Raw genomic sequence first — 55,595 nt, forward strand, 5'->3', positions numbered from 1 at the left:
GATTCGTTCATCGCCGTCTTCTCCTGTTATCGGCACCCCGAAGCGAGCCCGCCGAGAAAGCTGATCTTTGAATCGAAGGGCGCCAGTGACGAGAAGGTCGAGATCCCGCTCACCCACAACAGTGTCGCCATATTCTCCGTCGACTCGAATCGGCGGCTCAGGCACAAGATCGTACTGGACAAACCCGTCCCGGCGGCGGACAACCAATGGCTGGGGGTGACATTTCGAACGTCAAAGACCTTCGTGCGGTTCCACGACGGACACCCATTCCTCGCGCAGGGTACGCGGCTCGTGCCGGCCGACGATGAGCAAGAACGCGAATTCTTCCAACTGCGACGGCGTGAGAACCACGAAACGGATTTCACCTACCCCGTACTGAGGTACACCATCAGCGAGAGCGATCTGATGCCGCCCGTCCGGCCCTGAGGGCCTTCACCCGGCGGGCGGAGAGCGCGCGGAGCCAGGTCTCCAGCCGTGCGTGGTCCGTGCACATCCCGGCCCCTGGCACCCGTGCCGATGAGTGCGCGGCCGGCCGTACCCGTCGCTTCCGGACGTGTTCCTGACGCTTCATCGGACGTCGACCACGTCCGGCCGGTACCGGTGGTCCGCGTACCAGGACAGCGTGTTGCGCAGCCCGAACGCGCGCAGCCGCCGCACCGAACCGTGGACCGTCATCCCCGGGACCTGCCCGTAGGCCCCGGTGAGCTTGCGCACCCGGTTCACCAGAGCGCGGTCCTCGTGCGTCTCCTCGATCGCGGTGCGCGGGAAGCCACCGCAGCGCTGATAGAGGTCGGCGGTGATGGCCAGGTTGCAGCCGGGGCACATCAAGTACCGGCCGAGGTACTGCGGGTCCTGGTTGCCGGGCCGGAACCTGCCGAACCACGCCGCTACCGCGACCACCGCCGGCAGCAGCCGCCGCTCCCACAGTTTGAGCCGGAACTCGTCGGTGCGCGGCCTCAGTTGGCCGGTGACCAGTTCCAGCCCACCGGCCAGTCCGCGGCGCACGGCCGCCGTCCAGCCGGGTACCGGGAGGCAGTCGGCGTCGGTGCGGGCCAGGTACCGGGCACCGGCCTCGATCGCGAACCGCATCCCGGTGTCCGCCGCCGCGCCGGTGCCTTTGCGCGCCTCGGTGATCAGGTGCAGCGGGAAGCCGGCGGTGACGGCGAACTCCCGGACCACCTCGGCGGTCCGGTCGGTCGAGGTGTTGTCCACGACCACGCACTCGAAGTCCGCGTCGCTCTGCTCCGCCAGCGCGCGCAAAGTGGCAGGCAGCGAGGCCTCCTCGTTGTAGGCCGGCACGACCACCCACAGGTCGGTCACTGATGCTCCCTCTCGACCACGTTCACCACTGCGCGAGGAGGACGCCGAACGAGACTCGGCCGGCCGGTCCGATCGGCGCCACCGGTCGCCTCTGCGGCCATCACCGCCCGTGTCCCGCCGTCTTGCCCGACCAGCTGCCAGTTCCCTCGACACCGCACCCTTGACTCCCCCAAGTCGCTTGAATCATAGGGGATTTCAGGGACCGGCCACGGTACGGTTCCTCGAACGGACAACGGGGGCGGCAGCGGGGGCGGCGATGCGCGCGACAACGGCGGCACAGCACGAGAGCAGACTGCTGCGGGCCAGTCGGCCCGCCCTGTGGGCACTGACCAGGATCGCCATGGCACCGCCCTTCGGAGCGATCCGACGGGTGCCCCGACTCGGCTGGGTGGCGAGCGAACCCACCCTGATCCGGGCCGTCCTCAACGACCACGAACACTTCACCCTGCTCGGCGAGGGCGGCGTGGGCCACCTGTGGGAACAGATCCTCGGGCCGTACGTCACCCGGCTCTTCGACGGCCCCGGGCACGCGGACCTGCGCAGACGCGCCCGGGACCTGTTCACCGAAAAGAACTCCGCCGCCCTGGTCGAGCGGGCCGCCGGACCGGTCTACACCGATGTCACGGCGCGCCTTGCCGCCGGGGGGCAGGTCGACGTGGCCAAGGCGGCCCGGCTCGTCGTCGGCCGCCTGATGACCGACCTGCTGGGCCTTCAACTCCCTTCGGACAGCCCGGACTCCGCCTACCTCGAGACCTTCGCCGCCGGCGAGCGGCTGGCGGCGCTCGCGCTCGACACGGCCGCCTCGACCGAACTGCCGTCCGAGCGGATCGAAGCGGCCAGGGAAATCGTCAAGTCGCTGACCAGCGGCGTCCCGGCGGCCTATGCCCGTGCCGAACCCGACACCCTGCTCGGCCGCTGCCGCGAAGCCGGGATCACGCTGGAGGAGGCCGGCGGCCTCGCCTCGCTGCTGCTCGTCGCGGGCACCGAGACCGCCGCGAGCGCAATGGCCCGCACGGTCGCACTGATCCACGACACCGAGCAGCAGGAACCGCTCCTGACCGACCCCGGGCTGATCCCCGACGCGGTCCGCGAGGGACTGCGGGTGACCACACCCGCGCCGGTGATCGGACGGCACGTCAGCGCGGACGTCACCATCGCCGGCCGCCGACTGCGCAGGGACGCGCGGATACTCCTCGTCACCTACGCAGCCGACAACCTGGCCGGCGGTTTCGACCTGACCCGCCCGTACGACCCGCGCTCGCGCCAGCTCTGGTTCGGCGCCGGCCGACACCTGTGCCTGGGCGCACCCGTCGCGCGGGCCGAGATCGCCCGGATGGTCGAGGCGGTCTGCACGGCGGGGCGCCCGTACCGGATCGTTTCGCGCAGCTACGCCCGGAAGGTGATGATCCCGTCCTACGCCTCACTTGTCGTCGAGCTCGAATGACAGGACGTCATCCGACCCGCCACCGCCCCGACTGACCGACTGACCGGCTACCGGGAATTCGCACCTCGGTGATGAGCGATCAGGTCCCGGTACCACCCGTACGACGCCTTCGGCGTGCGCTTCTGGGTCGCGAAGTCGACGTGGACCAGCCCGAAGCGCTGGCTGTAGCCCTCCGCCCATTCGAAGTTGTCGAGCAGGGACCAGGTGCAGTAGCCGCGGACGTCGATGCCGTCGGCGGCGGCGCGGGCCAGGGCGTCGAGGTGGCCGGCGAGGTAGTCGATGCGGAAGGTGTCGTCGAGGGTGTCGTCGGTGGAGCAGCCGCTCTCGGTGATGGTGATCGGGGGCAGCGCGGCGCCGTAGCGGTCCCGGAGGAGCAGCAGGAGTTCGCGCAGGCCGTCCGGGACCACGGGCCAGCCGAAGTGGGTGCGGGGGACGCCCTCGATGGGGGCCTCGGCGAACGGGAGCCCCGGGTCGGTGGGGGCGGCGATGCGGGTGGGGTTGTAGTAGTTGACGCCCAGTCCGTCGAGACCGGGGCCGGCGATCAGCGCGAGATCGCCGTCGCGGACGCTGCCGTGCAGATCCTCCCCCACGCCGTACGCGGACAGGTCGGGGTATCGGCCGAGCAGCAGCGGGTCCGTGAACAGCCGGTTGTGCAGCGCGTCGTACGCGTCGGCGGCGGCCAGGTCGGCAGGGTCGGAGCTCGCGGCCCGGACGGGCGTCAGATTGTTGGCGATCAGGACGTCGAGGCCGCGGGAGCGCAGCTCGGCGGCGGCCAGGCCGTGGGCGAGCAGCTGGTGGTGGGCGGCCGGGAGGGCGTCGAGCATCATGCTGTGGCCGGGCGCGTGGATGCCCAGGGCGTAGCCGTAGACCATGTGCACGAAGGGCTCGTTGAGGGTGATCCAGGCGGGGACGCGGTCGCCGAGCCGGTCGGCGACCACGGACGCGTACTCGGCGAAACGGAAAGCGGTTTCCCGTTGCATCCAGCCGCCCTCGTCCTCCAGCGCCTGCGGCAGGTCCCAGTGGAACAGGGTGGGCAGCGGGGTGATGCCGGCCGCGAGGAGCCCGTCGACCAGGCGGTCGTAGAAGTCGAGCCCGGCGGCGTTGACGGGGCCCCGGCCGGTGGGCTGGACGCGAGACCAGGCGAGCGAGAACCGGTAGGTGTCGAGCCCGAGTTCACGCATCAGCGCGATGTCTTCGGGCCAGCGGTGGTAGTGGTCGCAGGCCGTCCGGCCGCTGTCGCCGTTCTTCACCGCGCCGGGGCGGTCGCAGAAGGTGTCCCAGACCGACGGGCCCCGGCCGTCCTCGTCGACCGCCCCCTCGATCTGGTAGGCGGCGGTGGAGGCGCCCCAGCGGAAGCCGGCGGGGAGGTCGTAACGGTCCGTCATGAGGGTCCTTCCACACAACACGAGTCACAAAATGCGAGCAGTGCTCATGTTAGGAAGGCGGAGAGTGCAGGTCCAGAGGCGAGGACACCCGATCCACCAACGCGCCACCGACACCACCAACACCCCGCAAGGACCGATCCGCGCCGACGGTCATGGGCTCCGACCGAAGAACCCGACCACAGGCCCCCCAGTGCTTCGATCGCAAGCATGGTTCGCCCCCCCACGCACGCCGCCGGCACCTCGGCCCCCGCTCGACCCCGGTGCCGCAGGTCGGTTCGCTCCTTTCAGGTCGGCGACTCGGCCGCGCGGCGGTTACGGGGTGCGCGCGTCAGTCCTCGGGGTGGCGGACAACGACGACCGGGCAGGGCGCGTGGTGGACGCAGTGCTGACCGACCGAGCCGAGCAGGGCGGCGGTGAAACCGCCGTGGCCCCGGCTGCCGACGACCAGGAGTTCGGCGCCGCGGGCCGCGTCCAGCAGGCGCTCGGCGGCGCCACCCTCCTGCACCCGGGTCCTGATCTCGACCGGGGCGTCGGAACCGGTCGCCTCGCTGACGCTGTCGTCGAGGGTCTTCCGTGCGATGCCCGGGAGGTCCTCGTAGGCCTCGATCGGCACCGTCCACCCGGTGGCCACCGGATGCTGCCACGCGATCAGGGCCTCCACCACGGCGCCCCGCATGCGGGCCTGGCCGACGGCCCACCGGAGCGCGTCGACCGATGCCGGCGATCCGTCGACACCGACCACGATCCGCTGCTCCGGTCCGGTCTGCTCGCTCACGTGTCTTCTCCTTCGAATTCTCGTTCGGTCTCAACCATCGGCATTGCAGCGACTGTTGCGAAGGACCGGACGGGTCCCGGAGGCCGGGACCTTCAGCCCGGCCCTTACCCGGCACAGGGCCGTGAGTTCCTTGCCGAAGGGAATGCCGTGCGGTGCGGTCTCGGGGCCGCCGGTCCCACCCGGACCGCGTGAGCGGCCGAGGCCGGAATCCGCGCCATGCCCCTCAGTGCCCCTTGCGCGGGGGGACGACGATCAGTGGACACTCCGCGCACTCGACCGGAGCGTGGCTCACCGACCCGAGGAGCAGCCCCCGGAAGCCGGCGAGGCCCCGCGAGCCGACGGCGAGCCACCGGGCCCGAGCGGCCTCGCCCAGCAGTGCTCCCACGGCCGGGGAGCCCGGCGATCCGTCCACTCCGACCACGACCAGCGGCCTGGGGGCATTCGCGGCGGCGTCCGCCGTCTCGCGGACGACCGCCACCTGGCAGGGGGCGTAGGAGCTGAGCGGGACGCCGATCGGCGGGAGCGAGAGCGCCTGCTCGACAACCGGCCTGCGCTTGGCTCCGACGGCCAGGAGCGAGGCGTCCGCGGCCTGCTCCAGCAGCCCGCGCGCCCGCGGCCCGTCGACCGCGCGGGTCTCGGTCTCCAGGCCGGGGTGCCGCTGCTCGACGAGCTTGCGTGCCTGTGCCAGGACGATGTCGCCCCCGACCCCGAGGTGATCGTCCAGCGGTCGCGGGGTGTCCTCATCCACGTTGCCGTGCGGCAGGACCCGAAGGTCCCGGTCCGCCGGTCCCGCGAATCCGGGACGCCATCGGGACCGTCGTTCCACCACCGGCGCCCAACGGCCCAACGACCCGTCGGCCGGCCCGGGAGCAAGCTGTCGTCAGCACCCCCGATCGATGGACTCGATCGCCCGGCACCAACCGCCGGGGTCGCCACTCATCCAGCTGATGGCGGTTCAGTGCACGACAGTTGAGGAGACATCCGATGCCCAAGGCCCATCTGGTCGGAGGCGGCATCGCCGCCCTGTCCGCAGCAGCCTTCCTCATCCGGGACGCGGGTTTCGCCGGCGGCGACATCCACGTCTACGAGGCGCAGGAAGAAGTCGGCGGCAGCCTGGACGCGGGCGGTACGCCGGAGGCGGGGTACACGATGCGCGGCGGCCGGATGTTCGAGGCGCAGTTCCGCTGCACGTTCGACCTGTTGTCCGGCATTCCGTCGCTGGACGACCCGTCGAAGTCGGCCACCCAGGACATCTTCGACTCGCACGACGAATCCCCTTGGGACGACACCGCCCGCCTGGTGCGCGCAGGTGGCGAGATCTGCGACGGACACGCCATGGGATTCTCCGAACACCACCGGCTCGAACTGGTCAAGTGCCTGGCCACGCCCGAGCGGCTGCTGGACGGCAAGCGCATCACCGACTGCTTCGACGAGGGCTTCTTCACCACCGACTTCTGGTACATGTGGTGCACCACCTTCGCGTTCGAGCCGTGGCACAGCGCCATCGAGTTCCGGCGCTACCTCAAGCGCTTCGTCCACCTCTTCCCGGAGTTCGAGACGATGTCCGGGATCTACCGGACCCGCTACAACCAGTACGACTCGATCGTCCGACCGCTCACGGCCTGGCTCCTGGAGCAGGGGGTCCACATCCACATCGGCCGCCGGGTCGCGGACCTGGCCTTCCGGAGCGGGCCGGGCACGAGCGTCGAGCGCATCCACTTCGCAGGCGCGCACGCCGACCTCCCCGTAGCCGAGGACGACCTCGTGTTCGTCACCAACGGCTCGATGACCGCCGACTCCGTCCTCGGCTCCCACACCGCCCCGCCGCCCGGCCCGGACACCTCCCGCAGCCCCGACTCCTTCCTGCTGTGGCACCGGATCGCCCACGGGCGCGAGGACTTCGGCAACCCCGAGGTGTTCGACCGCAGCCCCAAGGACTCCACCTGGGAGTCCTTCACCGTCACTGCCAAGGACCCCGCCTTCCTCGACTGGATGGAGGCGTTCACCGGCCGCCCGACCGGCCGCGGCGGCCTGCTCACCCTCACCGACTCCCCGTGGCTGCTCACCGTCGTCGTCAACCGCCAGCCGGTCTACCAGCAGCAGCCCGAGGACGTGTCCGTGTGGTGGGGCTACGGCCTCTTCCCCGACAAGCCCGGCACCTTCGTCCAGAAGCCGATGCGGGAGTGCAGCGGCGCGGAGATCCTCCAGGAGGTCCTCCAGCACCTGGCCGTCGATCCCGACACCGCCGAGAAGATCGCGGGAACCTCGACCGTCGTCCCCTGCCTGATGCCGTACATCACCAGCCAGTTCCTGGCACGGAGCCACGGCGACCGGCCCCAGGTGGTCCCGAAGGGCTCCACCAACCTCGCCTTCATCGGCCAGTACGCCGAGGTACCCGACGACGTCGTCTTCACCGTCGAGTACTCCGTACGCACCGCCTGGACCGCCGTCGCACAGCTCCTCGACCTCGACCGGCAGCCCCCGGCCGTCCACAAGGGCCACCACGACCCGCACGTCCTTGGCCAGGCCCTGCACACCATGCACCGCAAGTAGCCCCGGCCGGCTCACACCGGGGAGGCGGGCACCGACTGCCTCCCCGCTCCACCCGCACGACCTGGCCCCGGCACCTCGGGGCCCGGCCGACGGTCCTGTCCCAGCACCACAAAACGACCGATCCACCGTGAAATCGACAAGGAGAGCTCGCCATGGCCGCCCACCACCCGCACCTCCCCCGATTCACCCACCGTCTCACCACGGGCCGGCGCCCGGTCGCGACCCGGCGCGCCGGGGAGGCATCAGGCACCGTCGCCCTGACCACCGGGGCAGGGCTCGCGGTCGCGGGCGCCAGGATCACCGTCGGCTCGGTCTTCCTCTGGGCTTTCCTCGACAAGACGTTCGGCCTCGGCTACGCCACCGGAGAGGCCGGCTCCTGGCTCAACGGCGGCTCCCCGACGAATGGCTTCCTCAGCCACGTCTCGGCCGGTCCGCTCCAGTCCACCTTCCACGCCTGGGCCGGGCAGGCCTGGGCCGACTGGCTGTTCATGCTCGGCTTGCTCGGCATCGGCCTCGCCTTCGTCGGCGGCGTCGGGATGCGCGTCGCCGCCGGTGGCGGCACCCTGCTGCTGGCCATGATGTGGGCCGCCGAGTGGCCGCCCGCCCGCCACCTCGCCAACGGCGCCGCCAGCGGCTCCAGCAACCCCGTCGTCGACTACCACGTCGTCTACGCTCTGCTGCTCCTCGCGCTGGCCGCCCTCGGCGCCGGCGACACCTGGGGGCTGGGGCGCCGCTGGGCCGCCCTCCCGGTCGTCCGCGAGCACGCCTGGCTCCGCTGAGCCCCCACCGCCGTCCCCGGAAGCACCGCACGCCGAGGCCCCGCTGCCGCAGCCGGCGGCACCGCCCCCGCCACGGGGAAGGTGTCGTCGGCTGCGTGCGACCCAGGGTGTCCGGAACGGACTCGCGGTCGCCCCGGGGCGGTCACCGAGGCCGAGCAGCCCTCCGGTACCGCACGAAGGTCCCGCTCACGCGTCCGGGACGACGGCGACCGGGCAGAGCGTGTGGTGCAGGACGGCGTGGCCGACCGGGCCGAGCGCGCCGACCAGGAGCACGGGCCGCCTGCCCAGCACCAGCAGTCGGGCCTTGGCGGACGCCTCCACCAGTGCCGGGCCCGCTCCCGCGCCTGTGCTCTCCGGGACGGCCTCGACCTCGGGGTGGGCGGCCTGCCACGGTGCGAGGACGCGGGCGAGGAGTTCGGCCTCGTCGTCCGGCAGGCCGGTGGCCGAGGCGTGCACGACCCGCAGCGGCAGTCCGTGGCGGTGCGCGGCGGCGAAGGCGAACTCCAGGGCCGCCTCGGCGGGTCGGCGGGCGTCCAGCCCGAGCACGATCTGCTCGCGCGGATCCGGACCCGGCGGGTCCACCGGCAGCACCACGGTCGGGCAGCCGGCCCGGGCGGCCAGGTGCAGGGCGGTGGACCCGACCCGCAGATCCGGGAAGCCGCCGGTACCGCGGGCGGCGACGACGAGCAGTTCGGCGTCCTCCCCCGCGGCCAGCAGCGCCGCGGGGGCGAGGTCGTGGACCTCGTCGGAGCGGATCTCCAACCGGGGGTACCGCACCGCCAGAACATGGCAGACCTCGTGCAACAGGGCATCAGGGTCCGGCCGGCGCCCGGCGGGCCGGCCGGGGAGCGGCTGGGGCGTCAGGGGCAGGGCGTGCAGGACGCGCAGCGCGCGGCCGAGCAGCAGTGCCTCGCGGGCGGCCCAGTCGGCGGCGGCCAGGCTGGGGTCGGAGCCGTCCACTCCGACGGCGACGGGTAGGTCCACGGTGCTGGTCTCCTGACGGTCGGCCCCCCTGGTTGGACGTCAGCTCTACCAGGTCCAGTCGGTGATCTCGGGCAGGTCGGTGCCGTGCTCCCGAATCCAGTCGTGGTGGCGGGTGCGCCGGTCGGCCATCTCCTGGCGCAGGGCGGCGGCCCGGGCGGCGAGGCCGGGCACCCGGTCGATGACGTCCATGACGAGCCGGTAGCGGTCGAGGTCGTTGCGGACCACCATGTCGAAGGGCGTCGTGGTGGTGCCCGACTCCTTGTACCCGCGCACGTGCAGGTGGGGGTGGACGGCGCGGCGGTAGGCGAGGCGGTGGATCAGCCACGGGTAGCCGTGGTACGCGAAGATCACCGGTCGGTCGCGGCCGAACAGGGCGTCGAACTCCGCGTCGGGCATGCCGTGCGGGTGCTCCTCGGCGGGCATCAGCCGGGCCAGGTCGACCACGTTGACCACCCGGACGGCCAGGTCGGGCAGATGGGTACGGAGCAGCTGGGCGGCCGCGAGGACCTCCTGGGTGGGAACGTCCCCGGCGCAGGCGAGCACGACGTCGGGTTCGCGGGTGCCGTCCTCGGTACCGGCCCACTCCCAGATCCCGGCGCCCCGGGCGCAGTGGACGCGGGCCTGGTCGAGGGTGAGCCAGTCGAAGCAGGGCTGCTTGCCGGCGACCACGACGTTGACGTAGTCGCGGCTGCGCAGGACGTGGTCGGCGGTGGCGAGCAGGGTGTTGGCGTCCGGCGGGAAGTAGACCCGGACGGCTTCGGGGCTCTTGTTGAGGACGTGGTCGACGAAGCCGGGGTCCTGGTGCGAGAAGCCGTTGTGGTCCTGGCGCCAGACGTGCGAGGTGAGCAGGTAGTTGAGCGAGGCGATGGGGGCGCGCCAGGGCAGGGCACGGGTGGTGCGCAGCCACTTGATGTGCTGGTTGACCATGGAGTCGACGATGTGGACGAAGGCCTCGTAGCAGGAGAACAGGCCGTGGCGGCCGGTGAGGAGGTAGCCCTCCAGCCAGCCCTGGCAGGTGTGTTCGGAGAGGATCTCCATCACCCGGCCGTCGGGGGCGAGGTGTTCGTCGACGGGCAGGGTCTGCGCCTGCCAGGCCTTGCCGGTGGCCGCGTAGACGGCCTGGAGCCGGTTGGAGGCGGTCTCGTCCGGGCCGACCAGGCGGAAGTCGCGGCGCTCGGCGGTGTCCGCCATCACCTGGGCCAGCAGGTCGCCCAGGACCCGGGTCGGCTCGTGCAGGGTGGCGCCGGGCTTGTCCACGGGTACGGCGTAGCGCTCCAGCGGCGGCATCGGCAGGTCGCGCAGCAGCAGGCCGCCGTTGGCGTGCGGGTTGGCGCCGAGGCGACGTTGGCCTTCGGGGACGCAGTCGAGGACCGGCGCCGCCGGGTGGCCGTTCTCGTCGAAGAGCTCCTCCGGCCGGTAGGAGCGCAGCCACTCCTCCAGCTGCCGCAGGTGCGCGGGGTTGTCGCGGACCTGGTCGAGCGGGACCTGGTGAGCGCGCCAGGTGCCCTCGACCGGCAGTCCGTCCACCACGGCCGGGCCGGTCCAGCCCTTGGGGGTGCGCAGCACGATGAGGGGCCAGTGCGGTCGGCTGGTGCTGCCCTCGGCGCGGGCCTCGTGCTGGAGGGCGGCGATCCGCTCCAGTGCGGTGTCCATGGCCTCGGCCATGGCCCGGTGGACGGTGCGCGGGTCCTCGCCGGTGACGTACAGCGGGTCGTGGCCGTAGCCGCGCAGGAGTGCGTCGAGTTCCGCCTCGGGCAGCCGGGCCAGGACGGTCGGGTTGGCGATCTTGTAGCCGTTGAGGTGCAGGATCGGCAGGACGGCGCCGTCGTGCACCGGGTCGAGGAACTTGTTGCCGTGCCAGGAGGCCGCCAGAGGTCCGGTCTCGGCCTCGCCGTCGCCGATGACGCAGGCGACCAGCAGGCCGGGGTTGTCGAAGGCGGCGCCGTAGGCGTGCGACAGCGCGTAGCCGAGTTCTCCGCCCTCGTGGATGGAACCCGGTGTCTCGGGGGCGACGTGGCTGGGCACGCCGCCGGGGAAGGAGAACTGCCGGAACAGCCGGGCCATGCCGTCCGCGTCCCGGGTGACGCTCGGGTAGGTCTCGGTGTAGCTGCCGTCGAGCCAGGAGTTCGCCAGCACGGCGGGCCCGCCGTGCCCGGGTCCCCAGACGCAGACCGCGTCCAGGCCCCGGGCCTTGATCACGCGGTTGAGGTGGGTGTGGACCAGGTTCAGGCCGGGCGAGGTGCCCCAGTGGCCCAGCAGGCGGGGCTTGATGTGCTCCGGGCGCAGCGGCTCGCGCAGCAGCGGGTTGGCCATCAGGTAGATCTGGCCCGCCGCGAGGTAGTTGGCGGCCCGCCAGTGGGCGTCGAGCGCCCGGACCTCCTCGTCGGACGGTCCACCGGGGGCCGAACTGCTGGGGGTGTCGGACATGGCTGCGCTCTCCTCGGAGTCTGCCGGCTTCACCGACCGCCGGCGGGCGGTCGGCCCTCATCGTCGCCCCGCGGCCGGATCCTCCGCAGGGCCGAACAGGCCACATTCTGCACGGGGAACGGGCCGGTGGTCCCTGCCCGTCCTGTGCCTCGCTCAAACGGCCCCGGCCCACCGCCCGCCGCCGGGACGTAAGGCCCGGGAACGGGGACCCTGGCGGTGCTCGTCCTGGCCATGCTGCGGCACGACCAGCGCCTGCTCGACCTGGCCGGCGGCAACGGCGCCGGAAGCGGTCGAACCCGCTTCCGGCGCTCCGCTCTGGCGCGGGTCAAGTCCCCGCGATCGAGCCCGCTTTCACCCGCGCTACTGGTCGGCGGGAGTGATCAGGCCGTAGTGGCCGTCGTACCGGTGGTACAGGATGTTGCCGCGACCGGTCGTGGCGTCCGTGAAGAAGACGAACGGCAGGCCGCCCAGGTCGAGGCGGGCGACCGCCTCGGTGACGGTGATCTCGGGGACGCCGGCGGTGCTCACCGGGATGCCCGGTTCGGCCTCGGGCGCCGGGCCGGCGGAGGAGATCCGGTACTCCCCCGTCGTCGCGTCCCGGTGGACGACGCTGTCGCGGCCCGTCGCCGTGTCGGTGTACAGGTGGAAGTCGTAGTCCATCGCCTCCAGTTCGAACACCGCCGCCCCCGCGCTCTGCCGCGCGAGGCTGTAGGTCTTGTGCCGCTCGATGCGGCGCTCCTCCGTGCCCAGCACGCGGCGCTGCGGCCGGTGTTCGTGCGCGGCGGCCGCGGGCGCCTCGCTGTGGTGGCGGTGGTGGCGGTGGGTCCGCAGGCGAGCGATCCTGGCGTTCAGGCGGTCCTGGAGCAGGTCGACGGCCTCCTGCATGGTGGTGGCGGCGACGTGGGCGCGCACGGGCCGTCCGTTGAGGTCGACCGTGGCCTGGGCGATCGACGGCTTGGCGACCGCGTGGTTGGCCTCCTGGGTGAGCTTCACCCGGGCCGCGAGGACGGGCTCGTCGAGGCGTTCGAGCACCGCGAGCAGCTTGGTCCGGGCGTATTCGGGCGCGGCCAGGGAGACTTCGCCGCGGGTCGCGACCAGGACCTCGGTGGCGGGTCGGCTCTGCAGACGGGTCATCGCAGTTTCCTTTCCGGGTGGTTCTCAGACTGCCGCGCGCTGATCGGCCGGGCCGGTGGCTGACGGTCCCGTCGGCAGCGCCTTGGGTTCCGGTCCTGCGGCCGTCGGCAGTGCGCGGACCGTGGTGCCCGTGGTGCCGAGGATCGTGCCGAGGGCGTCGTCGAGGGGGCCGATGGCCGCGAGGCCACCGGTCCGTTCGGCGAAGGTGGCGGCGGCGTCGGCCTTGGGGCCCATCGAGCCCTCGGGCAGGTCGAGTGCGCGCAGGCGCTCGGGGGTCGCGGTGAGCAGCGGCTCGGGATGCGCCGAGCCCCAGCCGGCGAACACGTGGGTGACGTCGGTCAGGATCAACAGCACGTCGGCGTCGAGCTGCTCGGCGAGCAGCGCCGCGGCCAGGTCCTTGTCGACGACGGCCTCGACGCCGCGGACCCGGCCGGTGTCCGGGTCCCGCGTGACGGGGATGCCTCCGCCGCCGGCGGCGATCACCACCGCTCCCGTGCCCAGCAGGGCCTGGATGGCGGGAAGTTCGACGATCGCCGCCGGCCGCGGGGAGGGGACGACCCGGCGCATCCGCGCACCGTCCCGGGCGGTGGTCCAGCCGCGTTCGGTCTCCATCAACCGGGCCTGGTCGTCGGTGAGTTGGCCGCCGATGAACTTGGTCGGCCGGTGGAAGGCGGGGTCGTGGGGGTCGACTTCGGTGTGGGTGACCAGTGCGGTGACGGCCCGGCCGGGCAGCAGGCCCGTCAGTTCGCGGGCGAGCAGGGTGCCGATCATGCCCTGGGTCTGGGCTCCGAGGACGTCCAGCGGGTACGGCGCGGTGAGCGCCGGGTCGGCCTCGCTCTCCTGGGCGAGGAGGCCGATCTGCGGGCCGTTGCCGTGCGTGATCACGACCTCGTGTCCGGCGGTGACGAGTGCGGCGAGCGAGCGGGCGGCGTCGTGGACGTGGTGCTGCTGGACGGCGGCGTCGGGGTGTTCGCCCCGCTGGAGGAGGGCGTTTCCGCCGATGGCGGCGACGATGCGCATGGTCACTTCTTCCCGAGGGTGGCGACGAGGACGGCCTTGATGGTGTGCAGCCGGTTCTCGGCCTGGTCGAAGACCAGCGAGGCGGGCGATTCGAAGACCTCGTCGGTGACTTCGAGGCCGTCGAGGCCGTGTTCGGCGGCGAGTTCGGCGCCGAGGTCGGTGCGGCGGTCGTGCAGGGCGGGCAGGCAGTGCAGGAACGCGGTGTCGGGGTTGCCGGTCGCCGTCATCGTCTTCGCGTTGACCTGGTAGGGCAGGAGCAGGGCGATCCGCTCGGCCCAGCGGGCGTGGTCCTCTCCCATGGACACCCACACGTCCGTGTAGAGGAAGTCGGTGCCGCGCACGGCCTCGTCCACTTCGTCGGTCAGCAGGAACCGGGCGCCGCTGTCCTGGCCGAGCAGCAGGCATTCGGACACCAGTTCCGGGTCGGGCCACAGCTCGCGCGGGGCGGCGATGCGGACGTCCATTCCGAGGAGGGCGCCCATGGCCATCAGGGAGTGGGCGGTGTTGTTGCGGGCGTCGCCGAGGTAGCAGAAGGAGATCTCCTCCAGCGGCTTGCGGCTGTGCTCGCGCATCGTGAACACGTCGCACAGGCTCTGGGTCGGGTGCCACCGGTCGGTGAGGCCGTTGTAGACGGGGACGCCGGCGTGGGCGGCGAGTTCGGTGACGGCGTCCTGGTCGAAGCCGCGGTACTCGATGGCGTCGTACATCCGGCCCAGGACGCGGGCGGTGTCGGCGATGGTCTCCTTGTGGCCGATGTGCGACCCGTCCGGGCCCAGGTAGGTGGTCATGGCGCCCTGGTCGGCCGCCGCGACCTCGAAGGCGCAGCGGGTGCGGGTGGAGGCCTTCTCGAAGATCAGGGCGATCCGGTGGCCGGTCAGCCGGGGTGTTTCGGTGCCCGTGCGTCGGGCGGCCTTCAGTTCGGCGGCGAGGTCGAGGAGGAGGTGGATCTCGGCGGCGGTGAAGTCGAGTTCACGCAGGTAGTGGCGGCCGTTGAGGTCGGCGGTCATGGCGGGTTCTCCTTGCCGGTCAGTCGGTTGGTGTCGGTCGGTTGGTGTCGGTCGGTTGGTGTCGGTCGCGGTCGGTCAGTTGGCGGGGTCGCGCTGGATGGGGCAGCTCATGCAGCGCGGGCCGCCGCGGCCGCGGCCGAGTTCGGAGCCCGCGATGGTGGCGATCTCGATGCCCTGCTTGCGCAGGTAGGTGTTGGTGGTGGTGTTGCGTTCGTAGCCGACGACGACGCCGGGTTCGAGGGCGAGGAAGTTGCTGCCGTCGTCCCACTGTTCGCGTTCGGCGGCGCGGGTGTCCTGGTCGGCGGACAGGAAGCGGACCTTGTCCAGGCCGAGGGCCTCGGCGAGGGAGGCGGCGAGGTCGGTGTCGGGCCGCACGTCGAAGCCGGACGGGCGTTCGGGGGCGGGGGTGAGGGTCCAGGAGCGCAGCTGGTCGGCGAGGCCCGGGTAGAGGGTGAAGGTGTCGCGGTCGATCATCGTCATGACGGTGTCCAGGTGCATGAACGCCCGGCTCTGCGGCAGGCGCACGGCTATCACCCGGTGCGCGGTGCCGGTCAGGAACAGTTGCTGGGTGAGGGTTTCGACGGCGGTGGCGGTGGTGCGCTCTCCCATGCCGATCATGACGACGCCCGGGGCGAGGACGTGGACGTCGCCGCCCTCCACGGTGAGGCCCGCGGGCGCGGTGGTGCCGTCGAGCAGCGGGGGCGCGGTCTCGGCGAACAGCGGGTGGAAGCGGTAGATCGCGGCGGTGTGCAGGGTCTCGCGCCGGCGGGCCGGCTTCGCCATCGGGTTGAGGCTGTAACGGGCGCCGATCCAGCAGGAGTTGTCGCGCGGGAAGAGGTGGTTGGGCAGCGGCGGCAGGGCGAAGTCCTGGTCGCCGAGGGTGTGCCAGTGCAGGCTGTGGGGGTTGTGCAGCGGGAGGTCGTTCTTGAGGACGCCGCCGATCAGGTACTCGGCGAGCGTGGCGCCGTCGAGCTGTTCGCACAGGTCCCGGACCGGTTCGACCAGGGCCGGGCCGACGATGGCGGGGGCGGCCACCCGGTCGAGGAGCCAGACGCGGGCCGGGGCCAGTTCGAGGGTCTCGGCGAGCAGGTCGGTGTAGTGGTGCACGCGTACGCCGTGGTCGCGCAGCACCTGGGCGAAGGCGTCGTGCTCCTCCCGGGCGCGCTTGGCCCACAGGATGTCGTCGAACAGCAGGTCGTCGACGTTGCCCGGGGTCAGCCGGGCCAGCTCCAGGCCCGGTCGGTGCAGGATCACCTGGCGCAGGCGGCCGGCCTCGGAATCGACACGAAGGGTGGACATCGGTGGCGCTCCTCTCAAGGGAGTTCAGTACTGCAGGGGTTGTCGGTGCCGGTGACGCGCGGTCAGGGCGCGGCGCAGGACGGTGGGCAGGCCGGGCAGGCCGGGCGGTGAGGGCCGCCTACGGCAGTGGCGGCGCCTCGGCAGGGCCGGTCTTGGCGGCCGGGCCGGGCACGGCGGTGGGGTCGGCCTCGGCGGCGGTGCCGTGGGTCGGGTGCGGGCGCTTCACCCAGATGTAGGCGGGGATGCCGAGCAGGATGGTGAACAGCCCGTAGTAGACGGTCTGGTAGCCGCTGCCCTGGATCGACCAGTAGGAGAAGGCGAGGGCGAGCACCGTGATAGTGATGTCCTTGATCAGCCGCCGCCGGTCGAGCTGCTTGCGGTCGTGCTGCACCAGCCAGTAGAGCTGGGCGGCCGCCGAGATCAGGTACGGGATCACCGCGGTCAGCACGCTCAGCAGCACGATCTCGGTGAACACCTTGGTGAAGCGGGTGTAGCTGACCACGGTGAGCACCGAGGCGAGGACGGTCGCCGAGATGATGCCGAAGGCCGGCACCTCGCCGCGCCCCTTGGTGCCGGCGAACACGGGCGGGAAGAGGCCGTCGCGGGCCGCCGCCATCGGCATCTCCGCGCAGATCATCGTCCAGCCGTTGAGCGCGCCGACCCCGGAGATGATCGCCGCGGCGGCGACCAGGTTGCCGGCCCAGTGGCCGCCCGCGATGTTGTTCATGGCGTCGGTGAACGGCGCGCTGGAGGAGGCGAGTTGGGCGTGCGGCACGGTGCCGAAGACGGCCAGGGTGCCGAGCAGGTAGATCGCGGCGCAGGCCAGCGTGCCGTATATCGTCGCCCTCGGCACGTTGCGCCGCGGGTCGCGCACCCGCCCGGCCGCCACCGAGGCGGTCTCCAGACCGATGTAGCTGAACAGCGCGATCGCCCCGGCCGCCGAGATCGCGCCCAGCGCCGAGCCGCCGCTCGCGTTGAAGGCCCCGAAGTTGCCGGACTTCACGAACAGCAGCCCGGCGGTGGCCATGAACGCCAGCGGCAGGAACTTCAGCACCGTGGTGACCACCTGGAAGGCGCCGATGTTGCGCACCCCGGTCAGGTTGACGATCGCCGGCACCCACAGGCCGATCAGCGCGATCGCTGTCGACGTCCAGGTGTGGTGGCCCTTGTTGACGAACACCTCGACATAGCCGACCCAGGCCACCGCGATGGCCGCGTTCCCGGCCCAGGCGGTGATCCAGTAGGACCAGGCAGTCAGGAAGCCGGCGAACTCGCCGAACGCCTCCCGGGCGTAGACATACGGACCGCCACTGCCCGGCACCCGCTCGGACAGCCGCCCGAAGGTGACGGCCAGCGCCAGCGCCCCGATGGTCACCAGCACGAACGCGACCAGCGCGATCGGCCCGTAGGGCGCGAGCGCGGACGGCAGCGCGAACACCCCGGTACCGATGATGCTACCGACCACCAGCGCAGTCGCCGCAGGCAGCCCGAAGGTCTTGTTCCCCTGCGCGGGTGGCTCGGCTGCTGGTCTTGCACGGTCGGGCGCGGACATGATCTGACTCCTTGGGCGATGGGCTGGGAGGACGGGACGGGACGCGGTGAGGGTTTGCCGTCCGCCGATAAAGATCTTCGATCAGCGAGGCGAAGCGACCCAGGGACCTACGGGCCCTGATCGTGCCGCCACCGGTCCCAGCCGCAACGGCCTGAAAGCCCCGGTCCCCGACCGGCAGCCGCTGTGACAGGTCTCGAACTGAAGGGCCGCCACCTGCTGGTTCGCCCCTGCCACACCCCGTCGAGGGCCTGTTCCACCTGCGCGCCCATCCGGTCCGGGGCCCGTGGCCTTTGCTGCGGACCCGTCGGTCCCTGTCAGGCAGGTGCCGGGGCGCGAGAGCAGCGGGGCGGTCGGCAAGCACAGGACGCCGCTTCACCCAGGCACTTGAGAGGGAGGAGGCCGCGGACCACCCGGGCCGCCTGCGGCAATCGGCAGGCGTCACCGCGTGGTGACTCACATCCCGGCTACGTCACCCCGAGGCAAGTAGGGCAGTCCCGTCATCTCAGACGATCTTCAGCTATGACAGGCCGCCGGGGTAGATTGTTCTGTCCGCTGCGGGAGCGGGCACGGCACATGGAGATGACATGGCGGACAACGTGGCAGGTCAGACAAATGCCCCGGTGAAGGTGTTCCTGTTGGATGACCACGAGGTGGTCCGCCGCGGCGTCCACGACCTGCTGGACGCCGAGCCCGATCTGACCGTGGTCGGCGAGGCCGGCACCGTCGCGCAGGCGCTGGCCCGGGTACCGGCGCTCCGCCCCGATGTGGCGATCCTCGACATGCGGTTGCCGGACGGCAACGGGGTGACGGTCTGCCGGGAGCTGCGTTCCCAAATGCCTGAGCTGGCCTGCCTGATCCTGACGTCGTTCGATGACGAGGAGGGCCTGCTCGACTCGATCCTGGCCGGCGCCTCGGGCTATGTTCTGAAGCAGGTCAGCGGCACCGACCTGGTCTCCGCCGTGCGCACCGTTGCCTCCGGGCAGTCCATGCTGGACCCGGGCGCCGCCACCCGGCTGATGGCCCGGCTGCGCGCCGACGCCGCCCCCGAGCCGTCCAACGTGCCCCAACTCACCGACCGCGAACGGGAGATCCTCGCGCTGATCGGCGAGGGCCTGACCAACCGGCAGATCGGCCAGCGCCTCTACCTCGCCGAGAAGACCGTGAAGAACCACATCTCCCGGCTACTGGCCAAGCTCGGCGTCGAGCGGCGCGTCCAGGCCGCCATCATTGCCACCCAGACCCTCGCCGGCCCCGGCCACCACCACAATGCGGGCCGCCCGGCCTAGCGAACCACGCCCGTGCAACGGCTGGCGGCGCGAGCTGGGCGACCTGGGCGACCGGCACATCGTCAGCGAGTGCCGGTCGCGTCAGGGACTTCCGGTCAGCTGTGACTGCCGCTGAGGGGGACGATCCATTCGAGAACGGTGCCGGCCGGCTGATTCGCGACGAGGGTGAAGGTGCCGCCCAGCTCCTCGGCACGCGAGCGCAGGTTGGCCAGTCCGCTGCGGCGCGTGACGGCCGGGTCGATGCCCCGGCCGTTGTCGCTCACTCGCAGGCACAGATCCGCGGCGGTGACTTCCGCACTGACATCGACGGCGGTGGCGTGGGCATGCCGGGCCACATTGGAAAGGGCCTCGCCCAGCACGGCCAGCAGTTGGTCGGCGAACTCGGTGGACACGTCGGTGTCCAGGAGGCCGGTCATCCGCAGCGCCGGGGCGAAGCCGAGCGCCTCGGTGGCCCGCTCGGTGGTTGCCACCAGTCGCGAGCGCAGACCCTTGCCATCCCTGTCCTGCTTCTGCTCCCGCAGGGCATAGATCATGGAGCGGATGACCCGGATGGTGTCGTCCAGGTCGTCTCTGACCCGCCGGACCCGCTTGTGCACCTGCGGCCGGTCGGCAAGCAGGCCCAGGGTGGACTCCAGTGTCAAGGCGCCGCCGAACAGCCGCTGGATGACGAGGTCGTGCATGTCGCGGGCAATTCGGTCGCGATCCCCCTGTACCTCGCGTTCGGCACGGGCGGCGGCCAGCTCGGCCTGGGCGGCGAGCTGCGCGGTGATATCCCGTGCCACGGTGGAGAAGCCGATCAACGTGCCGTCGGCACCGGACATCGCCGAGACGGTGACGGCCACATCGACCTCGGTGCCGTCCGATCGGCGCCACCGGGTCTCGTGCGGCTCCGCGCGTCCACCGGCGCGGATCTCCGCCACTGCGGTGTGGAGAGCGTCCATCGCCCCACCGGGCAGGAGTACGCCGGCCGGCTGCCCGACGATCTGCTGCTCGGTATGGCCGAACAGGCGTTGAGCGCCCGGGTTCCAGGTCTGGACGAGGTGGGTGGGCGCGGGATCGACGCAGATCATGGCGTCGTCCGAAGACGTCACGATGGCCGCGAGCCGGGACGCCGCGCGCTGGGCCGCCTCGAGTTCGGTGTGCAGCGCGATCAGGCCCCGGTTGGTGTCGTCGAGCTCCTGGCGCAGGTCGGCGATCAGCTCCGCGCTGTCGGTGGGCTGGGTGTCGCGGAGCTCTCCGATGGCCAACTGTCCTCCGTCGTCTGTCATATGCCGGGCATCATCATGGCATGCCGCTGCGATCGCGGACTACGAGCACGGTGGCGTCGTCAGAGGGCCGTGCGTGGTCGCGGTGCACGACGGCGGCGATGATCGCCGGGTGGTGCTCCAGCAGCCGGGGGTGGTCTTCCAGGTTCCAGCCGGAGCGGATCCCGTCCGACGTCAGCACCAGGGTCGAGCCGGGTTCCCAGCGGCAGTGCTGGAGGTGTGTGCGCGGAACGGGGAGATGGGTACCGAGGGTGCCCGGGCGGTCCAGTAGATGGACCGAGCGGTGACCGTTGGTGATGATCCGTCCGGTGATGTTGCCGACCGCCGCGTAGCTGAGCTCGCCGTTCTCAGGGTCGATGACGCACGCGCCCAGGACACCGCCCCGGGTGGCGCGCATCGCCTGATGGGCTCGCCGGATGAAGTCGTCGAGGGCGGTGACCGGGCCGTGCTCGAACGTGGTGATCGCGGCGCTCGCCGCCAAGGCAGCACCGGCGCCGTGGCCGAGGCCGTCGACGACCAGGGCGGTCAGCCGCTCGCCAGGCGTGACCGACCACGCGTCTCCGGACTCGCCGTCACCGCCCAGCGGGACATTGACTCCGCCGAAACGCCAATGCCCTGCCGTGCCTGAGGGGTTGGCGCCCAGCCGGGCGTAGACGACCGTGCCTCCCCGGGTGGAGTACCAGTCGAACTCGGCGGAGTTGCGCCGCACGACGCCCAACCCGGCATTCAGACCGCCACGACGGTTCGAGGACGGCACCAGGTCCACCGGGGGAGTGAGGGACGCCGCTGTCATTCCCGGGCCGCGGTCGACAGAGATGAGCTCGATCCCGTCTGCGGTCTTGCGGGCCAGCACGTATCCCCCGGGGTGGGCGTGCCGCACGAGGTTGGTGCCGAGCTCGGTTGCCACCAACTCGGCCACGCCCGTAGGAAGGCCGTGCTGGCCGACTGCCATCCGGGCGACCGCCCGGCGCAGGGCACCCACGTCCTCCTCTGCCTCGATTGCATGGAGGCGGTGTTCGTTCTCGCTCATTGCCGCACTCCTGTTACCGCTGCCACTTCACGATCACCACGGTCGTGCCCGAGTCGGCGTCCGATGTGAGGGTCAGGTCGTCCACCAGCCGTCGCGACCCCGGCAGGCCCAGGCCCAGGCTGCCCTTGGTGCTGAAGCCGTCGGTCATCGCCGCCTCGATGTCGGCGATGCCCGGACCGTCGTCGGCGAAGGTGACTCGCACTCCCCGGCGCCCCTGCTCGTACACCTGCTCGGCACGGATCCGGCCGCGGCCCCCGGTGGCGTAGTTGAGGATGTTACGAGCCAGCTCGCTTCCGGCCGTGATCAGTTTGGTCGCGTCGACCAGGCCCAGACCCACCGCCTCGGCCTCGGCACGCAGGACCTTGCGGACCCGGATCAGATCGGCCTCATGGGCGATCGCGAAGACGGCCGGCTCGGCGTCCGTTGTGGTATTCCAGGTCACGGCCGGACCGCACCGTTCTCGGCGCGGCGCAGCCGCTGCAGCAGCGCCAGGCCCTGCTCGGCGTTGAGCGCCGTGTCCAAATGGCCCATCGGAACACCCAGTTCCACCAGTGTGATGGCCACCGCGGGCTGAATTCCCACGATCGCGGCTTGGGCTCCCAGTAGCCGGATCATCGCCACGATTCGCGCCAGCACCCGTGCGATGAACGAATCGACCATAGTCAGCCGGCTCACATCGATCAACATCCCGGATGCACCGGTGCGCGCGACCTCCCGGGTGAGCTGCTCCTCGATCTGGACCACGGTCGTGTCGTCCAGGTCGCCCTGCAACGCCACCAGCAGCGTGTCACCGATCCGCATCACCGGTACGACGTCGTCGCTCACAGCGAACCCCCCATGGACAGCGCCCGGGTGGCGGTCTCGGCGGTCCCGGCCCGCTCGGCCAGCAGCGCCAGCGCCAGTTGCAACGCGTCCTGCAAGGTGTTGCGCGACCGCAGGCGCCCCATGTCGATGCCCAGGTGCACCATGGACTGCGCGGTCTCCGGCCGCACCCCGCTCAGAATGCTCACCGCCCCCATCAGCGCAGCCGCCTGGACGGTCTTCAGCAGATGCTGAGCCACCTGGGTGTCGATGGTGGGCACCCCGCTGATGTCCAGGATCGCCACCTCCGCCTGAGTCTGGGCGATCTTCTCCAGCAGGCCCTCGGTCAGCCGGGTGGCTCGCAGGGTGTCCAAGGTCCCGATGATCGGCAACGCAAGTACCTTGTCCCACACCTGGATCACCGGCGTGGACAGCTCCAGGATCTCGTCGCGTTGGCGCTGCAGCCGCTGCTCGGTCTCCCTGCGCTCGGTGACATCGCGGATCGCTGCGGCAACCAGCAGACCCTCGGCCGTCTGGAGCGGGCTCAGGCTGATCTCGAGGGGGAACTCCGTGCCGTCCCTGCGCATTCCGGACAGCTGGAGTCCCGCGCCCATCGGCCGCAGCCGGGGGCCGGTGAGGAAGCCGTTGCGGTGGCCTACGTGGCGGTCGCGGTACCGCGGCGGTACCAGCACCTCTATCTCCCGGCCGACCAGTTCCCCGCGATCGAAGCCGAACAGCGTCTCGGTCTGCCGGTTGACCAGTACGATGCGCCCGTCCGGGCCGACGATCACCATGGCGTCCGGGGCCGACTCCAGCAGACCGTGGAACATCGACTCGGCCCGCGCACTTTCAGTGACATCCCGCAGGGCCAGGACGAAGCCGGTCACTGCGCCCTCTTCGCCCAGAACCGGCGTCAGAGCGACCCTGGCCAGGAAACGCTCGCCCCCCTTGCGGATCCGCCAGCCTTCAAAACTCCACCGGCGCTCATTGCGTGCCGCGGCCAGTTCCTGATCCAGCAGTCCGGCGTCGCGATCCTCCGCGGTGTGCAGCACCGACACCGACCGCCCCACCATCTCGGCGTCGGTGTAACCCGTCATCGACGCGGCAGCGCGGCTCCAGCGAACCACCTGCCCACTTGGGCTGATCTTGATCAAAGCCTGATCGGTGACCGCGTCCAGCATGGACTCAAGCTCACGCACAGTCGCCTGGGGCTCCTGCTCACCTATCGATGGCGTCGTCGTCATAGTCGGCCCCATCTCCCCTCTCGTACGGCCCGGGTCGGGCATCCACGGGCGACGTTGCGGTCCCGTCCGCGCTGATGCTACCGGGCGGACCCAGCATGCCGACGACCGACCACCGCGTCCCTGCTCGGCAGTCGGCCGCTGCTCCAACGGGCACCGGGTCGCGCCAGGTCACCGGGCCGTGAGGTGGCGGACGAGCAGCTCAACGCCCTCCGGGTCGAGGGTGGCGACCCGCCAGGTCGGCGGGGTGTCCGGACCGGTGGTGGCCCCGTGGGAGATCGGCAGGGAGGGTCAACTTACGACGGGCAGTCCCCCCGTTCCCCCGCCGGAGCGCCCTCACCGGTCGCCGGCCGGAACGGGCCCTCGGCGGCGAAGGCGTGGGCGGCGAAGCGTTCGCCCATGCGGCGGTAGGCGGCGGCGGAGGGGTGCAGGCCGTCGGGGAGGTCGGCCGTCTCGGTGGGGCCGAGCAGGTCGCGGCCGTCGAGGTGGTGCAGGTGAGGGTCGTGTGCCTGACGGAGTGCGACGATCCTTGCCAGCTCGTCGCGGACCACCTGCAACGACAGTGCCCCGCGGGCCAGTTCGGCCGGGTCGCCCAGTGCGGTGACCTTTCCGTCGCGGCCGGTCGTGGTCGGGCCGGGGTGGGTCTCGAGTGCGGGGCAGCTGACCGGGGAGATCACCAGCAGCGGGGTGTCGGGGTGCCCGTCCCGGATGGTGTCGAGGAATCCGTGGACGGCCGGACCGAACGTCCGAAGCCGGAAGGTGGCCAGGCCCACGATGTTGATGCCCGTTTTGATGCTGATCAGGTCGGCGGGCAGGTCGCGGATGGTCCGGGCGACGTAGGGGTCCAGCATGTCGTTGCCGGGCTGGCTGAGGTTGGTGACTTCCACGCCCCCGAGCGACGCCGCCACCACGGGCCAGGTGCCGGTGGGGCCGTCGGCCTCGAGGCAGTGGCTGATGGAACTTCCGTGATGCACCCACCGGCGACGACCGTCGGGCAGCGGCGCCAGGACCTCACCGTCGGCCCGGAGCGCCACCAGTTCGGTGGGGGTCTGCTGCGGCAGCCACAGTTCGACGTTCTTCATCCCGGCCGGCAGCCCGGCGAAGCGCGCCGTCCCAGGTTCTCCCGGGATCAGCCGCGGCGCTGCCCCAGGGGCCGCCATCCGCCACACGTTCCCCAACGGTGCTCGTCGGCGACCCAACAGCACACCGTCCACCGTCAGTTCGAGCATCCCGGTCGGCCGGGGGCGGGGGTCGCTGTCGAGCTGCCCGGTGGAGGTGAGGACCACGAACTCCAGCACCCGCGCATCGGTGCGGAATACCAGCCGCACCCCCGACGGCATCACCGTGCCCCCGTAGACCGACGGGTCCTGGTACTGCTCCTTCGTCCAGGCCGGCAACCGTCGCGGCATCACCCCCGCCGCCGTCGCCTCCAGGTCCAGCGCGCCCCGTACCTCCAGCGGCCCGCCCGCCAGCGGGTACTCCCGCATCGTCACTGCCACCCCTCCTCGCCTCGGCCCCGTCCGGCCGGGCGGGTGCCCGGCCGGAGCCATCTGGCCCCTCCCCGAACCTAGCGACCCGAGTTGGAGATTTCGTGCTGATGGGACGGGAGTACTGGTCCGATGATCGGGGCCCGCGGGGATGATCCCCGGTGCGGCCCGCAGCGGCCGCCACCGTCCGGCTGCTCCCCCGGGGCCCGGCCGAAGCATGGGGCCGCGGCCGTCGTCGAGCGTCGCCAGGAACTCGCCCGGCCTGCCGTCGGCAGCGACGGGTGCGCCCCCATGACCCAACCGGCGCAGTCCCACAGACCCGCTGGATCCCGGCCTTCCACCCTGCGGCAAGCCCGCCTCGTCCGCCCCCTGGAAGCACTGCCGATGCACTGTCAAACTACGTGGCTCACAACTCAGTTGGAGAGGAAGCGCGATGCCCGAGATCACCTCCCGCAGACCGGTCGCACAGCGGCTACGGGCCTTATTGACCCTCCTGCTCCTGGCCGCCACCACCCTGCTTGCCGGACCCGTTCCGCGCGCGGCGGCGGTCACCGGCATCGCCGAGGCGTACTACATCGGCGACGACGGCGGCCTGTGGAGCTACCTGTACGCGGACGGCAGCGGCGGCGGCAGCTGGACCACCGCCACGCGGCAGGGATCGGACTCGCTCGCCCCGCCCGGCGCCCGGGTGGCGGCGGTCCGGGTGACCGGCCACCGGCCCATCGTCTACTTCACCGCGACGGACGGCTCGCTGTACGAGTACTGCGGCGACTACCCGGGCTCCGAGCCGTTCGCGATCAGCGGCCCGGCCACGGCCCAGCCCGGCGGACGCATCACCGCCGCCTGGGAGGGCACCCAGATCACCCTGGTCACCACCGCCTGGACCGGCCCGTCGGCAGCGCCCGCGCCGACGGTCATGACGTTCTCCGACGCCTGCACCGGATTCAACCTCGACTGGCGTCAACTCCCCGCCCCGGCAGGCTTTCCGTCCTCCGAGGCCGCGTCCTTCGCCATCGCCGGACGCGCCGGAATCTTCACCGTCGGCGACACCGGCGCCGTGACCGTCGGCTGGACGTCCCAGGCCACCGGCGGCCTCTCCACCTACACCATCGCCCCGCCCAACAGCGCCCGCCCCGGCGCCGGTATAGCCGTTGTCCCCGGCACCGGTTCGGGCACCGTCTCGGTGTTCTTCGCCGGCCGCGACGGACGCCTCAACCAGGCCACGGTCAACACCGCAGGCGGCCTCGCCGGCCCCCTCCAGCCCCTCACCACCGCCGCCGTCCCCGACGGCGCCACCCTCTCCGCCGCCAGGAACGCCGCCGGCACGGCAGTCGGTTACGTCGCCACCGACGGCACCATCACCCTCGCCCACCTCTCCACCACCGGCCTGTGGCAGAGCACCCAGGCCATCAGCACGTCCGGCTTCTCCACCCCCGGCAGCTCGGTGGCCGTCTCCGACGTCGACGGCTACCCGGCCTGCGGCACCACCGGCCCCGTCCCCATCCACTTCGGCCCCGTCCGCGGCCCGCACCCCGACCCCTGGGTCACGGCCGGACCGAACGTCACCATCGGCGCCAACATGACATTCGTGTAAGCCCCCCCACCAGGCGGGCGCAGGCACTCCGGCACCGCCGGGCAGCCCTGTGCCCGCCCACCGAACCGCCCACTGGCCGACACCTGGTGGCCGCCCAACGGTCGGGCCGGCCAAAGGTTCACAATCACACCGGAGTTGACGCCCGGCCCAGGCTCTCCCCTCCTACGAGACCGGCTCAACTCCTCGTCGCCGCGCAGCGCCGCACGTGCGGTGTGCTGCCCAGTACCCGCCGGCCCCTCGATTCATCCGTGCGGCGGAATACCCGAAACCGGTGCTCCTGAAGCTCGTTGTCCTACGGATCCATCACCACCCGAACCGGGACAAACGGGAGAGCACCCTCATGAAGACCGCTTTCCGCGGCACCCTGCTGGCCTCCGCCCCACTGCTCGCCACGCTGCCGCTGATCGTCGACACCTCCGCCCGCGCCTACTCCGCCACACCCACCACCGATGCCACGTGCGTCCTCCGCGGCCACGGGGTCTTCACCGGCGCTGTCGATGCCGGCGGCACCAACCTTCCGGTCCCCGACACACTGGCGATGACGGGGACCGTGACCTGCGTGGATCCCGCCGGCGCGCCCGTGGCCTCCGGCGCCTTCGAACGGACCGTCACCATGCCGGCCACGGAGTGCACCGGCGACGAGCACGGGGACACCTCCACCACGACCGTCCACTGGAGCGACAAGACCACCTCCACCTTCAAGTTCGACAAGACCGACGTCGTGAAGGTGAACGGCACCGCCTCACTGGTCGTCAGCGGCGAAGTCACCGGCGACAGCGCGGAGTTCGCGGGCGACACCCTCAAGGCGGTGGGCACCAGCTACGGCGCCGGCTGCGGCACCCCGGCCGGCGAAACCGCGCTCGACTCGACGCTCGTACTCCGCCTCACCCACTGAAACGGCTCCTGAACGACCCCTCGACGCCCGCACCACGAAGGACGACCCGACATGCTCCCGGCCCAACTCACCAGCCCCAAGGCCCGCGTCTACGCGATGCTCGACACCGACGGCGACGGAACCGCCTCCCGGCACGACTACTTCGTCCGCATCGAACGAGCCCGCCGGGCCACCGGCCGGACGCCGGACGACCCCCTGGTCCTCGCCGCCCTCGCGGCGGGCGAACGCGCCTGGGCCGCGATGGACGCCAACGGCGACGGCGTCATGACCTTCGCCGAGTACGACGCCTGGGTGGACGCGGACAAGTTCGACCACGTGTGCCGCCACGCCCTCGCCGCCCTGTTCGACCTCGCCGACGCGGACCAGGACGGCGCCCTGCGACGCTCCGAATTCACGGCGCTCCGCCAGGCCCTCGGCAACCGGCCCGACCACGCCGACGCCGCCTTCGACGCCCTGGACACCGACGCGGACGGCCTGGTCGGCCGCGACGAGTACCTGGCCTCGATCCGCGCCTACGTCACCGGCGACGGCTCCCCCATGGGCGACTCCCTGTACTGACCGCCCGCCCCCGGCACGTTCGGCGCCGGCGGACGATCACGGAAGGCAGCCGCCGGAGCGCGGCGGGCTGGTCGACCCGGCCCGGGCGGAGGGATCAGCCCCACGGCGGTCGGCCGGTTCCTTCCGCCCACAGCGCCAGGGCCCGGCGGTCAACAGCGCGGATCCCGACCTGGGCGCAGAACGCGGCGGCGGCCTTGGTGAAGGTGCTGGTCGTGACGACCAGTGCGAGGTCGCAGCGGTGGACATCACGGTAGGTGCCGTTGACCTTCTGCACGTCCTGGGAGCCGACAAGCGTCTTCGGCCCGTACCGCTTGGCCTGGATGAGGATTCGCTGCCCGGCCGGGGTGGTCGCCAGGACGTCGGCGGCAAGGTCGCCGGCGCCGCCGACGACGGTGACCTCGGTGCAGCCGTCGCGCCGGCACAGCACCGCCAGCGCGTGCTCGAACTCCTTCGGCCCCATCGACAGGAACGCCCCGATGTGCCGCAGTTGCGCGACCTGCCCCTCGTGCTCCCGCCTCGACGCCGCCACCCGGCCGCGCACCACCACCACCGCGACGGCCAGGGCGGCGGCGAGCAGGCAGAGCAGGAGCATCAGGTGGTGGAGGAGCCAGCCGAGCAGGAGCACGGCCAGAACGACCGCGGCGGTCGTGAGGGTGAACAGGACGATGCCGTGGTTGCGGGCCTGCGCGCGGCGGGCCGCACTGCGACGGCGGCGACGGGCGGGCCTGCGTGCCACGATGCTCCCCCTCCGGACCAGGCTGCTGGCGGTGATCGTAAGGGGGTAGCGGCTTCCTGCGGTCGGATTCAGGCCCAACCGGCCGGGAGTGCAGGCGGGTTGGCCGGATCGAGGCGGTCAGCGGCCGAACGGCCGGCGACGGAAGCCGCTTGGGCGACGGACCGTCAGTTCTGCTCGGCGCGTGAGAGCGCCGGGAGCAGGTGGACCATCCACGGCAGCGCGACGCCGAGGAACAGCACGCAGGAGGATTCGCCCAGCGCGGGGAACCAGCCCCAGCCGAACTCAGGGCCCTGCTGCTGATGCCAGGCATGGTGGTGCAGCACGACCGTCAGCACACCGACGGGGACCAGCAGCAGCCGCTGGCGGACGGCGAAAGCGGCGAGGGCCGGCAGGACCGCGGTCACGGCCCAGGCCTCCACGGGACCGAATCCCGTGGCACGAAGGCCGGGGGCGAGCCCGGCGACGAGGCAGGCCCACACCGCCGCCGCTGCCGCGGTGGCGATGCCGGTTGCCAGCCAGGCCCAGATACCGCGGTGCGGTCGATCGGCGGGAGCGGTGGGAGCAGTGGGAGCGGTGGGAGCGGGGTAGGTGGTCACGGCCGGACCGTACCCGCCGCTGCCCCGTCACCGGCCGCGCCGCGCGCCCGGCTCGCCCGACCGAGCTACCCGGCTTCGGAGTCGGGGACGACACACCGGTGCGGAGGACGCGGATCGTGGCTGGCACGCCACGCTCCTGAACGCGGGTACGTCACCGGCCTGCACCGCAGCCGCGCACCCTCCGAAAGGGGCTTGCGGGGCCGACGGGTTGGCGCGCGATCAGTAGAGCCCCCGAGCCAGGTGACTGCGGCGACCGGTCCCGGGTTGACCCTCTCCTGGCGTCAGGGTTCAGCATGGGGGTGCGCGAGAGGAGACGGGTGTGACTGAGCGCGGCGCGAGTTATTCGGTGGGGCAGGTGGCGGGATTCGCGGGGATAACGGTGCGGACTTTGCACTATTACGACCGGGAAGGATTGCTTTCGCCGAGTGAGCGGAGTGCGGCAGGATATCGGCTGTACAACGACCGGGATTTGGCGCGGCTCCAGCAGATTCTGTTCTACCGGGAGCTCGACTTCCCGGTGGAGGAGATCCGCAGCATCCTGACCGACCCGCAAGCCACCGCACTCGGCCCGCTGCGCGAACGGCACCGTCAACTCAATGAACAGATAGCCAAGTTGCAGCGAATGGTGGAAGTCGCCGAGCAGGCCATCGAGATGGAACGGACGGGCGTGCGGCTCTCGCCGGAGGAGCGGTTCGACATCTTCGGTGAGGTTCGCTGGGATCTGAGCTATGCGACGGACGCGCAGCTGAAGTGGGCGGACAGTGCGCGGCAGCGGGAGTCGATGGAGCGGGCGGCCCGGCACAGCAAGGAGGACTGGCGGCAGCTGATGGCCGAATCGGCCGCGTGGCGGCGGGAGTTGATCGTCGCGTTCGAGGACGGCCAGCCGGCCGGGGGTGAGCGGGCGATGGATCTCGCGGAGCAGCACCGGGCGCATGTGGAGCGGTGGTTCACGGCGTGTCCGCCGGAGTCGCACCGGATGATCGCGGGCGACTACCTGACCGATCCGCGGGCGTTCGCGATGCTCGTCCCGCCGTCCGAGCAGCTGCCCGGGCTGGCGCAGTTCCTGCACGCCGCGATCGAGGCCAACGCCCGTCGCATCATGGAGGGTTGAAGCACAGATGCGCATTCTGATCACGGCGGCGGGTTCGCACGGCGACGTCGCACCGTACACGGGCCTCGGCGTCCGGCTGGCGGAGGCGGGGCACGAGGTCGCGCTGGCGACGCACGACAACTACCGGACGATGGTGGAGGGGTGCGGGCTGGAGTTCCGGCCGCTGCCGGGTGACCCCCAGGGCGGGCAGGGCCGGGGCGGGCAGGGCCGGGGTGGGATGCTGCGCCGGGCGAAGGAGTTCGTCGGGGAGCTCGGGCGCGGGATCGCGGAGGTGGCCGAGCCGGGGGCGGACGTGCTGCTGCTGTCCACGTCGACGGCGCCGCTGGGGTGGCACGTGGCGGAGGCGCTGGGGGCGGCCAGTGCGGGCGTGTACCTCCAACCGGTGGAGCCCACGGGGGAGTTCGGGCCGGTGGTGGGCGGCACCAGGTCGCTCGGACGGTGGGGGAACCGGGCGGCGGGACGGGCCGCGCTGGGGGTGGTCGACCGGCTGCACCGGGACGCCGTGGCGGAGCTGCGGGCCCGGCTCGACCTGCCGCCGCTCTCCGGGGCGGCGATGCGCCGCAGGCTGGTCCGCGAGCAGTGGCCGGCGCTGCACGGGTTCAGCACCGCGCTGGTCCGCCGCCCGGCGGACTGGCGGCCGGGGCTGGAGGTGGTGGGCAACTGGTGGCCGGCCCCCACCGGTGAACTCCCCTCCGTAGTAGAGGAGTTCCTCGCGGCCGGCCCGGCCCCGGTGTTCATCGGATTCGGCAGCATGGGCGCGGGCCAGGGCGAGCGCCTGGGCCGCCTCGCGGTGGAGGCGCTGCGCACGGCGGGCCGGCGGGGCGTCCTCCAGGCCGGCTGGGCGGGCCTGACGGCGGACGCGGACGACGTCCTCACGGTGGGCCGACTCGACCACGCCGCGCTCTTCCCCCGGATGGCAGCCGTCGTCCACCACGCGGGCGCGGGCACCGCAGCGGCGACGCTCCGCGCCGGAGCACCCTCGGTCCCCGTCCCGGTGACGGCCGATCAGCCGTTCTGGGCCCGCCGGTTGACGGCAATCGGCGCCGCGGTGGCCCCGATCCCGTTCGCCGGTCTCACGGCGGACCGCCTCGCCGCCGCGATCCGCCTGGCGGTCACCGAACCCTCCCACCGCGCACATGCGGCAGCGGCAGCCGACCGGATGGCGAACGAGGACGGCGCGGCCCGCGTGGTCGACCTGGTCGGCCGACTGGCCCGAGCCGCCGCCTGAACGTGCCCCCGGTGACCCGGCAGAAGGCGCCGGGGGCGGGACGGAATCCGGCCCGGCAGGACGCCTCAATTCACCACCGCGGGACGGACGTTCACGGCGGGGCCGTGCCGGTCGCGCTCAGGCGTCGGAGTAGCTGAGGTCTCCGACCGACCAGGCGCTGATGTCGCCGATCGCGATGCGGTACATGCCGCCGGTGTGCGGGAGGCCGAAGTCGCCCTGGAGGATCCTCGCGCGGTGCAGGTGGAGGTGGGTGGGGCGGGCCGGCGGGGCTTCGGCGGGTGGGGCGAAGAGGGCGGCAAAGGGCTTCAGGTGGTCGGAGGCCTGGAGGACGTCGGCCACGCGTTCCCACCACAGGGCCACAGGGGCGAGCCTGCCGGTGATCACGGCGCCTGGGACGACCACCGTGAGGGACATCTGGTTGCTGTGCTCGGATTCGACCATCGCGGCGATCTCGACGAGCAGCCCATCGGGGTTCGACATGCTGTCCAGCGTAGGACACCCCCGAGCCCCCGGGCCGAACCGCCCGCCACCGCCACCGCCCCACAGCCCACCCCACGGCCCGCCGCACCGTCCGCGGCGAGCCCGTCGACAACCCCTCGACAGCAGGCATCACACCAGGTCAAGGGCCGAACGTCCCTCCTCCGGGCGGCCGAACAGTCCATGATCAACTCATCTTCGCGGGTGGTTAACCTGACGTTCATGGAGTACACCAGCAGCGGCGCTCCGCGCACCGCCACCCTCACCCCCACCCCCATCGGCTCCCACGACGAGGACGCTTTCAGCCCGGAGTACGATCGCCTGCTCGCCCGCCACCACGCGATGCGATTGCGCCGCAGCATCCTCTCCCCGACCGGACAGTCATCCGGCCCGCGGCGGCCGGCTGTGCAGCTTCCGGAGCCCGGGGACCGGGACCTGATCGTGAGCCACCTGGCGCCGCTGCTGCCGTTCGACGCACTGATCGAGGTGCTGTACGACGCGATGTTCGTCCGGCGGCCGTTCCTGCGGCGGCTGTTCCCGGAGTCGATGGAGTTCCAGCGCCAGCACCTGGGGCACATGTTCCAGCACCTGATCGACCACCTCGACCGTCCCGTCGAACTCGACGCCAGGCTGCGGGCGCTGGGCGCGGACCACCGCAAGCTCGGGGTGTGGCCGGCGCACTATGAGGCGTTCGAGGAGTCGCTGATCACCGCGCTGCGGGTGCGCGGCGGGCGCGCCTGGACGGTGCAGGTCGAGGAGGCCTGGACGCGGATGCTGCGGTTCGCGGTGGCGGCGATGGTCGCGGGCGCGGAGGGCGCGGCCACCGAGCCGCCGTTCTGGCACGGCGAGGTGGTCGGCCACGAGCGGCGCCGCCCGGACCTGGCGGTGCTGCGGGTGCGCACCGGCGAGCCGTACCCGTACCGGGCGGGGCAGTACGCGGCGCTGGAGTCGCCGTTGCTGCCGCACAGTTGGCGGCCGTACTCGGTGGCGTGCGCGCCGCGCGAGGACCGGGTGCTGGAGTTCCACGTTCGCCGGACCTCGCCGGGCGGGCTGAGCGCGGCACTGGTGGAGGGCACGGGTGTCGGCGACCAGGTCCGGGTGGGGCCGCCGCGCGGCTCGCTCTCGCTGGACTTCGACGGGGCGGACCTGCACGGCGACGTGCTGATGGTCGGCGGCGGGACGGGCCTGGCGCCGATGAAGGCGCTGGCGGAGGAGTTCGCGGCGGCACACCGGGCCCGCGGCCGCCGGGTGCGGCTGGTGGTCGCGGCGCGCGGCCGGGAGGAGCTGTACGACTGGCCGTCGCTGGTCGAACTCGCCGCCAACCGTTCCTGGTTGGAGCTGACCCCGGTGCTCGGCCCAGACCTGGAGGGACTGGCGGCCATGCTCCGCGGCCACCAGAGCGTGCCGGGGCTGGCGCTGCTCAGCGGCCCGCCGCGGATGGTCGCCGTGGCGCGTTCGCTGCTGCTGGACGCGGGTGTCCCGGACGAGCGGATCCGCTACGACGGGGTGACCCGCGCCGAGCACTGACGGCCCGGGGCGGCCGGAAGGCGACCGGAAGGCGGCCGGAAGGCGGTCCAAAGGCGGGCCATTGGCGGGTCGGCCCGCCGTCAGGCCCCGGCGGACGGGGCCGTTCGGCCCTTCCCCCGCCGTTTCCGACTTGGGGACAGTGACACCCAGGTCAACAGGTCAGCGTTGTCTGTGTCCGGCCCGCATTCGGCGGGGCGGTCGGGTTGGGCGTGGGTGCCCGGAGAGGCCGAGCGATGGAAACCGACGAGGTCATGCTGGCTGTCCGACTCACCACCCAGGACCGGACGCTGCTACGGCGTCTGGCACACGGACACCGCGGCGACGTGTCCGAGGTGGTGTCGGACGCCCTGCTGGACGTACTGCCCTTCGTGCTCACCGGCGGCACGCCCCAACTCGCCGACGAGCTGCGGCGGTTCGCGCCCTGCGCGGTGACGGTGTGGCTGCCGCCGGAGCTGGCCGAGCTGCTGCCCGCGCTGACCGACCGGATGACGGAGCTGAGCGGCGTCCGCCCGCGCACCCCGTGCGAGGCGCTGGGCGCGGCGGTCCGGCTGTGGCTGCGTCAGGACCCGGCGCTGCTGATGGCCGGCCTGCGCACGCTGCACGGCGCGGACGCCCGCCACAGCCACCACCACCCCGTCGCGGCCTGACGGCCCGTCCACCCTCCTGCGGCACACAGTCCGCACCCCTGCGCACCCAACGGGCGTCCCTGCGACGCCCGTTCGCGTCCCCGCAGCACCACCCGGCGCCCGTTCGCGTCCCCGCAGCACCACCCGGCGCCCCTCCCACGTCCCCTCGACGCCCCGTCCGCGTCCCCGCTGCGCCCCGTCCGCGTCCCCGCTGCGCCCCGTCCGCGTCCCCGCTGTGCCGATGGCGCCGCACATTCACGCCCGCCCGGCCCCTGATCTGGTGGTCCCTGGTGGTCCGTCAGTCCCTCCCGCCCCCGGGCCGTTCGGCTCGGAGGGGCCCGTGGACCGGGGACGTCGGGCCGCCAGGGGCGGGACCATCGGCCCTGGGGCCCGGACCCGCCCACGAACGAGCATGGAGCGCCGCCGCTCGGCGAAGGTGCTCCACTCCCCGGAAGCACCCCGTGGACCGGGTGGTCCGGCATTGCGCCGCCGCCCGGTCGCGGGCGTCGCGTCGTCCGTCTCCTGTCATGGCGGGTGACGGCCCGTCGGGCGGTGGCGCCACCAGGTTCGGCAAGGACGAAGGAGGGCGGCCGATGGCTGCCATCGAGGCGAGTCGAGGGACGGCTGAGTCCGCTCCACGACGCACACCGGGCAGCGCGATAGTGCGGATGCTCACCACAACCGATCACAAGACGATCGGCACGATGTATCTGGTAAGCGCATTCGCGTTCTTCCTGATCGGCGGCGTGCTGGCGTTGGTGATGCGGGCGGAGCTGGCCCGCCCGGGGACGCAGATCCTCTCCAACGAGCAGTTCAACCAGGCGTTCACCATGCATGGCTCGGTCATGCTGCTGCTGTTCGCGATGCCGCTGTTCACCGGTTTCGCGAACTGGATCATGCCGCTGCAGATCGGCGCGCCCGACGTGGCGTTCCCGCGGCTGAACATGCTGTCGTACTGGATGTTCATGTTCGGCTCGCTGATCGCGGCGGCCGGCTTCCTCACCCCGCAGGGCGCGGCCGACTTCGGCTGGTTCGCCTACGCGCCGCTGTCCGACGCCATCCACTCCCCCGGCGTCGGCGCCGACATGTGGATCATGGGTGTGGCGTTCAGCGGCTTCGGCAGCGTGCTCGGCGCGGTCAACTTCATCACCACGATCATCTGCATGCGCGCGCCCGGCATGACGATGTTCCGGATGTCGATCTTCGCCTGGAACGTGCTGCTGACCTCGCTGCTCGTGCTGATGGTCTTCCCGGTGCTGGCGGCCGCGCTGCTCGCCCTGGAGATGGACCGCAAGTTCGGGTCGCACGTCTTCGACCCGATGAACGGCGGGCCGATGCTGTGGCAGCACCTGTTCTGGTTCTTCGGCCACCCCGAGGTGTACATCCTGGCGCTGCCGTTCTTCGGCATCGTCTCGGAGGTCGTCCCGGTGTTCAGCCGCAAGCCGATGTTCGGCTACTCGGGCCTGATCGCCGCCACCATCGCGATCGCCGGCCTGTCGGTGACGGTGTGGGCGCACCACATGTACGTCACCGGCCAGGTGCTGTTGCCGTTCTTCTCGTTCATGACCTTCCTGATCGCGGTCCCGACCGGTGTGAAGTTCTTCAACTGGGTCGGCACCATGTGGAAGGGCTCACTGTCCTTCGAGACACCGATGCTGTGGGCGACGGGCTTCCTCGTCACCTTCCTGTTCGGCGGTCTGACGGGCGTGCTGCTGGCCGCGCCGGTGCTGGACTTCCACGTCTCCGACTCGTACTTCGTGGTCGCGCACTTCCACTACACGCTGTTCGGCACCGTGGTGTACGCGATGTTCGCCGGCTTCCACTTCTGGTGGCCGAAGTTCACCGGCAAGATGCTGGACGAACGCCTCGGCAAGATCACCTTCTGGACGCTCACCATCGGCTTCCACCTCACCTTCCTGGTCCAGCACTGGCTGGGCGCCCAGGGCATGCCGCGCCGCTACGCCGACTACCTGGCCGCGGACGGCTTCACCACGCTCAACATGATCTCCACCATCGGCTCGTTCCTGCTCGGCCTGTCGATCCTCCCGTTCATCTACAACGTGTGGAAGACCGCCAAGTACGGCGAGAAGGTCAACGTCGACGACCCGTGGGGCTGGGGCCGTTCGCTCGAGTGGGCGACCTCCTGCCCGCCGCCGCGGCACAACTTCAGCAAGCTGCCGAAGATCCGCTCGGAGTCCCCGGCGTTCGACCTGCACCACCCGGAGATCGCCGCGCTCGACTACATCGAGAACCACGGCAAGCCGGCTCCGCACCTCGGCGACGTCACCCCGGCCAAGCTCTCCCTCTCGGAGCGCGACCGCCGCAAGCTCGCCGCGTCCTCCTCCGAGGACTGACCGTTCTGACCGTTGCAACCCCCGTCGGCCCCCGCTCCCGGGCCGGCGGACCCACAACCGCCGTCCCCGCCCCGCCGTATCTCCCGGCACGGGCGGGGCGGGGACGGCACCCCTCAGCTCTGGAGGACCCGCCATGGCCCACCCCGTCCTGGCCCTCGGCACCGCCGCACTCACCGCCGCCGGCAGCGCCTGGTACCTGCCCGCGCTGCTCGACCTCCGGGCCGGCGCGGACCGCCCGCGCGCCGCCCGCCTCGCCGCCACCGGCTGCCTGCTCTGGTGGTCCGGACTGGCCGCCGCCGCGATCCTGCTCACCACCCCGCTCAGCTGGCACGTCCCGCTCGGGGCGGCCCTCACCGGCGCCCTGTCGGGTGCGGCGCTGCGGGTCCTCGCCGCAGCCGAGAGGAGCGCCGACCGGCGCGAACAGGACCGCGCCTGGGGCAGCCTGCCGTACGACCTGCCGACCGTCCGCGGCGTGCGCCCCTCCGCCGCCACCGTCGGCTGGGTGACCGGCGGACTCGCGATCGCCGCCGCGACCGCCGCCGCGACCCTGCTGGCGGGACGCCCCGGGCCGGCCGGCTCCGCGGTGGTGACCGTCGCCGGGTCGGTCGGCCTGTGCCTGCTGATCCTGCTGGTCGCCCTGAACCGCACCCGCCCGCACTGAACCCCTTCTCCCCCCGGAGGAAGCACAGCCATGGACGTCGCCGAGTCGATCACCCCGCACCCGGCCGGCCTGCCGGGCGAGGCGGCCGCCCTCGCCCGGGCCCGGGTCAACGCCGTCGCGCGGGACGCCTCCGCACTGGTCGAAGCCGTCCGGATCCGCCTGGCCGGCGCGCCGGGACGGGTGCTCGCCCAGGTCAACGCCGAGGTCGACGGGCGCCGGGTCCGGGTCCAACTGGCCGCACGCACCATCGGCGACGCCGCCGACCGGCTCGCCGAGGAGCTGAGCCGGCGCATCCGCACCGTCTCCTCCAGCTGGCGGCCCCGGCCCTGGCCCTCCGAAAACGACCGCGCGATCGGCGTCCCGGCCACCGGCACCGAGCGCATCGTCCGGATCAAGTCGGCCCCGCTGGTGTGGTGTTCACCCGACGCGGCGGTCCGCACCCTGGACGCCATGGACTACGACATCCACCTCTTCACCGACCCGGCCACCGAGACCGACGCCGTCGTCCACCGCGTCGGCCCCACCGGCTACCGCCTGGCCCGCACCCTCCCCGCCGCACCCCCGACCCACCCCGCCACCCCCCTCACCCTCAGCCCCCACCCCGCCCCACCCCTCACCGCCGCCCAGGCCGCCACCCGCCTCACCACCGCCGAACTCCCCTACCTCTTCTTCACCGACCCCACCACCCGCCGCGGCCGCCTCCTCTACCGCCGCCTCGACGGCCACCTGGCCCTGGTCGTCCCGGCCTGAAAACCCGGCTGTCACCCACTACAGTCCGATCTGCCAGCACCTCGGGGGAGATCGATGAAGCAGCGGGTGACGGTCCAGCGCGTCCGCACGGGCCCAACCTCACACCGAGTGATCCAGGCCGCCGCCGGCCCCGGACGGATCGCCCTGTACGTGCGCCGAACTCGTGGCCGGCCCCCGGCACCCCCACGCCGTCCGCCACTCCCCCGTCGCCCGCCAACTCCACGTCCAGTACTGCCCGGACTGGACCCTACTGGCCGGGGCCGAGCAGTTGAACCTGCCCGCCGACGCCGAGCGCCTGGTTGTAGTTGAGTGCGCCCCAGTGCTCCGCCAGCCCCCGCCCCGCACCCTTCTCCGACAGCGCGGTCACCGACGCCAGGGTGTGCAGGACATCCCACATGGCGACGGTCAGGTCCCCGGACTCCGCGGGGGCCAGTGGCGCGAGGAGCGGTTTACGGCGCAGCGGGTCCTCGTTCTTGTCCGCCCGTTTCCTGTCGTCGGCCGCGATGACCGCCGCCGCGGCTACAGCCAGTTGCGCTTCTTGAAGATCAGGTAGAGGCTCCCGCAGACCACACCCATCAGGCCGATCGCGAACGGGTAGCCGAAGGCCCAGTGGAGTTCGGGCATTTCGTCGAAGTTCATGCCGTAGACGGTGCCGATGAGGGTGGGGGCGAAGAGGATGGCGGCCCAGGAGGAGATCTTCTTGATCTCGTCGTTCTGGACGTGGCCGGCTTCGGCGAGTTGCTTCATTTCCTCGTTCTGGCGCTGGGAGACCAGGGTGGCGTTGACGGTGAGGATGTTCTGGAGCATCTGGCGGAAGCCGTCGACGCGTTCGGCGGCGTAGGTGGCGTGGTCGGCGACGTCGCGGAGGTAGCGCTGGAGTTCTTCGTCGGTGCCGTACTTCTGGAAGCCGGCTTCGAGGGCGCGCATGATTTCCAGGAGGGGGCCGGTGGCGCGCTGGAGTTCGATGACTTCGCGGGAGAGTTCGTAGATGCGGCGGGAGACGCGGGGGTCGCCGCCGAAGACTTCGGTCTCGATTTCGTCGATGTCGTGCTGGAGGCCGGCGATGACGGGGGCGTAGCCGTCGACGACGGCGTCCAGGACGGCGTAGAGGACGGCTTCGGGGCCGAGGGCGAGCAGGTCGGGGTCGGCTTCGAGGCGGCCGCGGATCCTCGAGAGGTCGGGCGACTGGGAGTGCCGGACGGTGACCACGAAGTCGGGGCCAACGAAGAGGTGGATCTCGCCGAAGTCGACTTCTTCGACGTCGTCGAGGTAGCGGGCGGCGCGCAGCACGACGAAGAGGGTGTCGCCGTAGCGTTCCAGCTTGGGGCGCTGGTGGGCGACGATGGCGTCCTCGAGGGCCAGTTCGTGGAGGTCGAACTTCTCGGCGGCTTCGACGAGTTGGGCTTCGGCGGGGCGGTAGAGGCCGATCCAGGCCATGGTGCCGGGCTTGCCGGGGAGGTCGCGGTAGATCTCGGCGAGGCTCGCGGGGGACTCTATTCGGCGGCCGTCGCGGTAGACGGCGGCGTCGACCACGGAGCGTTCCGCGGTGGCGGGCTCGCGGTCGTCGGTGTTCTGGTCGGAGCGCGGGTCCATCGAGTGCTCGGGGGCCACGGAGTGGTCGGAGACGAGCCGGGGGCTGCGGCCGAACGGTCGCTTGCCTGCGCGCACGGCGCGCACACGCCAGTCGGACATGGCGGGGTACCTCCACGGGTCTGGGTCCGTCACACCCCGCACGGGGGGCGACGGCCGGCCCCGGTGGTCCGTCCGCGTGGCAGGGCCGGGGAACGCGGGGCGTTCAGCGGGCGGTGCGTGGACGGAGGGTCCGGGGGCCGGGAGCGGGTGAGAACTTCCCGGAGCGGGGCCGACTTCGACCCGGACTACTGCACTCCACGGCTCTCACCTCCTCACACTCCGGACGCACCCTGGCGTCGCGACCGCCGCCAGTCTAGCCCCGCGTTCCCCCGCCCTCCGGCCCCGGGGGACGTCGTGGGCTCCGCCAGGCATGCCGCGGCCCGGCCACGCGGGTGCGTGTCCGGGCCGTGCGGGTGGTGTGCGGCGTCAGGCGGTGAGGGCCTGGTGGAGGGCGTCGAGGCCGTCCGCGTAGATGCCGGTGAACAGGTCGACGACCTGCTGTTCGGTGGCGCCGACGGGGTTGAAGCGGCCGGACCACTGGACCTCGGCGAGGTCGTCCCGGCCGGGGACGGCGTGGACCCGGATGGTCGAGACGTAGCCGTCGACCGGGAACGGCGCCTGCAGGATGGCGTAGCTGAAGTGCCGCTCGGCCTCGTTGAAGTCGACGAGCCGTTCGACGATGACCTCGCCGTCGGGGTTGGTCAGGCGCCGGACCCGGCCGCCTTCGAGGGCGGTGCTCTCGGGGATGTAGGGCAGCCAGTCGGGGAGGGAGTCGAAGCCGCCGATCAGGTTCCAGACCTGCGCGGGGGTGGCGGGGACGGTGCGGCTGACGGAGGTGGAAGCCATGGTCGATCCTCCTGGATCGGGGAGAGACGGGAATCAGGCGCCCGCGGGCAGCGGGGCGGCGGCGCTGACCAGGCCTGCGGCACGCAGGTCGCGCCAGAACGCGGCGGGGACGGTCTCGTTCAGCGCGGCGGTGTCCTCGGCGATCCGGCTGGGCCGGGTCGCGCCGGGGACGGCGGCGGCGGCCACCGGGTGGGCGAGGGAGAACTGGAGCGCGGCGGACTTGATGCCGACGCCGTGCTGCTCGGCGAGCGCCTTCAGCCGGGCGACCTTCGCGACGATCTCGGCGGGCGCCTGCTGGTACTCGAAGTGGGTGCCGCCGGCCAGGATGCCGGAGCTGTAGGGGCCGCCGACGACCATCTCGGCGCCGTGTTCCTGCGCCATCGGCAGCAGGCGCTGGAGGGCGTGCTCGTGGTCGAGCAGGGTGTAGCGGCCGGCGAGGAGGAAGCCGTCGGGCTGCGGCTCGTCGAGGGCGAGGGTGAGTTCGATCGGCTCGGTCTTGTTGACGCCGAGGCCCCAGGCCTTGATGACGCCCTCGTCGCGCAGCCGGGACAGCACGCGGAAGGCGCCGGTGCGGGCCTCTTCGAACTTGGCGAGCCAGGCGTCGCCGTGGAAGTCCTGGGCGATGTCGTGGACCCAGACGATGTCGAGGCGGTCGGTGCCGAGGCGCTTGAGGCTGCCCTCGATGGAGCGTTCGGTGGCGTCGGCGGTCCACTCGTGGACGATCCGGTTCGGGTTGCCGTGTTCGAACAGGCCGCCCTTCTCACCGAAGTCGGGGACGTCCGTCTCGTGCTCGTCGAGGATGACCCGGCCGACCTTGGTGGACAGCACGTAGGAGTCGCGCGGCTTGGTGGAGAGCACCTCGCCCAGGCGTTCCTCGGCGAGGCCGGCGCCGTAGAAGGGGGCGGTGTCGTAGTAGCGGATGCCCTCGTCCCAGGCGGCTTCGACGGTGGCGCGGGCCTGCTCGTCGGGGATCGCGCGGAACATGTTGCCGAGCGGGGCGGTGCCGAAGCCGAGCTTGCCGGGGAGGAGGTTCTTGAGGGTCACAGCGTTGCCTTTGCGAAGGGGTCGAAGGGCGGAACATTTGATGCAAGCGCCCCTTACTTGCGTCCACAATAGTTGCAGACGCTGGCTAATCCAAGGTGGCCTCCACCACAGATCGACATCAACCCCGACGGATCACGCGTTGGCGTCGAGCAGCTCCCGGGTGCGCCGCACCAATGCCTGCCGCACCTCGTCCGGCGCCAGCACCCGCAGCGGTGTGGCAAGGCCGAGCAGATAGCCGGCCAGGCCGTCCGCGTCGGGGCCGCCGATCTCGGCGATGGTGGCGTCGGGGCCGTCGGGGCGGTGGGTGCCGACGGTCGGTGGGATCAGGCGCAGCGCCCGGTCGAGCGGCAGTGGGAGCCGGATCGTCACGTACAGCGGGTACTTGGCGCGTCCGAGCGAGTCGGCGACCAGCAGTGCCGGGTCGGGCGGGTCGACGATCTCCACCGGGCGCCCGGTGGGCCGTATCCGGCCGACCCGGTCCGCGCGGAAGGTCCGCCACTCGCCGCGCGCCACGTCCCGGGCGACGAAGTACCACCGGCGCCCGGTGCTGACCAGCCGGTACGGGTCGACGTCCCGGACGGTGGCCTTCCCGTGCTGGTCGCGGTACGACAGCCGGCTGCGCTCGCCCCGCCGGCAGGCGGCGGCCAGCTCCAGCAACTGGCCCGGCGCGAGCGGCGGTTCACCGTTCCTGGGGGTGTGCACCAGCGCCGCGTCCAGCTCGCCCAGCCGTTCCGCGATCCGCGGCGGCAGGACCTGGCGCAGCTTCAGCAGCGCCGACAGCGCGGCCTGGTCGCCACCGAGGACGCCGCTGAGCGCGGCCTCGCGCAGCCCGACGGCCACCGCGAGCGCCTCCTCCTCGTCGAGGATCAGCGGCGGCACCCGCGCCCCCGGGCGGAGCCGGTAACCGCCCCACGGGCCCGCGTCGGACTCGACGCCGTAGCCGAGCTCCCGGAGCCGGGCGATGTCCCGTCGCACCGTGCGGTCGGTGACGGCCAGCCGCTCGGCCAGTTCGCCGCAGGTCCAGGACGGCCGGGTGGAGAGCAGGGAGACCAGGCGCAGCAGCCGGGCGGAGGTGGTGAGCACGCCCCGAAGTGTGCCGCACGACCAGGACCGAACCTGTCCTGGTCCGGCCGTAGCGTCTCCCCCATGAGCACTGGAAACACCTCCGCACCTGCGATCCGCTACGCCGCCGTCACCTTCGACTGCGCGGACCCGGCCGAACTGGCCCGCTTCTACGGCGACGCCCTCGGCCTGCCCGTCGTCTACTCCACCGACGACTTCGTCCTGCTCGGCCAGGAGGGCGCGGCCGGCCTCGGGTTCAACCGGGTGGCCGACCACCGCCCGCCGTCCTGGCCGGACGAGTCCGGGGCGAAGCAGGCCCACATCGAACTGGACGTCGCCGACCTGGACGCCGCCCAGGCCCGACTGGTCGAACTGGGCGCCGTCGTCCCCGAGTTCCAGCCGGACGAGCGCTGGCGGGTCCTGCTGGACCCGGCCGGCCACCCGTTCTGCGTCACCCGCCTGAGCTGATCGCCACGCCGCTCAGCCGAGCAGCGCGCCGAGCGGCCCGGCGATCAGGTGGTACTGGGCCAGGAAGGCCGTGAACGCGCAGCACGCCAGCGCCGTCACCGTCATCGCGAGCCGGCCGGGCAGGCGCCACCAGTGGCGCAGCCAGCCGGCCACCGCGCCGGCGGTGACGGCGAGGGCGGCGAGCGGGAAGGCCGCGCCCCACCAGGTGGGGGCGAGGGCGAGCGGGGTGCCGAGCGGGACGGCCTCCATCATGGCGTTGCCGTCGGAGACCAGGGCGAGCAGCGCGGCCAGGAATCCGGCGGCGAGCAGCCCGGCGAGGGCGGCGGCGGCGCGGGCGGCCTGCGCGGGCCGCGGGTGGGCGGGGCGCCGGCGCAGTCGGCGACCGATCGCGGTGGCGGGGACGGCGACGGCGGCGCCCAGCAGCACGGTCAGGGCGACGCCGAGGACGGCCAGCCGCGGGCCGGGGTCCTGCCGCCAGGTCAGTGCCTGGTAGGCGGTGGACGGGTTGTCGGACGCGGTCAACACCCCGTCGCGGAAGGCGATTTCGGCCTGCCCGTCGCGTTCCCGGTAGCGGTCGCCGCCGAGCGGCAGCCAGTGCTGTTCGGGGTGCCGGGGGTCGAGTGCGAGTCCTTCGGTGCGCAGGCCGCGGCCTTCGGCGGTGACGGTGACGGAGCCGAACAGTTCCTCGGTGCGCATCAGGCTGTCCCGGCTGACCCGGGCGGCCCGGTACGTCCCGGTGACCTTCCCGGCCTCCGCCGCACTCCCCGAACTGCCGCTTCCCGAACTGCCGCTTCCCGAAGGCGACTTGGCGCCGGGGAGGGCGTCGACCACGGCCCGGATCAGCTCCTTGCCGTCCCAGTTGGCGGCGCCGTCCACGCCGTCGCCGTTGTACACCACGTAGATGCCGAGGCCCTGTTCGGGCAGCACCAGCAGGTTGCCGTGGAAGCCGGGCAGGTCGCCGTCCTTGAACCAGCCGGTGAAACCGTCGCGGGTCCAGCCCTCGTAGGCGTAGCCCATGCCGGGCAGTGCGGGGTCCTGCCGGTAGTGGGTGGTCTGCATCAGCCGGCCGGCGGCGTCGGGGGCGAGTTGGGCGCGCAGCCAGCGGGCCATGTCGGCGGCGGTGGTGATCCCGCCGGGGCCGCTGGGCGTCCACGGGCCGTACTGGCCGCGGTCCTCCACCCAGCCGTTCGCGCCGTCGGGCCGGTAGCCGCGGGCGGGTTGCAGCCCGTCGGGGTGCGGCTGGGCGAACGAGGTCCGGGTCATCCCGAGCGGGTCGAGGACCCGGGTGCGCACCTGCTCGGCGAACGGGCGTCCACTGACCCGCTCGACCACCAGCCCGGCGAGCGCGGCACCGTAGTTGTCGTACGCGATCACCGTCCCGGGCGGCCGGACCCGGGCCGGGCGGTGCGCGGCGAGGCTGTCGGCGAGGCCGGAAATCCCTTGCGGCGTGGTGGAGTTGACGCCGACCAGGTCACTGTCGAAACCGGCGGTGTGGGTGAGCAGGTGGTCGGTGGTGACGGGGTGCCCGGGGAAGCTGTCGGGGATCCGGTTGCCGGCCGGGAGGTAGCGGTTGACGTCGGCGCCGGGGTCGAGCCGCCCGTCCACGATCAGCTGGGCGCCGGCCTGGGCGGTGAACAGCTTGGCCAGCGACCCGAGGTAGAACCCGGTCCGGTCCGGATCGACCGGCGTCCCGGCAGCGACATCGGCGACGCCGTAACCCCGGGTGAACACGCCCCCGTCCGCACTCACCACGGCCACGGCGGCACCCGGTATCCGGTCCCGGCCCAACTGCTCGGCCACCGTCCGGTCGATCAGCCCGGCCAGCGTGGCGGGGGCGACGGGAGCGGCGGCGTGCGCGGCGGCCGGCAGCAGGGCGGCGGCCAGGGCGAGACCGAGAACGGCGGCGGTTCGGCGATTGATCATGCCTCAACGATCGCGCCGGGCACGGGGGCCGGTGCAGTGCCTGACGCACCTCCCGGCATGCATTCTGCACATCCCCGCACCCCGCCCTGCGGCACGCACCCTGCCCCCCCGCGACACTCCGGCGCGCGCCGCACCGTCCACCCGCAGACCGGGGCACGAGCCCGGCCTTCCGACAGTTCAGTACAGGCAGTACCGGACACAGAACTCGTGCGGCGGATCACCGCCGAACTCGCAGCACGGCGGCTCGTCCTCGCCGTTCCCGAACTCGTCGCGGCTGCGGAACTCGGTCACGATCCGGTCCCCCTCGATCCGCGACACCCCGACCTGCTTCGTGAAATCGACTCCCAGTACTTCGGCCTCAAGGGCCAGGCACCGCACGGAGTATCTCCTCGACGCCCCCGGGTGCTTCGCGAACACCTCGGCCACGTCCTTGAAGAACTCCGGGTCCCGCTCCGGCCCGCACTTGGCCTTGTGAGTCATGGCAACCTCCTTCCAGTCCGTGCTGCTGCGAGTTCAGAGCCCGCAGTAACAGACACAGAACTCGTGCGGCGGATCGCCGGCCAACTCGCAGCACGGCGGTTCCTCTTCACCCTCGTGCGGGAACTCGTCGCGGCTGCGGAACTCGGTCACGATCCGGTCCCCCTCGACGCGCGACACCCCTACCTGCTTCGTGAAGTCCACCCCGAGCGCCTCGGTCACGGCGGCCAGGCACCGCACGGAGTATCTCCTCGACGCCCCCGGGTGCTTCGCGAACACCTCGGCCACGTCCTTGAAGAACTCCGGGTCCCGCTCCGGCCCGCACTTGGCCTTGTGAGTCATGGCAACCTCCTACGAGTCCGCGCCTCCTCTCCAGCGTCTCGCCCCCGGCACATCGGCGCGCGCCGCGCCGTCCACCCCCCGACCGGCGCGCCACCCGGATGATCAACTCGGGCACAATGGCCGGGTGTTCGGGGGAACGAAGGACGAGGACGAGGGCCTGCCCGGCCCGGTGGTGCTGTCGCTGGTGCTGCTGGGCGCGATGTTCGGGATGGCCGCACCGGCCGCCGGCGGCTGGTGGCCGGCGCCCGCCGCGCTGCTGGCCCTGGCCGTGCAGGCGGTGCACTGCCTGCCGTGGACGACCCGGCTGCGCGGAGCATGGACGCTGGCCGCCCAACTACTGCTCGCCCCCTGGTCGGGCGTCCCGGGATTCGCCGCCGCATCGGTACTCCTCCTGGTCCGCCGCCCGGTGCGCTGGGTGCTGTTCGCGCTGGTGGTGGCGGGCGCGGCGGCCCTCGCGGGGGACGGCGGCTACCGGTCGGCGAACGGCGCGAGCAACGCCCTCGCCCAGGGCCTGACGGTGTACGCGCTCACCCGGCTGTTCCACCTGTACGCCGAACTCCACGCCGCCCGCGACCAGTTGGCGGCCGCACAGGTCGCGTCGGAACGGCAACGCGCGGCCCAGGAACTGCACGCCGCGATCGGCGTCCCACTGGCGGCCATCCTGCGACTCGCCGCCGACGGCGACGCCACCGCCGTCGCGGCCACCGCCCGCCGCGCCGCAGCGGGGGTCCGCGCGACACCTGAACCCCCGTACCCCGTCCCCGCGCCGGACGGCCCGATGCCCGCCCTGGTACTGCCGATCCTGGTCGCCGTCCACCTCGGCTACCTGGCGGTCGGCGTCGTCTACCTCACCGGCCTCGCCCTCACCCCCCTCCAACTTGCCTTCACCCTGGGCGCATTGACGCTCGTCACCGGCCTCCAGGTCCACCACTCACTCCCCCGCCCACCGGGGATCCACCCACCCGGCTACCTCTGGACGTGGGCACTCCAGTGCGCCCTCGCCGTCGCCGTGCTGTTCGGACCGGACGGCCCGCACCCGCAACTGCTCGCGTTCGCCGCCGCCTCCGCACTGGTCCTGCTGCCGCCCGCCGCCGGCTGGCCCGCGTTCGGCGCGGCGGTGCTCGCGGCCGGCACGGTCAGCGGGACGGCGGCCGTCGACGTCGTCACCATCGCACTCGTCTACTACGGCCTGACGCTGCTCACCACCCTGGTGCACCGCGTCCGCGAGGCCCGCCGGGCACTGGCCGAACTGGCCGTCGCCCGCGAACGCCGACGCATCGCCCGCGACGTCCACGACCTGCTCGGCTCCGGCCTGACCGCCATCGCCGTCACCGCCGAACTCGCCCTCCGCGAACCCGACGCCGACCACCTGCCACAGGCCGCCGCCCTCGCCGAACGCACCCTCGCCGAACTCCGCGCGATCCCCGCCGATCACACCGGACTCGACCTCACCCGCGAACTCGCCTCCGCCCAGGCCCTGTTGACCGCCGCCGGAATCACCCTCCAACTCACCGGCACCCCCGACACCACCCCCACCGCCGCCCGCCCCCTCCTCGCCGCCGCCCTGCGCGAGGGCATCACCAATCTCCTCCGCCACAGCCGCGCCACCCACTGCACCCTCACCCTCACCCCCACCGGCCTCCGCCTCACCAACAACCACCCCCACCCCGGCCCCCACCCCCCGGGCAACGGCACCCCCAACCTCACCACCCGCGCCACCACCCACCACGCCACCTTCACCACCGGCCCGGACACCCCGAACCACTGGACCCTGGCGGTCACCCTCTCGACGTGAGCGGGTGCGAAACCAGGCTCGCGCCCTTACGGACGGGCTTGCGCTTGTCGCGCAGTCCCCCGCGCCCCTGTTCTCGCACCCTCACTCATCAGAGCGCAGCCTCGACCGCCGCCGCCGCATGGATCCGGGTCGTCGGGAACACCGGCACCGGACTGTCCTCCGCCCCGACGAGCAGCTCGATCTCCGTACAGCCGAGGATGACCCCCTCCGCCCCGGCCGCCACCAGCTCCGCGATCACCTTCCGGTATGCCTCGCGGGACTCCTCCCGGACCACCCCGACGCACAGCTCCTGGTAGATCACCCGGTGCACCAGCTCCCGCCCGGCCGCGTCCGGCACGATCACGTCCAGTCCGTGGCCGGCCAGGCGCTCGCGGTAGAAGTCCTGCTCCATGGTGAACGCGGTACCGAGCAGTCCGACCCGCCGAACTCCCGCCGCCAGCACGGCTTCCGCGGTGGCGTCGCCGAGGTGCAGCAGCGGGATGCCGACTGCCCCGGCGACCTGTTCGGCGACCTTGTGCATGGTGTTGGTGCAGATCAGCAGCAGGTCCGCGCCGCCCGCCTCGACGGACCTCGCCGCGTCCGCGAGCATCTCGCCGGCCGCCTGCCACTGCCCGGTGGCCTGGAGTTGCTCGATCTCCGCGAAGTCCACGGAGTACAGCACGCACTTGGCGGAGTGCAGGCCGCCGAGCCGGTCCCGGGTGAACTCGTTGAGCAGCCGGTAGTACTGCGCCGTGGATTCCCAACTCATGCCGCCGAGCAGGCCGATCGTCTTCATCGCGCCACTGTGCCACACCGCACCGGCCCGCCGACCCCACGCGCGCGCCCGCGCACGCCCCCTCGTCGGAGCTCGCACCTCTGTGCGCCGGTGGGTCGGGCGGTGTGGAACGTTTTCGCCGGGAATGCCCCTGGATGAACCAATCGCACGACCCGGGAGAGTGTCCGGTGACCGAAGTGATCCCCCCGAACGGCAGCCTCACCCCACCCGAACCCGCCGAGCCCGTCGTCGTCTTCGACGCCCCGTTCTCGGACAGTTCGCAGTGGGCGGCCGGCGCCTCGTCCGCGTACCCGCCCGACGGGCGCAACAGCGGCGACAACAAGCTGGACCACCTGGTGGCGGGCTTCGGACCGGACGGCGACACGTTCACGGCGGTACGCGAGAACCCGTTCAGCTGGCGGACGCCACTGGTCACCACGGAGAACACTCGGGGCGGCTTCGAACTCCGGCCAGAAGACGTACTGGAGGCGCAGTGCCTGCTGACGTCCACCCAGGGCGCGTGGCCGGCGATCTGGACGTGGGGACGGGACCTCGCCGCGGGCCGGTCCCAGCCGGGGCACGGCGAGGTGGACGTCCTGGAGTACCACCCGGACCACCCGCGGATGCTGGAGCTGAGCAACCACGTCAACCCGGGCAACCCGGCCTACCTGGACGGACTCGTCACCCCGGGCACCTGGTTCACCGTCAGCTGCCGTTTCGGCACGGGCTCGGTGGTCTGGTCGGTCGACGGCCGCGAGGTCCACGCGGACGGCCAGGGCGTCGGCACCGACTGGTGGGCCTGGATCATCGTCAACCTGTCCGTCTCGGCCGGCCAGTGGGGCCACCTCCGCCCCCGCCCCGATGTCCGCCGGATCTCCTGGCAGGTCCGCGATCTGCGCGTCCTGCGCAACAGCCCGTCGCCGACAGCGCTCTGACAGAACGCCGGCCTCCCGGTCGACCGAAACAACTCCCTTACCCCATCCCCCACTTGAGGCCGGACGACCGGCTACCTGGCGGGCAGCCAACCGGCCTCGCGGGCGATCCGGACGGCGTCCAGGCGGGTGCGGGCGTCGAGCTTGACCTGGGCGGCGGCCAGGTAGTTGCGGACGGTCCCGGCCGACAGGTGGAGGCGCTTGGCGATCTCCCGCGGCTCGCAGCCGTCCGCCGCCAGCGCGAGGGCCTGCGCCTCGCGCTCGGTGAGCGGGCTGGCGGGCGCGGTGAGGGCGCGGGCGGCGAGTTCGGGGTCGATCGCGGTGCCGCCGGCCGCGACCGTCCGGATCGCTTCGGCGAGGCGTTCCGGTGGGGCGTCCTTCGGCATGAAACCCGTCGCCCCGGCGGCGAGCGCCGCCCGCAGCACCTCGGGCCGCCGGTGCGCGGTCAGGATCAACACCCGGCAGCCGGGCAGCCGTTCACGCAGCGCGCCCGCGTTCGTCAGACCGTCCGTCCCGGGCATGTCGACGTCCAGCACGGCGACGTCGGGCCGGTGGGCGAGGGCAGTGGCAACCACCTGATCACCGTGCCCGGTGTCGGCCACCACCTCGATGTCACCGGCGTCGGAGAGCAACGCCCGCAGGGCGCCGCGCACCAGGTGCATGTCCTCGGCCAGCAGCACTCTCACCATGGCGCCCCGATCCCCCCGTCGACACAGAGCGCCCAGAATACCCACGCCGCACCTGACCCCCGGCCGGGCCGCCGGACGGTCCGCAGCCGGGCGAGAACGGGAGGTCGGACCCCGATTTCCGGCCCCCGTCGCACGGCCGCCGGACCGGAATGATGAACTTGACGGATGAGCACCGACCTGAAAACCACCGAGCCACCGCTGCCGGGGACAGCCGTCGAGCGCCGCCCCGCCCCGGTCGTCCGGTGCCGTCGGTGCCACCGGCCGCTGCGCGCACCCGAATCCAGGTGGGAGAAACTCGGCAAGCACTGCGCGGACGCGCCCGAACGCACCCGGATCTACGTCATCGACCAGGACCGCCTTCCCGGCACCTGACCGCGCCGCAGCCGGAAAGCGTCAGCTCGTCACCGACCAGCACCGGCTTCCCAGCGCCTGACCGCGCCGCAACCCGGAAGCGTCAGCTCGTCACCGACCAGCACCGGCTTCCCAGCGCCTGACCGCGCCACAGCCGGAAAGCACGTCGGCGAGCTCGCAGCCCGGAACCGTCGCCGGGTGCACCGGCGGCCCGTCCCACTCCACGCGGCGCTCGCGGTCCCGCACCGCGCCCTCGAACACCGCCGCACGCACCGCCCGCGCCAACCGCGCCCCCCAGTACGAGCGCGGGCCGCCGAACGGCTCGACGGGCGCACCGGCCACCGGCGTCCGGACGGCCACGCAGACCGCGTCCGACGGCGTGCCCGAGCAGTCGTAACCGGCCTCCAGCAGGGCCTGCACCTTCGCCTCGGTGGCCGCCGCCAGCAGGTTCACCAGCCCGGCGTCCGACACCGCGGCGGGGACCACCGCCAGCACGTTGATCGTCCCCGGCACGTAGGCAGCATCAGACGGGGTTGACGGTACGTCGGATTCGGCAGCCGCCCACGTCGGCACCCCGATCCCGGTGGTGACCACGGCCGTCACGCCGCCGTCCTCCGCCCAGCTGCAGGCGTCCACCTCGGCGGCCGTCATCAGACCCACGCCGGGGCCCACCAAGCCTTGCGCGGCGGCGAGTTCGGCCAGGTGCGCGTCCGGGTCGAGGCGTCCGTACCCGGCGCGGACCTGCGCGTTGAGGACCCAGTGGCGCTCGCCCAGGCCGCCGCCGAGCACTCCGGAGCTGACCATCCGCCAGCCCGGGCCGGCCCGCCACACCAGCAGGTGCCGGCAGCCCCCGTCCTCGATCCGCCCGGCCCGCTGCACCGTCACCGGCCGCCCGTCCACGCCCGCCACCTCCGCCACCCACTCGCCCCACCGGCCGTCCCGAGCGCCGGAACGTTCCGTCGTCGAACGGCCACCCAATCACACCGCCCCGCCGGCCCGGCACGGGGATTGGCCGCGACGCGACCGGATGCGGCAGAGTGTCCGCCATGACCGCGCAGCCCTCCACCCCCGTCTCCGTCACCCGCGTCCCGGCGGTCGGCGCCCGCCGCCGCCCGGTGCAGCAGCGCAGCCAGGAGCGGTACGGGCGGCTGCTGGACGCGTGCGCGGGCCTGCTGGACGAGGTCGGCTCGGCGGGGCTGACCACCAAAGAGGTCGCGCTGCGCGCCGAGGTGCCGATCGGCACCCTGTACCAGTTCTTCTCCGGCAAAGAGGGCCTGCTCGCCGCGCTCGCCGAACGCAACCTGGCGTCCTTCCTGGACGGCCTGGCCCGCCGGGTGGACGCCGCCGGCCGGCCGGGCATCGCCGAGTTCACCGACCTCGCGGTCGAGGAGTTCGTCGCGATGAAGCGCACCCTCCCCGGTTTCGGCCACCTCGACTTCGGCCTGGTCGACGCCATCCCCGCCGAGATCGACGACCTGCACCTGCTGGACGCCGAACTCGACAACAATGCGGCCGTCGCCCTGCGCCTGCGCACCATCAGCGGCGAACTGTTCGCCGCCCCCGGCTACGCCCTCGCCCTGCGGGTCGCCATGGAGTGCGCGGACGCCGTGCTCAAACTCGCCTTCCGCGCCGACCCGGACGGCGACCCGCAGCTGATCGCCGAGTGCAAGCGCCTGGTCCGCAGCTACCTCGCCACCCCGCCGACCGGCAGCTGAGCCCTCAAAGCACCCCACCGACCGGCAGCTGAGCCCTCAAGCACCCCGCCGACCGGCAGCTGAAACCACGGACACCGAGCGCCCCCGCCCTGTGACCGCGCCGCCGCACACCGTGGGCTGACCGGTTCCGCCATTGCACGGCCCGGAGCGCCGCCGCACAGTGGAACCAGGGGCTCGCCCCCGTCCCACCGGTCCGCCGAACCGCAGGAGCAGCGATGCAAGCCACAGTGGGAGACCACGTCCACATGTACAGCAGGTCGGTCGGCATGCACGACCGCAAGGGCGAGATCGTCGAGGTGCGCGGCACCGACGGCGAACCGCCGTACCTGGTCCGCTTCGAGGACGGCCACTCCGGCCTCGTCTACCCCGGCCCCGACTGCGTCGTCGAGCACCGACTCGCCGAGGAACAGCGCTGATCCCGGGCCACGGCCCGGTGGGAGGAACGGTCCGCCTTGCCCCCACCCCTGCCGGGCCCACTGGCCCAGCTCGCCCCGCTGCTGGACGACTACGGCTATCTGGCGGTGGGCGTCCTGGTGTTCGTCGACAACTGTGTGATCCCGGTGCCCGGCCAGACCATCCTGGTGCTGGCCGCGGTCTACGCGGGCGCGGGGCAGCTGTCGCTGCCGGTGGTACTGACCGTCGCGGTGCTGGCCGCGTTCGCCGGTAACGGCCTGGCCTACCTGATCGGACGCACCGGCGGCCTGGCGTTCGTCCACCGCTGGGGGCGTTACGTGCGGCTCACGCCGGAGCGGATGGCCCGCGCCGAGGACTTCTTCCGCCGCCGCGGCATCCTGCTGGTCACCGGTGCCCGTTTCGTGGACGGGCTGCGCCAGACCAACGGCCTGGTGGCCGGCACGACCGAGATGCCGTGGCGGCGCTTCCTGCCCGCCAACGCGGCGGGCGCGGCGCTGTGGGCGGGCGTCTGGACGGCCATCGGCTACTTCGCGGGCAGCAACATCACCGTCCTGTACCGGCAGGCCGTCCGCTACCAGGTGCTGCTGCTGGTCTCCGTGCTCGCCGTGCTCGCGCTGCTCGTCACCCGCGCCTGGCTGCGCCACCGCCGCCGCCCACCGCAGGACACCACCAGCCGGATCCCGCACCAGGACAACGGCGACGACGTCCCGGCCGACGGCAACGGGCACCGCTGACACACCGTCAGAACCTCGAACGCCCATCACTCTGTCCCGGCCCGCAGGCTGTCCGCAATCATGGTGCGCATGCAGGAGTTCGACGGTTCGTACGTGGTCCGGTGGGGGTGGACGCGGCGCGCCGTGCTCGTTGTCGCCCTCCTCACTCCGGTCATCGCGCTGGGCTTCACGCCGTTCGCCGCAGAGCTGGATCACATCGAGCTGGTGCTCGTCCCGATACCGCTGTCGATCGTGGCAATCTGCTCCAGTCGCCGCAAGGTCTTCGAGCTGGACCGGTACGGCGTCACCTTCTTCCGGTTCGGTAAACGGTTCGAGTTCGTTCCCTGGTCCGAGGTGATGGCCGTGGAGTGGGGGCCCAGACTGGGTACCGACATCCTGACCGTGTGCCGCCGCCCCCGGACGGCCGCCGCGCTCCCGCCGCTCGACCCCACCGGGTCGCCGATCGACGGCTACCTCGTCGACACCGTCGGGCAGGGGTTCCTCGACGACTTCCAGGGTGTCCGCCGGCTCCAGGCCGCCACCGGCCTGACCGACTTCGACCCCGACCTGCTGACCGCCTCGCTGGTCATGCACGCGCCCAAGGTGCAGTTCTTCGGCACGCTCGCCCACCTCTGGCCGGACTGGCCCCAGGACGACCCCACCGGGGACGGGGACGGCCCGGCCCCGGGACTCAGCGGAACGTGATCACCTCGAAGGACGCGGCGAACGCGGTGCCGAAGCGGCTTCCGGCCGCACGGCCCATGGACTCCAGGAACTCGGCGGCGTTGGCCATCTGCCCGCCCAGGCCCTCCAGGTAGGCGCGGTGCGCCTCCAGCGAGGCGACTCCGGCGGCGAACGTGTCGGTGGTGTCGACGGCGTGCAGCCCGTCCGGTGAGCCGGCCGCCCAGAGCTGGCGGACGCCGTTCCACGGCTGGTGGCCCGAGACCATGAGCTCGCGGAACACCCAGCGGTTCCCGGCGTCCCGCACCGCGTCCAGCGTGGCCCGGCCGACGGCGATGTGGTCGGCCTGGTTGGGGAACACGCCGCCGTAGGTGTCCCGGAAGTTGGTGGTGATCACGATGTCGGGGCGGTGCCGGCGGATCGCCCGGGCCAGGTCGCGGCGCAGCGGCAGGCCGTACTCCACGATGCCGTCCGGGTAGCCGAGGAACTCGACGGTGTCGACGCCGACCACGGCCGCGGACTCGACCTGTTCGCGTTCGCGGATCGGCCGGCACTGCGCGGGTTCCAGGCCGTCGATGCCGGCCTCGCCGCTGGTGACCATCAGGTAGCTGACGCGCTTGCCCTGGCCGGTCCAGCGGGCGACGGCGGCGGCCGCGCCGTACTCCATGTCGTCGGGGTGGGCGACGATCGCGAGTGCGCTCTCCCAGTCCTCGTCCAGCGGGAGGTACGGGGGCTGCTCGGCGGGGGTGCTCATGGTGGCGCCTCTCCTGGTGTTCGGACTCGGCTCAGTTCGCGGTGCGGATCGAGTAGTTGAAGTCGGCGTGGCCGTAGTGCCGCATCAGGCGCATCCAGAACGGCATCAGCATCTCCATGCCCCGGGCGGCGTCGATCCCGCCGAGGTCGAGGACCCGCTCTGCGGGCCAGCCGAACTCGCCGAGCAGCGCCGTGACCTGGGCCTTGGCGTCGGCGTCCTCGCCCGCCACGAACAGCTGGTGCTCGCCGGGGATGCGGTCGGGGTCCACCATCACGGCCACGTTCACGGTGTTGAGCGCCTTCACCACCCGCGTACCGGGCAGGGCCCGCTGCAACTGCTCGCCCACGCTGTCGTCGTTGACCGGGTCGAGCGTCATCTCCCCGGTCGGCGAGAACACCAGCGGGTTCGAGACGTCCAGCAGGATCTTTCCGGCGAGGTGCTCCGGGCCGGCGAGTTCGACGGCGGCGAGCGCGACGGTGCCGCCGGTGGCATTGATGACGAGTTCGCCGAACTCGGCGGCCTCCGCGAACGTCCCGGCCCGGCCGCGCGGTCCGTTGCGCTCCGCCCAGTCGGTGGCGGCCGCGTTGCCCTTGCTGCGGGAGCCGAGGACGACGTCGTGGCCGAGTGCGGCCAGCTTGCTGCCGAGCGTCTGCCCGACCGTGCCCGTTCCGATGATTCCGATCTGCATTGCTACTCCGTCCCCGTCCGTCCCCATCCGTCCCCGCCCGTCCCACCGGCCCACCCGGGCCGATCCCGGAAGGCCGGTCCCGAAAGGCCGAACGCACCCTACCCGAGCGCACCTTGACGCACGGTCAGATATCCACACCTGACCGCCCCCGCACACCGACCCCTCACACCACCATGCGACCCCCGCCGCCCGCACGCCACCCGCACCGCTCACACCCGGCTCGGAGCCAGGTGCGCCGCCTCGCACGCAAACCCGCACGCCGAAGGGCTGGAAAGCGCTTACCAATTGGGTGCCCGACCCGTTGACGTCCCAACGGGAAAGCGCTTACCGTCGGCACCCGGAAAGCGCTTTCCCGCTCCTCCCCCCGCGCCCACTCCCCCTCCCGGAGGCGTCGTGTCCCTGCCTGCCCTGTC

57 protein-coding genes (2 of these 57 cut by a window edge) are annotated in these 55,595 nt (G+C 72.3%); 24 read left to right on the forward strand and 33 right to left on the reverse strand.

The window, feature by feature from the left end; translation table 11 throughout:
* Window positions 1–426, forward strand: the 3' portion of a protein-coding gene (locus tag ACFYST_RS31480) for a hypothetical protein (protein ID WP_387867275.1). The gene continues 351 nt to the left of window position 1, outside the view; only the last 426 of its 777 coding nucleotides appear in the window; the start codon falls outside the window, past its left edge; it ends in the stop codon at window positions 424–426.
* A gap of 141 nt (window positions 427–567) precedes the next feature.
* Here the strand turns inward: ACFYST_RS31480 and ACFYST_RS31485 are convergent, their stop codons facing one another.
* Entirely contained in the window at window positions 568–1,320 is a 753-nt protein-coding gene (locus ACFYST_RS31485; RefSeq protein ID WP_387649085.1) for a glycosyltransferase family 2 protein, read from the reverse strand.
* Between the two features lie 340 nt (window positions 1,321–1,660).
* On the opposite strand from ACFYST_RS31485, the gene ACFYST_RS31490 reads away from it, so the two are divergent.
* Window positions 1,661–2,764, forward strand: a complete 1,104-nt coding sequence (locus tag ACFYST_RS31490) for a cytochrome P450 (RefSeq protein WP_387867277.1) — start codon at window positions 1,661–1,663, stop codon at window positions 2,762–2,764.
* A 47-nt stretch (window positions 2,765–2,811) separates the two neighbouring features.
* On the opposite strand, the gene ACFYST_RS31495 is transcribed toward ACFYST_RS31490, so the two are convergent.
* The 3 genes from ACFYST_RS31495 to ACFYST_RS31505 form a co-directional block, all read right to left on the reverse strand.
* A complete protein-coding gene (locus ACFYST_RS31495) occupies window positions 2,812–4,149 on the reverse strand; it encodes a GH1 family beta-glucosidase (RefSeq protein ID WP_387867280.1) in 1,338 nt (445 codons plus the stop codon).
* Window positions 4,150–4,477: 328 nt separating this feature from the next.
* On the reverse strand, window positions 4,478–4,924 hold the full coding sequence (locus ACFYST_RS31500) for a universal stress protein (RefSeq protein ID WP_387867282.1): 447 nt from the start codon (window positions 4,922–4,924) through the stop codon (window positions 4,478–4,480).
* Window positions 4,925–5,147: 223 nt separating this feature from the next.
* Window positions 5,148–5,672, reverse strand: coding sequence for a universal stress protein (locus tag ACFYST_RS31505; protein WP_387867285.1), 525 nt, complete (start codon window positions 5,670–5,672; stop codon window positions 5,148–5,150).
* Window positions 5,673–5,908: 236 nt separating this feature from the next.
* Between ACFYST_RS31505 and ACFYST_RS31510 the strand changes: the two genes are divergently transcribed.
* Both ACFYST_RS31510 and ACFYST_RS31515 read left to right on the forward strand, forming a co-directional pair.
* Window positions 5,909–7,477, forward strand: coding sequence for an oleate hydratase (locus ACFYST_RS31510; protein ID WP_387867287.1), 1,569 nt, complete (start codon window positions 5,909–5,911; stop codon window positions 7,475–7,477).
* A 152-nt stretch (window positions 7,478–7,629) separates the two neighbouring features.
* Window positions 7,630–8,256, forward strand: coding sequence for a hypothetical protein (locus ACFYST_RS31515; protein WP_387867288.1), 627 nt, complete (start codon window positions 7,630–7,632; stop codon window positions 8,254–8,256).
* A 186-nt stretch (window positions 8,257–8,442) separates the two neighbouring features.
* Here ACFYST_RS31515 and ACFYST_RS31520 read toward each other — a convergent pair whose 3' ends face one another.
* From ACFYST_RS31520 to ACFYST_RS31550, 7 genes are all read right to left on the reverse strand, one after another.
* On the reverse strand, window positions 8,443–9,240 hold the full coding sequence (locus tag ACFYST_RS31520; protein WP_387649067.1) for a universal stress protein: 798 nt from the start codon (window positions 9,238–9,240) through the stop codon (window positions 8,443–8,445).
* A 45-nt stretch (window positions 9,241–9,285) separates the two neighbouring features.
* Entirely contained in the window at window positions 9,286–11,667 is a 2,382-nt protein-coding gene (locus tag ACFYST_RS31525) for a phosphoketolase (RefSeq protein WP_387867290.1), read from the reverse strand.
* Between the two features lie 360 nt (window positions 11,668–12,027).
* A complete protein-coding gene (locus tag ACFYST_RS31530; protein ID WP_387867292.1) occupies window positions 12,028–12,801 on the reverse strand; it encodes an HPF/RaiA family ribosome-associated protein in 774 nt (257 codons plus the stop codon).
* 24 nt (window positions 12,802–12,825) lie between these two features.
* Window positions 12,826–13,821, reverse strand: a complete 996-nt coding sequence (locus ACFYST_RS31535; protein WP_387867294.1) for a carbamate kinase — start codon at window positions 13,819–13,821, stop codon at window positions 12,826–12,828.
* A gap of 2 nt (window positions 13,822–13,823) precedes the next feature.
* A complete protein-coding gene (gene argF / locus ACFYST_RS31540; RefSeq protein ID WP_387867297.1) occupies window positions 13,824–14,828 on the reverse strand; it encodes an ornithine carbamoyltransferase in 1,005 nt (334 codons plus the stop codon).
* A 75-nt stretch (window positions 14,829–14,903) separates the two neighbouring features.
* Window positions 14,904–16,127: an arginine deiminase gene (locus tag ACFYST_RS31545; protein ID WP_387867300.1), complete on the reverse strand. Its 1,224-nt coding sequence runs from the start codon at window positions 16,125–16,127 to the stop codon at window positions 14,904–14,906.
* 118 nt (window positions 16,128–16,245) lie between these two features.
* The gene (locus ACFYST_RS31550; protein ID WP_387867366.1) at window positions 16,246–17,592 is read right to left on the reverse strand and encodes an amino acid permease; all 1,347 of its coding nucleotides are present in this window, start codon (window positions 17,590–17,592) and stop codon (window positions 16,246–16,248) included.
* Between the two features lie 671 nt (window positions 17,593–18,263).
* Here ACFYST_RS31550 and ACFYST_RS31555 point away from each other — a divergent pair.
* On the forward strand, window positions 18,264–18,965 hold the full coding sequence (locus ACFYST_RS31555) for a response regulator (RefSeq protein WP_387649051.1): 702 nt from the start codon (window positions 18,264–18,266) through the stop codon (window positions 18,963–18,965).
* A gap of 95 nt (window positions 18,966–19,060) precedes the next feature.
* On the opposite strand, the gene ACFYST_RS31560 is transcribed toward ACFYST_RS31555, so the two are convergent.
* From ACFYST_RS31560 to ACFYST_RS31585, 6 genes are all read right to left on the reverse strand, one after another.
* The gene (locus tag ACFYST_RS31560; protein ID WP_387867303.1) at window positions 19,061–20,212 is read right to left on the reverse strand and encodes a PAS domain S-box protein; all 1,152 of its coding nucleotides are present in this window, start codon (window positions 20,210–20,212) and stop codon (window positions 19,061–19,063) included.
* 34 nt (window positions 20,213–20,246) lie between these two features.
* Window positions 20,247–21,260: a SpoIIE family protein phosphatase gene (locus ACFYST_RS31565; protein ID WP_387867306.1), complete on the reverse strand. Its 1,014-nt coding sequence runs from the start codon at window positions 21,258–21,260 to the stop codon at window positions 20,247–20,249.
* Window positions 21,261–21,273: 13 nt separating this feature from the next.
* Entirely contained in the window at window positions 21,274–21,702 is a 429-nt protein-coding gene (locus ACFYST_RS31570) for an anti-sigma regulatory factor (RefSeq protein ID WP_387649044.1), read from the reverse strand.
* Window positions 21,699–22,061: an STAS domain-containing protein gene (locus tag ACFYST_RS31575; RefSeq protein WP_387649174.1), complete on the reverse strand. Its 363-nt coding sequence runs from the start codon at window positions 22,059–22,061 to the stop codon at window positions 21,699–21,701. Before ACFYST_RS31575 ends, ACFYST_RS31570 begins: the two co-directional genes overlap by 4 nt.
* A 20-nt stretch (window positions 22,062–22,081) precedes the next feature.
* On the reverse strand, window positions 22,082–23,242 hold the full coding sequence (locus ACFYST_RS31580; RefSeq protein ID WP_387867308.1) for a PAS domain S-box protein: 1,161 nt from the start codon (window positions 23,240–23,242) through the stop codon (window positions 22,082–22,084).
* Between the two features lie 356 nt (window positions 23,243–23,598).
* A complete protein-coding gene (locus ACFYST_RS31585; RefSeq protein WP_387867369.1) occupies window positions 23,599–24,789 on the reverse strand; it encodes a GDSL-type esterase/lipase family protein in 1,191 nt (396 codons plus the stop codon).
* Window positions 24,790–25,273: 484 nt separating this feature from the next.
* On the opposite strand from ACFYST_RS31585, the gene ACFYST_RS31590 reads away from it, so the two are divergent.
* From ACFYST_RS31590 to ACFYST_RS31600, 3 genes are all read left to right on the forward strand, one after another.
* Complete coding sequence (locus ACFYST_RS31590) at window positions 25,274–26,383, forward strand: hypothetical protein (RefSeq protein WP_387867310.1); 1,110 nt, start codon at window positions 25,274–25,276, stop codon at window positions 26,381–26,383.
* 340 nt (window positions 26,384–26,723) lie between these two features.
* A complete protein-coding gene (locus ACFYST_RS31595; protein ID WP_387867312.1) occupies window positions 26,724–27,278 on the forward strand; it encodes a hypothetical protein in 555 nt (184 codons plus the stop codon).
* Between the two features lie 51 nt (window positions 27,279–27,329).
* On the forward strand, window positions 27,330–27,836 hold the full coding sequence (locus tag ACFYST_RS31600) for an EF-hand domain-containing protein (RefSeq protein ID WP_387867314.1): 507 nt from the start codon (window positions 27,330–27,332) through the stop codon (window positions 27,834–27,836).
* Between the two features lie 94 nt (window positions 27,837–27,930).
* Here the strand turns inward: ACFYST_RS31600 and ACFYST_RS31605 are convergent, their stop codons facing one another.
* Both ACFYST_RS31605 and ACFYST_RS31610 read right to left on the reverse strand, forming a co-directional pair.
* Window positions 27,931–28,572, reverse strand: a complete 642-nt coding sequence (locus tag ACFYST_RS31605; RefSeq protein ID WP_387867316.1) for a restriction endonuclease — start codon at window positions 28,570–28,572, stop codon at window positions 27,931–27,933.
* 164 nt (window positions 28,573–28,736) lie between these two features.
* Window positions 28,737–28,976 (reverse strand): hypothetical protein, encoded by a 240-nt coding sequence (locus tag ACFYST_RS31610; protein ID WP_387867318.1) that lies wholly within the window; start codon window positions 28,974–28,976, stop codon window positions 28,737–28,739.
* A 511-nt stretch (window positions 28,977–29,487) separates the two neighbouring features.
* On the opposite strand from ACFYST_RS31610, the gene ACFYST_RS31615 reads away from it, so the two are divergent.
* Both ACFYST_RS31615 and ACFYST_RS31620 read left to right on the forward strand, forming a co-directional pair.
* Window positions 29,488–30,279, forward strand: a complete 792-nt coding sequence (locus ACFYST_RS31615; protein ID WP_387867319.1) for a MerR family transcriptional regulator — start codon at window positions 29,488–29,490, stop codon at window positions 30,277–30,279.
* Window positions 30,280–30,286: 7 nt separating this feature from the next.
* Window positions 30,287–31,507: a glycosyltransferase gene (locus tag ACFYST_RS31620; RefSeq protein ID WP_387867320.1), complete on the forward strand. Its 1,221-nt coding sequence runs from the start codon at window positions 30,287–30,289 to the stop codon at window positions 31,505–31,507.
* A gap of 117 nt (window positions 31,508–31,624) precedes the next feature.
* Here ACFYST_RS31620 and ACFYST_RS31625 read toward each other — a convergent pair whose 3' ends face one another.
* Entirely contained in the window at window positions 31,625–31,987 is a 363-nt protein-coding gene (locus ACFYST_RS31625; protein WP_387649027.1) for a hypothetical protein, read from the reverse strand.
* Window positions 31,988–32,206: 219 nt separating this feature from the next.
* On the opposite strand from ACFYST_RS31625, the gene ACFYST_RS31630 reads away from it, so the two are divergent.
* From ACFYST_RS31630 to ACFYST_RS31650, 5 genes are all read left to right on the forward strand, one after another.
* On the forward strand, window positions 32,207–33,511 hold the full coding sequence (locus tag ACFYST_RS31630; protein ID WP_387649025.1) for a globin domain-containing protein: 1,305 nt from the start codon (window positions 32,207–32,209) through the stop codon (window positions 33,509–33,511).
* Window positions 33,512–33,744: 233 nt separating this feature from the next.
* Window positions 33,745–34,158: a hypothetical protein gene (locus tag ACFYST_RS31635; RefSeq protein WP_387867322.1), complete on the forward strand. Its 414-nt coding sequence runs from the start codon at window positions 33,745–33,747 to the stop codon at window positions 34,156–34,158.
* A 572-nt stretch (window positions 34,159–34,730) separates the two neighbouring features.
* Window positions 34,731–36,491: a cytochrome c oxidase subunit I gene (gene ctaD, locus ACFYST_RS31640; RefSeq protein WP_387867324.1), complete on the forward strand. Its 1,761-nt coding sequence runs from the start codon at window positions 34,731–34,733 to the stop codon at window positions 36,489–36,491.
* 133 nt (window positions 36,492–36,624) lie between these two features.
* Window positions 36,625–37,152 carry a hypothetical protein gene (locus ACFYST_RS31645; protein WP_387649016.1) on the forward strand — a complete coding sequence of 176 codons (528 nt, stop codon included), beginning with the start codon at window positions 36,625–36,627 and terminating at the stop codon, window positions 37,150–37,152.
* Window positions 37,153–37,182: 30 nt separating this feature from the next.
* Entirely contained in the window at window positions 37,183–37,902 is a 720-nt protein-coding gene (locus tag ACFYST_RS31650; RefSeq protein WP_387867327.1) for a sigma 54 modulation/S30EA ribosomal C-terminal domain-containing protein, read from the forward strand.
* Between the two features lie 247 nt (window positions 37,903–38,149).
* On the opposite strand, the gene ACFYST_RS31655 is transcribed toward ACFYST_RS31650, so the two are convergent.
* From ACFYST_RS31655 to ACFYST_RS31675, 5 genes are all read right to left on the reverse strand, one after another.
* Complete coding sequence (locus ACFYST_RS31655) at window positions 38,150–38,299, reverse strand: hypothetical protein (protein WP_387867329.1); 150 nt, start codon at window positions 38,297–38,299, stop codon at window positions 38,150–38,152.
* A gap of 122 nt (window positions 38,300–38,421) precedes the next feature.
* The gene (locus ACFYST_RS31660) at window positions 38,422–39,594 is read right to left on the reverse strand and encodes a magnesium and cobalt transport protein CorA (RefSeq protein ID WP_387867331.1); all 1,173 of its coding nucleotides are present in this window, start codon (window positions 39,592–39,594) and stop codon (window positions 38,422–38,424) included.
* A gap of 366 nt (window positions 39,595–39,960) precedes the next feature.
* Complete coding sequence (locus tag ACFYST_RS31665) at window positions 39,961–40,380, reverse strand: SRPBCC family protein (protein ID WP_387867333.1); 420 nt, start codon at window positions 40,378–40,380, stop codon at window positions 39,961–39,963.
* 33 nt (window positions 40,381–40,413) lie between these two features.
* Window positions 40,414–41,424 (reverse strand): aldo/keto reductase, encoded by a 1,011-nt coding sequence (locus ACFYST_RS31670; RefSeq protein ID WP_387867336.1) that lies wholly within the window; start codon window positions 41,422–41,424, stop codon window positions 40,414–40,416.
* Window positions 41,425–41,556: 132 nt separating this feature from the next.
* Window positions 41,557–42,507, reverse strand: a complete 951-nt coding sequence (locus ACFYST_RS31675) for a helix-turn-helix transcriptional regulator (protein WP_387867338.1) — start codon at window positions 42,505–42,507, stop codon at window positions 41,557–41,559.
* 63 nt (window positions 42,508–42,570) lie between these two features.
* On the opposite strand from ACFYST_RS31675, the gene ACFYST_RS31680 reads away from it, so the two are divergent.
* On the forward strand, window positions 42,571–42,954 hold the full coding sequence (locus tag ACFYST_RS31680; RefSeq protein WP_387867340.1) for a VOC family protein: 384 nt from the start codon (window positions 42,571–42,573) through the stop codon (window positions 42,952–42,954).
* A 12-nt stretch (window positions 42,955–42,966) separates the two neighbouring features.
* Here the strand turns inward: ACFYST_RS31680 and ACFYST_RS31685 are convergent, their stop codons facing one another.
* From ACFYST_RS31685 to ACFYST_RS31695, 3 genes are all read right to left on the reverse strand, one after another.
* Window positions 42,967–44,877: a serine hydrolase domain-containing protein gene (locus ACFYST_RS31685; protein ID WP_387867341.1), complete on the reverse strand. Its 1,911-nt coding sequence runs from the start codon at window positions 44,875–44,877 to the stop codon at window positions 42,967–42,969.
* Window positions 44,878–45,054: 177 nt separating this feature from the next.
* The gene (locus ACFYST_RS31690) at window positions 45,055–45,357 is read right to left on the reverse strand and encodes a hypothetical protein (RefSeq protein WP_387867344.1); all 303 of its coding nucleotides are present in this window, start codon (window positions 45,355–45,357) and stop codon (window positions 45,055–45,057) included.
* A gap of 33 nt (window positions 45,358–45,390) precedes the next feature.
* On the reverse strand, window positions 45,391–45,696 hold the full coding sequence (locus tag ACFYST_RS31695; protein ID WP_387648986.1) for a hypothetical protein: 306 nt from the start codon (window positions 45,694–45,696) through the stop codon (window positions 45,391–45,393).
* Between the two features lie 124 nt (window positions 45,697–45,820).
* On the opposite strand from ACFYST_RS31695, the gene ACFYST_RS31700 reads away from it, so the two are divergent.
* Window positions 45,821–47,491 (forward strand): sensor histidine kinase, encoded by a 1,671-nt coding sequence (locus tag ACFYST_RS31700; protein WP_387867346.1) that lies wholly within the window; start codon window positions 45,821–45,823, stop codon window positions 47,489–47,491.
* A gap of 88 nt (window positions 47,492–47,579) precedes the next feature.
* On the opposite strand, the gene ACFYST_RS31705 is transcribed toward ACFYST_RS31700, so the two are convergent.
* Entirely contained in the window at window positions 47,580–48,266 is a 687-nt protein-coding gene (locus tag ACFYST_RS31705; protein WP_387867349.1) for an aspartate/glutamate racemase family protein, read from the reverse strand.
* A gap of 167 nt (window positions 48,267–48,433) precedes the next feature.
* Between ACFYST_RS31705 and ACFYST_RS31710 the strand changes: the two genes are divergently transcribed.
* Window positions 48,434–49,180, forward strand: a complete 747-nt coding sequence (locus ACFYST_RS31710) for a beta-glucanase (RefSeq protein WP_387648977.1) — start codon at window positions 48,434–48,436, stop codon at window positions 49,178–49,180.
* 71 nt (window positions 49,181–49,251) lie between these two features.
* On the opposite strand, the gene ACFYST_RS31715 is transcribed toward ACFYST_RS31710, so the two are convergent.
* Window positions 49,252–49,866: a response regulator gene (locus ACFYST_RS31715; RefSeq protein ID WP_387648974.1), complete on the reverse strand. Its 615-nt coding sequence runs from the start codon at window positions 49,864–49,866 to the stop codon at window positions 49,252–49,254.
* Between the two features lie 165 nt (window positions 49,867–50,031).
* Between ACFYST_RS31715 and ACFYST_RS31720 the strand changes: the two genes are divergently transcribed.
* Window positions 50,032–50,238 (forward strand): DUF6011 domain-containing protein, encoded by a 207-nt coding sequence (locus ACFYST_RS31720; RefSeq protein ID WP_387648972.1) that lies wholly within the window; start codon window positions 50,032–50,034, stop codon window positions 50,236–50,238.
* Between the two features lie 90 nt (window positions 50,239–50,328).
* Here the strand turns inward: ACFYST_RS31720 and ACFYST_RS31725 are convergent, their stop codons facing one another.
* Window positions 50,329–51,135 carry an adenosylcobinamide amidohydrolase gene (locus ACFYST_RS31725; protein ID WP_387867351.1) on the reverse strand — a complete coding sequence of 269 codons (807 nt, stop codon included), beginning with the start codon at window positions 51,133–51,135 and terminating at the stop codon, window positions 50,329–50,331.
* 128 nt (window positions 51,136–51,263) lie between these two features.
* On the opposite strand from ACFYST_RS31725, the gene ACFYST_RS31730 reads away from it, so the two are divergent.
* The 4 genes from ACFYST_RS31730 to ACFYST_RS31745 all read left to right on the forward strand — a co-directional run bounded on the left by ACFYST_RS31730 (window position 51,264) and on the right by ACFYST_RS31745 (window position 53,764).
* On the forward strand, window positions 51,264–51,932 hold the full coding sequence (locus ACFYST_RS31730; RefSeq protein ID WP_387648966.1) for a TetR family transcriptional regulator: 669 nt from the start codon (window positions 51,264–51,266) through the stop codon (window positions 51,930–51,932).
* 215 nt (window positions 51,933–52,147) lie between these two features.
* Complete coding sequence (locus ACFYST_RS31735; protein WP_387648964.1) at window positions 52,148–52,348, forward strand: DUF1918 domain-containing protein; 201 nt, start codon at window positions 52,148–52,150, stop codon at window positions 52,346–52,348.
* Window positions 52,349–52,384: 36 nt separating this feature from the next.
* Entirely contained in the window at window positions 52,385–53,080 is a 696-nt protein-coding gene (locus ACFYST_RS31740; protein WP_387867353.1) for a DedA family protein, read from the forward strand.
* A gap of 69 nt (window positions 53,081–53,149) precedes the next feature.
* Window positions 53,150–53,764: a hypothetical protein gene (locus ACFYST_RS31745; protein WP_387867354.1), complete on the forward strand. Its 615-nt coding sequence runs from the start codon at window positions 53,150–53,152 to the stop codon at window positions 53,762–53,764.
* On the opposite strand, the gene ACFYST_RS31750 is transcribed toward ACFYST_RS31745, so the two are convergent.
* Both ACFYST_RS31750 and ACFYST_RS31755 read right to left on the reverse strand, forming a co-directional pair.
* Window positions 53,751–54,494, reverse strand: coding sequence for a PIG-L deacetylase family protein (locus ACFYST_RS31750; protein WP_387648957.1), 744 nt, complete (start codon window positions 54,492–54,494; stop codon window positions 53,751–53,753). The genes ACFYST_RS31745 and ACFYST_RS31750 overlap by 14 nt on opposite strands.
* Before the next feature lie 31 nt (window positions 54,495–54,525).
* On the reverse strand, window positions 54,526–55,182 hold the full coding sequence (locus ACFYST_RS31755) for an NADPH-dependent F420 reductase (RefSeq protein ID WP_387867356.1): 657 nt from the start codon (window positions 55,180–55,182) through the stop codon (window positions 54,526–54,528).
* Window positions 55,183–55,575: 393 nt separating this feature from the next.
* Here ACFYST_RS31755 and ACFYST_RS31760 point away from each other — a divergent pair, with 393 nt between their 5' ends.
* Window positions 55,576–55,595: the beginning of a polysaccharide lyase family 8 super-sandwich domain-containing protein gene (locus tag ACFYST_RS31760; protein WP_387867359.1), read on the forward strand. It continues 2,890 nt past the right edge of the window; only the first 20 of its 2,910 coding nucleotides appear in the window; it begins with the start codon at window positions 55,576–55,578; its stop codon lies beyond the right edge, outside the window.

Origin of the sequence: Kitasatospora sp. NPDC004614, assembly GCF_042873675.1 — a bacterium.
Taxonomy (GTDB): domain Bacteria; phylum Actinomycetota; class Actinomycetes; order Streptomycetales; family Streptomycetaceae; genus Kitasatospora.

Coding starts and splice junctions, on each gene's coding strand:
- ACFYST_RS31490 (WP_387867277.1), top strand. CDS start 1,661: ATGGCACCGCCCTTCGGAGCGATCCGACGGGTGCCCCGACTCGGCTGG.
- ACFYST_RS31495 (WP_387867280.1), bottom strand. CDS start 4,149: ATGACGGACCGTTACGACCTCCCCGCCGGCTTCCGCTGGGGCGCCTCC.
- ACFYST_RS31510 (WP_387867287.1), top strand. CDS start 5,909: ATGCCCAAGGCCCATCTGGTCGGAGGCGGCATCGCCGCCCTGTCCGCA.
- ACFYST_RS31515 (WP_387867288.1), top strand. CDS start 7,630: ATGGCCGCCCACCACCCGCACCTCCCCCGATTCACCCACCGTCTCACC.
- ACFYST_RS31525 (WP_387867290.1), bottom strand. CDS start 11,667: ATGTCCGACACCCCCAGCAGTTCGGCCCCCGGTGGACCGTCCGACGAG.
- ACFYST_RS31530 (WP_387867292.1), bottom strand. CDS start 12,801: ATGACCCGTCTGCAGAGCCGACCCGCCACCGAGGTCCTGGTCGCGACC.
- ACFYST_RS31535 (WP_387867294.1), bottom strand. CDS start 13,821: ATGCGCATCGTCGCCGCCATCGGCGGAAACGCCCTCCTCCAGCGGGGC.
- argF (WP_387867297.1), bottom strand. CDS start 14,828: ATGACCGCCGACCTCAACGGCCGCCACTACCTGCGTGAACTCGACTTC.
- ACFYST_RS31545 (WP_387867300.1), bottom strand. CDS start 16,127: ATGTCCACCCTTCGTGTCGATTCCGAGGCCGGCCGCCTGCGCCAGGTG.
- ACFYST_RS31555 (WP_387649051.1), top strand. CDS start 18,264: ATGGCGGACAACGTGGCAGGTCAGACAAATGCCCCGGTGAAGGTGTTC.
- ACFYST_RS31565 (WP_387867306.1), bottom strand. CDS start 21,260: ATGAGCGAGAACGAACACCGCCTCCATGCAATCGAGGCAGAGGAGGAC.
- ACFYST_RS31575 (WP_387649174.1), bottom strand. CDS start 22,061: ATGCGGATCGGTGACACGCTGCTGGTGGCGTTGCAGGGCGACCTGGAC.
- ACFYST_RS31580 (WP_387867308.1), bottom strand. CDS start 23,242: ATGCTGGACGCGGTCACCGATCAGGCTTTGATCAAGATCAGCCCAAGT.
- ACFYST_RS31585 (WP_387867369.1), bottom strand. CDS start 24,789: ATGCGGGAGTACCCGCTGGCGGGCGGGCCGCTGGAGGTACGGGGCGCG.
- ACFYST_RS31595 (WP_387867312.1), top strand. CDS start 26,724: ATGAAGACCGCTTTCCGCGGCACCCTGCTGGCCTCCGCCCCACTGCTC.
- ACFYST_RS31600 (WP_387867314.1), top strand. CDS start 27,330: ATGCTCCCGGCCCAACTCACCAGCCCCAAGGCCCGCGTCTACGCGATG.
- ACFYST_RS31620 (WP_387867320.1), top strand. CDS start 30,287: ATGCGCATTCTGATCACGGCGGCGGGTTCGCACGGCGACGTCGCACCG.
- ACFYST_RS31625 (WP_387649027.1), bottom strand. CDS start 31,987: ATGTCGAACCCCGATGGGCTGCTCGTCGAGATCGCCGCGATGGTCGAA.
- ACFYST_RS31630 (WP_387649025.1), top strand. CDS start 32,207: ATGGAGTACACCAGCAGCGGCGCTCCGCGCACCGCCACCCTCACCCCC.
- ACFYST_RS31635 (WP_387867322.1), top strand. CDS start 33,745: ATGGAAACCGACGAGGTCATGCTGGCTGTCCGACTCACCACCCAGGAC.
- ctaD (WP_387867324.1), top strand. CDS start 34,731: ATGGCTGCCATCGAGGCGAGTCGAGGGACGGCTGAGTCCGCTCCACGA.
- ACFYST_RS31645 (WP_387649016.1), top strand. CDS start 36,625: ATGGCCCACCCCGTCCTGGCCCTCGGCACCGCCGCACTCACCGCCGCC.
- ACFYST_RS31650 (WP_387867327.1), top strand. CDS start 37,183: ATGGACGTCGCCGAGTCGATCACCCCGCACCCGGCCGGCCTGCCGGGC.
- ACFYST_RS31655 (WP_387867329.1), bottom strand. CDS start 38,299: ATGTGGGATGTCCTGCACACCCTGGCGTCGGTGACCGCGCTGTCGGAG.
- ACFYST_RS31660 (WP_387867331.1), bottom strand. CDS start 39,594: ATGTCCGACTGGCGTGTGCGCGCCGTGCGCGCAGGCAAGCGACCGTTC.
- ACFYST_RS31665 (WP_387867333.1), bottom strand. CDS start 40,380: ATGGCTTCCACCTCCGTCAGCCGCACCGTCCCCGCCACCCCCGCGCAG.
- ACFYST_RS31680 (WP_387867340.1), top strand. CDS start 42,571: ATGAGCACTGGAAACACCTCCGCACCTGCGATCCGCTACGCCGCCGTC.
- ACFYST_RS31685 (WP_387867341.1), bottom strand. CDS start 44,877: ATGATCAATCGCCGAACCGCCGCCGTTCTCGGTCTCGCCCTGGCCGCC.
- ACFYST_RS31690 (WP_387867344.1), bottom strand. CDS start 45,357: ATGACTCACAAGGCCAAGTGCGGGCCGGAGCGGGACCCGGAGTTCTTC.
- ACFYST_RS31695 (WP_387648986.1), bottom strand. CDS start 45,696: ATGACTCACAAGGCCAAGTGCGGGCCGGAGCGGGACCCGGAGTTCTTC.
- ACFYST_RS31705 (WP_387867349.1), bottom strand. CDS start 48,266: ATGAAGACGATCGGCCTGCTCGGCGGCATGAGTTGGGAATCCACGGCG.
- ACFYST_RS31715 (WP_387648974.1), bottom strand. CDS start 49,866: ATGGTGAGAGTGCTGCTGGCCGAGGACATGCACCTGGTGCGCGGCGCC.
- ACFYST_RS31720 (WP_387648972.1), top strand. CDS start 50,032: ATGAGCACCGACCTGAAAACCACCGAGCCACCGCTGCCGGGGACAGCC.
- ACFYST_RS31730 (WP_387648966.1), top strand. CDS start 51,264: ATGACCGCGCAGCCCTCCACCCCCGTCTCCGTCACCCGCGTCCCGGCG.
- ACFYST_RS31735 (WP_387648964.1), top strand. CDS start 52,148: ATGCAAGCCACAGTGGGAGACCACGTCCACATGTACAGCAGGTCGGTC.
- ACFYST_RS31745 (WP_387867354.1), top strand. CDS start 53,150: ATGCAGGAGTTCGACGGTTCGTACGTGGTCCGGTGGGGGTGGACGCGG.
- ACFYST_RS31750 (WP_387648957.1), bottom strand. CDS start 54,494: ATGAGCACCCCCGCCGAGCAGCCCCCGTACCTCCCGCTGGACGAGGAC.
- ACFYST_RS31755 (WP_387867356.1), bottom strand. CDS start 55,182: ATGCAGATCGGAATCATCGGAACGGGCACGGTCGGGCAGACGCTCGGC.